53 protein-coding genes (1 of these 53 running past the window's edge) are annotated in these 56357 nt (G+C 66.0%); 30 read left to right on the top strand and 23 right to left on the bottom strand.

Annotated elements, in window-relative coordinates:
- Positions 1-26: 26 nt before the first annotated feature.
- Positions 27-953 carry a DUF2268 domain-containing putative Zn-dependent protease gene (locus C1876_RS09440; RefSeq protein WP_114546480.1) on the bottom strand — a complete coding sequence of 309 codons (927 nt, stop codon included), beginning with the start codon at positions 951-953 and terminating at the stop codon, positions 27-29.
- A gap of 145 nt (positions 954-1098) precedes the next feature.
- Between C1876_RS09440 and C1876_RS09445 the strand changes: the two genes are divergently transcribed.
- The 3 genes from C1876_RS09445 (at position 1099) to cysK (ending at position 4947) form a co-directional block, all read left to right on the top strand.
- Positions 1099-2550 carry a M20/M25/M40 family metallo-hydrolase gene (locus tag C1876_RS09445; protein WP_114546481.1) on the top strand — a complete coding sequence of 484 codons (1452 nt, stop codon included), beginning with the start codon at positions 1099-1101 and terminating at the stop codon, positions 2548-2550.
- Between the two features lie 6 nt (positions 2551-2556).
- Positions 2557-3921 carry an MFS transporter gene (locus C1876_RS09450; RefSeq protein WP_114546482.1) on the top strand — a complete coding sequence of 455 codons (1365 nt, stop codon included), beginning with the start codon at positions 2557-2559 and terminating at the stop codon, positions 3919-3921.
- Between the two features lie 96 nt (positions 3922-4017).
- The gene (gene cysK, locus C1876_RS09455) at positions 4018-4947 is read left to right on the top strand and encodes a cysteine synthase A (protein WP_114546483.1); all 930 of its coding nucleotides are present in this window, start codon (positions 4018-4020) and stop codon (positions 4945-4947) included.
- Between the two features lie 146 nt (positions 4948-5093).
- Here cysK and proC read toward each other — a convergent pair whose 3' ends face one another.
- Positions 5094-5891, bottom strand: a complete 798-nt coding sequence (gene proC, locus C1876_RS09460) for a pyrroline-5-carboxylate reductase (protein ID WP_114546484.1) — start codon at positions 5889-5891, stop codon at positions 5094-5096.
- Positions 5892-6041: 150 nt separating this feature from the next.
- Between proC and C1876_RS09465 the strand changes: the two genes are divergently transcribed.
- The 3 genes from C1876_RS09465 (at position 6042) to C1876_RS09475 (ending at position 9131) form a co-directional block, all read left to right on the top strand.
- Positions 6042-6962 (top strand): LysR family transcriptional regulator, encoded by a 921-nt coding sequence (locus C1876_RS09465; RefSeq protein ID WP_114546485.1) that lies wholly within the window; start codon positions 6042-6044, stop codon positions 6960-6962.
- 125 nt (positions 6963-7087) lie between these two features.
- The gene (locus C1876_RS09470; RefSeq protein WP_114546486.1) at positions 7088-8677 is read left to right on the top strand and encodes an FAD-dependent oxidoreductase; all 1590 of its coding nucleotides are present in this window, start codon (positions 7088-7090) and stop codon (positions 8675-8677) included.
- A 103-nt stretch (positions 8678-8780) separates the two neighbouring features.
- Positions 8781-9131, top strand: coding sequence for a TIGR04076 family protein (locus tag C1876_RS09475; protein WP_114546487.1), 351 nt, complete (start codon positions 8781-8783; stop codon positions 9129-9131).
- 45 nt (positions 9132-9176) lie between these two features.
- Here the strand turns inward: C1876_RS09475 and C1876_RS09480 are convergent, their stop codons facing one another.
- From C1876_RS09480 to sufC, 6 genes are all read right to left on the bottom strand, one after another.
- A complete protein-coding gene (locus tag C1876_RS09480) occupies positions 9177-10157 on the bottom strand; it encodes a bile acid:sodium symporter family protein (RefSeq protein ID WP_114546488.1) in 981 nt (326 codons plus the stop codon).
- A gap of 183 nt (positions 10158-10340) precedes the next feature.
- Positions 10341-10775 carry a Fe-S cluster assembly sulfur transfer protein SufU gene (gene sufU, locus C1876_RS09485; RefSeq protein ID WP_114546489.1) on the bottom strand — a complete coding sequence of 145 codons (435 nt, stop codon included), beginning with the start codon at positions 10773-10775 and terminating at the stop codon, positions 10341-10343.
- Positions 10768-11994, bottom strand: coding sequence for an aminotransferase class V-fold PLP-dependent enzyme (locus C1876_RS09490; protein WP_114546490.1), 1227 nt, complete (start codon positions 11992-11994; stop codon positions 10768-10770). Before C1876_RS09490 ends, sufU begins: the two co-directional genes overlap by 8 nt.
- The gene (locus C1876_RS09495; protein WP_114546491.1) at positions 11991-13307 is read right to left on the bottom strand and encodes a SufB/SufD family protein; all 1317 of its coding nucleotides are present in this window, start codon (positions 13305-13307) and stop codon (positions 11991-11993) included. Before C1876_RS09495 ends, C1876_RS09490 begins: the two co-directional genes overlap by 4 nt.
- A complete protein-coding gene (sufB, locus tag C1876_RS09500) occupies positions 13307-14722 on the bottom strand; it encodes a Fe-S cluster assembly protein SufB (RefSeq protein ID WP_114546492.1) in 1416 nt (471 codons plus the stop codon). The genes C1876_RS09495 and sufB overlap by 1 nt, the downstream gene beginning before the upstream one ends.
- A gap of 9 nt (positions 14723-14731) precedes the next feature.
- On the bottom strand, positions 14732-15505 hold the full coding sequence (sufC, locus tag C1876_RS09505; protein ID WP_114546493.1) for a Fe-S cluster assembly ATPase SufC: 774 nt from the start codon (positions 15503-15505) through the stop codon (positions 14732-14734).
- Between the two features lie 435 nt (positions 15506-15940).
- Here sufC and C1876_RS09510 point away from each other — a divergent pair, with 435 nt between their 5' ends.
- The 11 genes from C1876_RS09510 (at position 15941) to C1876_RS09560 (ending at position 26260) form a co-directional block, all read left to right on the top strand.
- Positions 15941-16363, top strand: a complete 423-nt coding sequence (locus C1876_RS09510) for an RrF2 family transcriptional regulator (protein WP_114546494.1) — start codon at positions 15941-15943, stop codon at positions 16361-16363.
- Between the two features lie 118 nt (positions 16364-16481).
- Positions 16482-17978 carry a phytoene desaturase family protein gene (locus C1876_RS09515; RefSeq protein WP_114546495.1) on the top strand — a complete coding sequence of 499 codons (1497 nt, stop codon included), beginning with the start codon at positions 16482-16484 and terminating at the stop codon, positions 17976-17978.
- Entirely contained in the window at positions 17962-18840 is an 879-nt protein-coding gene (locus tag C1876_RS09520) for a phytoene/squalene synthase family protein (protein WP_114546496.1), read from the top strand. Before C1876_RS09515 ends, C1876_RS09520 begins: the two co-directional genes overlap by 17 nt.
- The gene (locus C1876_RS09525) at positions 18837-20378 is read left to right on the top strand and encodes a DUF92 domain-containing protein (protein WP_114546497.1); all 1542 of its coding nucleotides are present in this window, start codon (positions 18837-18839) and stop codon (positions 20376-20378) included. Before C1876_RS09520 ends, C1876_RS09525 begins: the two co-directional genes overlap by 4 nt.
- Before the next feature lie 136 nt (positions 20379-20514).
- Positions 20515-21618, top strand: a complete 1104-nt coding sequence (locus C1876_RS09530) for a hypothetical protein (RefSeq protein ID WP_114546498.1) — start codon at positions 20515-20517, stop codon at positions 21616-21618.
- Between the two features lie 28 nt (positions 21619-21646).
- Complete coding sequence (locus C1876_RS09535) at positions 21647-22171, top strand: DUF6933 domain-containing protein (RefSeq protein ID WP_114546499.1); 525 nt, start codon at positions 21647-21649, stop codon at positions 22169-22171.
- 57 nt (positions 22172-22228) lie between these two features.
- Positions 22229-22990, top strand: coding sequence for a tRNA threonylcarbamoyladenosine dehydratase (locus C1876_RS09540; protein WP_114546500.1), 762 nt, complete (start codon positions 22229-22231; stop codon positions 22988-22990).
- The gene (locus C1876_RS09545) at positions 22987-23766 is read left to right on the top strand and encodes a TatD family hydrolase (protein ID WP_114546501.1); all 780 of its coding nucleotides are present in this window, start codon (positions 22987-22989) and stop codon (positions 23764-23766) included. The genes C1876_RS09540 and C1876_RS09545 overlap by 4 nt, the downstream gene beginning before the upstream one ends.
- 110 nt (positions 23767-23876) lie before the next feature.
- Positions 23877-24755, top strand: a complete 879-nt coding sequence (locus C1876_RS09550) for a patatin-like phospholipase family protein (protein ID WP_114546502.1) — start codon at positions 23877-23879, stop codon at positions 24753-24755.
- Positions 24756-24816: 61 nt separating this feature from the next.
- Positions 24817-25401 carry a hypothetical protein gene (locus tag C1876_RS09555; protein WP_114546503.1) on the top strand — a complete coding sequence of 195 codons (585 nt, stop codon included), beginning with the start codon at positions 24817-24819 and terminating at the stop codon, positions 25399-25401.
- A gap of 22 nt (positions 25402-25423) precedes the next feature.
- Entirely contained in the window at positions 25424-26260 is an 837-nt protein-coding gene (locus C1876_RS09560; protein ID WP_114546504.1) for a TrmH family RNA methyltransferase, read from the top strand.
- Positions 26261-26263: 3 nt separating this feature from the next.
- Here the strand turns inward: C1876_RS09560 and C1876_RS09565 are convergent, their stop codons facing one another.
- Both C1876_RS09565 and C1876_RS09570 read right to left on the bottom strand, forming a co-directional pair.
- On the bottom strand, positions 26264-27220 hold the full coding sequence (locus C1876_RS09565) for an L-lactate dehydrogenase (protein ID WP_114546505.1): 957 nt from the start codon (positions 27218-27220) through the stop codon (positions 26264-26266).
- 87 nt (positions 27221-27307) lie between these two features.
- The gene (locus tag C1876_RS09570) at positions 27308-28246 is read right to left on the bottom strand and encodes a magnesium transporter CorA family protein (protein ID WP_114546506.1); all 939 of its coding nucleotides are present in this window, start codon (positions 28244-28246) and stop codon (positions 27308-27310) included.
- A gap of 121 nt (positions 28247-28367) precedes the next feature.
- Between C1876_RS09570 and C1876_RS09575 the strand changes: the two genes are divergently transcribed.
- Positions 28368-29351 (top strand): helix-turn-helix transcriptional regulator, encoded by a 984-nt coding sequence (locus C1876_RS09575; RefSeq protein ID WP_114546507.1) that lies wholly within the window; start codon positions 28368-28370, stop codon positions 29349-29351.
- A 42-nt stretch (positions 29352-29393) separates the two neighbouring features.
- Here the strand turns inward: C1876_RS09575 and C1876_RS09580 are convergent, their stop codons facing one another.
- The gene (locus C1876_RS09580; RefSeq protein ID WP_244910099.1) at positions 29394-29891 is read right to left on the bottom strand and encodes a hypothetical protein; all 498 of its coding nucleotides are present in this window, start codon (positions 29889-29891) and stop codon (positions 29394-29396) included.
- 214 nt (positions 29892-30105) lie between these two features.
- Here C1876_RS09580 and C1876_RS09585 point away from each other — a divergent pair, with 214 nt between their 5' ends.
- The 4 genes from C1876_RS09585 (at position 30106) to C1876_RS09600 (ending at position 36172) form a co-directional block, all read left to right on the top strand.
- Positions 30106-31959: an NAD(P)-binding protein gene (locus C1876_RS09585; protein ID WP_114546509.1), complete on the top strand. Its 1854-nt coding sequence runs from the start codon at positions 30106-30108 to the stop codon at positions 31957-31959.
- Positions 31952-34672: a formate dehydrogenase subunit alpha gene (gene fdhF, locus C1876_RS09590; protein ID WP_114546510.1), complete on the top strand. Its 2721-nt coding sequence runs from the start codon at positions 31952-31954 to the stop codon at positions 34670-34672. The genes C1876_RS09585 and fdhF overlap by 8 nt, the downstream gene beginning before the upstream one ends.
- A gap of 9 nt (positions 34673-34681) precedes the next feature.
- On the top strand, positions 34682-35035 hold the full coding sequence (locus C1876_RS09595) for an MGMT family protein (RefSeq protein ID WP_114546511.1): 354 nt from the start codon (positions 34682-34684) through the stop codon (positions 35033-35035).
- Positions 35036-35182: 147 nt separating this feature from the next.
- Positions 35183-36172, top strand: coding sequence for a diaminopimelate dehydrogenase (locus C1876_RS09600; protein ID WP_114546512.1), 990 nt, complete (start codon positions 35183-35185; stop codon positions 36170-36172).
- Between the two features lie 88 nt (positions 36173-36260).
- On the opposite strand, the gene C1876_RS09605 is transcribed toward C1876_RS09600, so the two are convergent.
- The 3 genes from C1876_RS09605 to C1876_RS09615 all read right to left on the bottom strand — a co-directional run bounded on the left by C1876_RS09605 (position 36261) and on the right by C1876_RS09615 (position 39468).
- Positions 36261-37829 carry an amidohydrolase gene (locus tag C1876_RS09605; RefSeq protein WP_114546513.1) on the bottom strand — a complete coding sequence of 523 codons (1569 nt, stop codon included), beginning with the start codon at positions 37827-37829 and terminating at the stop codon, positions 36261-36263.
- 15 nt (positions 37830-37844) lie between these two features.
- Positions 37845-38981, bottom strand: a complete 1137-nt coding sequence (locus tag C1876_RS09610) for an aromatic amino acid transport family protein (protein WP_114546514.1) — start codon at positions 38979-38981, stop codon at positions 37845-37847.
- A gap of 76 nt (positions 38982-39057) precedes the next feature.
- The gene (locus C1876_RS09615) at positions 39058-39468 is read right to left on the bottom strand and encodes a peptide deformylase (protein WP_114546515.1); all 411 of its coding nucleotides are present in this window, start codon (positions 39466-39468) and stop codon (positions 39058-39060) included.
- A gap of 138 nt (positions 39469-39606) precedes the next feature.
- Between C1876_RS09615 and C1876_RS09620 the strand changes: the two genes are divergently transcribed.
- Positions 39607-40287 (top strand): Fic family protein, encoded by a 681-nt coding sequence (locus C1876_RS09620; protein ID WP_114546516.1) that lies wholly within the window; start codon positions 39607-39609, stop codon positions 40285-40287.
- A 4-nt stretch (positions 40288-40291) separates the two neighbouring features.
- On the opposite strand, the gene C1876_RS09625 is transcribed toward C1876_RS09620, so the two are convergent.
- The 5 genes from C1876_RS09625 to C1876_RS09645 all read right to left on the bottom strand — a co-directional run bounded on the left by C1876_RS09625 (position 40292) and on the right by C1876_RS09645 (position 44919).
- Positions 40292-40558, bottom strand: a complete 267-nt coding sequence (locus tag C1876_RS09625) for a translation initiation factor 2 (protein ID WP_114546517.1) — start codon at positions 40556-40558, stop codon at positions 40292-40294.
- A gap of 141 nt (positions 40559-40699) precedes the next feature.
- A complete protein-coding gene (locus C1876_RS09630; protein WP_114546518.1) occupies positions 40700-42124 on the bottom strand; it encodes an amidophosphoribosyltransferase in 1425 nt (474 codons plus the stop codon).
- Between the two features lie 134 nt (positions 42125-42258).
- A complete protein-coding gene (locus C1876_RS09635) occupies positions 42259-43614 on the bottom strand; it encodes a Na+/H+ antiporter NhaC family protein (protein ID WP_114546519.1) in 1356 nt (451 codons plus the stop codon).
- Positions 43615-43702: 88 nt separating this feature from the next.
- Positions 43703-44560, bottom strand: coding sequence for an aldo/keto reductase (locus C1876_RS09640; protein ID WP_114546520.1), 858 nt, complete (start codon positions 44558-44560; stop codon positions 43703-43705).
- Positions 44561-44586: 26 nt separating this feature from the next.
- On the bottom strand, positions 44587-44919 hold the full coding sequence (locus C1876_RS09645) for a winged helix-turn-helix transcriptional regulator (RefSeq protein WP_114546521.1): 333 nt from the start codon (positions 44917-44919) through the stop codon (positions 44587-44589).
- A gap of 100 nt (positions 44920-45019) precedes the next feature.
- Between C1876_RS09645 and C1876_RS09650 the strand changes: the two genes are divergently transcribed.
- Positions 45020-45895 carry a radical SAM protein gene (locus C1876_RS09650; protein ID WP_114546522.1) on the top strand — a complete coding sequence of 292 codons (876 nt, stop codon included), beginning with the start codon at positions 45020-45022 and terminating at the stop codon, positions 45893-45895.
- Positions 45896-45906: 11 nt separating this feature from the next.
- Entirely contained in the window at positions 45907-46758 is an 852-nt protein-coding gene (locus C1876_RS09655) for a radical SAM protein (protein ID WP_114546523.1), read from the top strand.
- Here C1876_RS09655 and C1876_RS09660 read toward each other — a convergent pair.
- Positions 46755-47171, bottom strand: a complete 417-nt coding sequence (locus C1876_RS09660) for a peptide deformylase (RefSeq protein WP_114546524.1) — start codon at positions 47169-47171, stop codon at positions 46755-46757. The genes C1876_RS09655 and C1876_RS09660 overlap by 4 nt on opposite strands.
- A gap of 133 nt (positions 47172-47304) precedes the next feature.
- Here C1876_RS09660 and C1876_RS09665 point away from each other — a divergent pair, with 133 nt between their 5' ends.
- Positions 47305-48309, top strand: a complete 1005-nt coding sequence (locus C1876_RS09665) for an asparaginase (RefSeq protein ID WP_114546525.1) — start codon at positions 47305-47307, stop codon at positions 48307-48309.
- A 31-nt stretch (positions 48310-48340) separates the two neighbouring features.
- Here the strand turns inward: C1876_RS09665 and C1876_RS09670 are convergent, their stop codons facing one another.
- Positions 48341-49660: an HNH endonuclease gene (locus tag C1876_RS09670; RefSeq protein ID WP_114546526.1), complete on the bottom strand. Its 1320-nt coding sequence runs from the start codon at positions 49658-49660 to the stop codon at positions 48341-48343.
- A 60-nt stretch (positions 49661-49720) separates the two neighbouring features.
- Here C1876_RS09670 and C1876_RS09675 point away from each other — a divergent pair, with 60 nt between their 5' ends.
- Positions 49721-50689 carry a hypothetical protein gene (locus tag C1876_RS09675; protein WP_114546527.1) on the top strand — a complete coding sequence of 323 codons (969 nt, stop codon included), beginning with the start codon at positions 49721-49723 and terminating at the stop codon, positions 50687-50689.
- A gap of 24 nt (positions 50690-50713) precedes the next feature.
- Here the strand turns inward: C1876_RS09675 and guaA are convergent, their stop codons facing one another.
- A complete protein-coding gene (gene guaA, locus C1876_RS09680) occupies positions 50714-52327 on the bottom strand; it encodes a glutamine-hydrolyzing GMP synthase (protein ID WP_114546528.1) in 1614 nt (537 codons plus the stop codon).
- A gap of 305 nt (positions 52328-52632) precedes the next feature.
- Here guaA and C1876_RS18130 point away from each other — a divergent pair, with 305 nt between their 5' ends.
- The 3 genes from C1876_RS18130 to C1876_RS09695 are packed head-to-tail and all read left to right on the top strand — an operon-like array spanning position 52633 to position 56303.
- Positions 52633-53346, top strand: coding sequence for a PocR ligand-binding domain-containing protein (locus tag C1876_RS18130; RefSeq protein ID WP_274542573.1), 714 nt, complete (start codon positions 52633-52635; stop codon positions 53344-53346).
- A gap of 9 nt (positions 53347-53355) precedes the next feature.
- The gene (locus C1876_RS09690; protein WP_114546530.1) at positions 53356-55401 is read left to right on the top strand and encodes a sensor histidine kinase; all 2046 of its coding nucleotides are present in this window, start codon (positions 53356-53358) and stop codon (positions 55399-55401) included.
- Positions 55398-56303, top strand: a complete 906-nt coding sequence (locus C1876_RS09695; protein WP_114546531.1) for a response regulator — start codon at positions 55398-55400, stop codon at positions 56301-56303. The genes C1876_RS09690 and C1876_RS09695 overlap by 4 nt, the downstream gene beginning before the upstream one ends.
- On the opposite strand, the gene C1876_RS09700 is transcribed toward C1876_RS09695, so the two are convergent.
- Positions 56300-56357, bottom strand: the 3' portion of a protein-coding gene (locus C1876_RS09700) for a DUF4125 family protein (RefSeq protein ID WP_158544659.1). 578 nt of this gene lie beyond the right edge of the window; 58 of the gene's 636 nt are visible here — the last part of the coding sequence; its start codon lies off the right edge, out of view — the gene reads right to left on this strand; the stop codon is at positions 56300-56302. The genes C1876_RS09695 and C1876_RS09700 overlap by 4 nt on opposite strands.

The following is a 56357-nucleotide window of genomic DNA, read 5'->3' on the forward strand; positions in this document are numbered from 1 at the left end:
CTCCCAGGGCGCGCCAAAAGAGCGCCTCACTCCCAAAACCCCACCTCCCGCACGCCTTCCAGCACGTCTTCCGCGGGCAGCAGCGTCGCGTCCGCCACGTCCATCCCGGTTTCGTCCAAAAAGCGCCTCACCAGGTGGTAGCCGCAGGCGTATCCGGCGCAGTACGGCAGGCCGACGGTGGCGTATCCCTGCGCGGCGGCGATGTCGTCGCCGTAGAGGTACGCCGACAGCGCGGCCATGCCCTGCACGTCGAGGGCCTCGTGCATGACGGGCTTGAGGGCGTCCAACGCATCGGCGCTCGTCTTCGTCACCCAGGGGCCGGCGAATTCTTCGCCGTACAGCGCGACGGCGAAGTTCTCGGCGAGACCTTCGCTCACCATCATCTCGCCCAAGGTGATGTCGTTGCTCCAGGCGATGAACTGGAAGCGCACGTTGTGGTTCGTCTCGTGGGCAAGGGCGGCGGGCAGGCGGCGCATCGTTTCGGCCGAGGGGACGAGCCATGCTAGCACGTAGCCGGGGATGCCGCCATCGCCGCAGTACCCTTCGCTCGCGGCAAGCGCGGGATTGTCGGGATTGCCCAGCAGCAGGGAGAACAGGTAGTCCTGCGTCGGCAGCGCGATGCCGCGCTCGGCGAACCGGGCAAGCGAGCGCTCGACGGCCTGCCGGCTCGCGTCCCACAGCGCGTCGTCGCCGAGCAGCGCCACGGCGTCCGCCCAGCTCTCGTCCACGCGCTCGGGCGGCAGAATGCCCAGCATCTCGCTCGCCATCACCACGTCGTAGCCGCCGGGCTGCGTCGCGCGCAGCGGCACGTGGTAGCAATCCCATTTCGCTTTGAGCGGCGCCATGAGCTCGTGGCGGTAGAGGTCGGCGCGTTTCTCGGGCGGGGCCGCCATCATGCGGGCGTACGACCCTGCAGAGCGCAGGGCGCGCACGGTTGGCGAGGAAACGGTCATGGAAGTCCTTTCGTCGGGGTGTATCGGGAGGCCCATCCTACGCTCTCACGTCGCGTGAGAGTCAACACCTCGTCACCTGCGCTGCATCCCCGCCAACCAACAGGGCTATAATGAGCCGCAACTCACCGAGTAAGGAGGAGCTCCTATGATCGTGCTTGCCATCGTGATCGCGCTGATCGCGGTTCTCGTGCTTGTGCTGGTGGTGAACGCCGTGCGGCTCAAGCCGACGCCCGTCACCGACCCGCTGCCGCAAAGCGACGCGCGCGGCGACGAGGCCTCGGTCGCGCGTTTCCAGGAGATGCTGCGCTGCGCCACCGTGTGGGACCTGCACAACCCGGACGCCGACCGTTCCGCGTTCGACGACTTCGTCCCGCTGCTGCAGCGCCTGTATCCGCGCGTGTTCGACAGCCTCGAGCTCGAGCTGATCGACGGGTACGGCATCTCGCTGTTGTGGAAGGGCTCCGACCGCGCGCTCGCGCCCGTCGTGCTCATGGCGCACCACGACGTGGTGCCCGCCGACGCGTCCGAGTGGACGCACGATCCCTTCGCCGCCGACATCGTCGACGGGAAGATCTACGCGCGCGGCGCGGTGGACACGAAGTGCATCTGGGCGGCGCTCATGGAAGCCACCGACGGGCTGCTCGCGCAGGGCTACGTGCCGCCGCGCGACATCTACTTCTTCTCGTCGAACACCGAGGAGGACGGTGGCGACACGGCGCCCCACATGGTGGAGCACCTCAAGGCCATCGGCCGCGTGCCGTATATGGTGCTCGACGAGGGCGGTGCGGTCATCGACAACCCGCCGCTCGGCGTGACGGGCGAGTTCGCCGTCGTGGGCGTTGCCGAGAAGGGCATCTTCGACGCCTTCATCACCACGAGCGCCGAGGGCGGGCACGCCGCCATGCCGTCGCTCAAGGACGCCACCGCCAAGCTCGTCGCGGGCCTCGATGCGGTGCAGCAGAACCCGCCGGCCGCGAAGCTGTCCGCCCCAGTCGCGGCGATGCTGCGCGAGCTCGCCTCGCACGGCAGCTGGGCCTTGCGCCTCGTGTTCGCCAACCTCTGGCTGTTCAGGCCCGTGGTCATCCGCATCATGAAGGGCGACCCCGAGACGGCCGCCATGGTGCGCACCACCTACGCGCTCACGCAGCTCGAAGGCAGCCCGGCGCACAACGTCATTCCGAAGCAGGCGAAGGCCACGGTGAACGTGCGCGTCGACCCCGGCGAGACGGTGGACACCGCCTTCGCGCGCATCAAGGAGCGCTTCGACGAGGGTACTGCGTACGAGTTGGCCGAGGTGAGCGAGCCGTCGCCCATCGCGCCGTTCCACGATGACCCCGCCTACGACTACCTGCGCCGCGTCATCCACAGCGTGTACCCCTCCGCGGGCATCGCGCCCTACGTGCAAACCAGCTGCAGCGACGCGCGCCGCTTCCACCGCATCTGCCCGCGCACGTACCGCTTCGCGGGCATCCTGTTCAAAGGCGACCAGCGCAACCGCGTGCACGGCCAAGACGAGAACCTCGACGTGGACAGCTATGTGAAGGGCATCGGCTTCTATACGGAGTTCATCCGCAATCTCGACGCGTTAGGGAAGTGAGGCAGCATGGCTGCAACCAAGGGGGTCGCCTCGGCGGCGAAGCAGGGGAAGTTCTTCTACGGGTGGTGGATCGTCGCGGGCGGCTTTCTCATCATGTCGACGTGCTACACGGTGTTCGTGAACTGCATCCCGCTGTTCCAGACGCACATCGTGGAGGACCTCGGCATCACGGTGGGCCAGTTCAACACCGGCGTGTCCATCACCACGGTGGTGGCGGTGCTGGCCTCGCTCGTCATCGGCAAGCTCACCGACACGGTGAGCGCGCGGGTGCTGGCGGCAACCACCATCATCACGAGCTCGGTGGTGCTCGTGGGACTGTCGTTCATCACGGCGGTGTGGCAGCTCTACGCGCTGTGCGTCGTCGCCGGCATGGTGGTGGTGGCCGGCACGCGCCTGTTGGTGTCGGTGCTCATCTCCAACTGGTTCACGCTCAAGCGCGGCCTGGCTGTGTCCGTCGCGCTGGCGGGATCGGGCGTGGGCGGCGTGGTGCTGTCGCCGGTGACCAGCGCGATGATCGTCGGCTACGGCTGGCGTCCCGCGTTCCTGCTGCTGGCGGTCATCTGCCTCGTGGCGTCGCTGCCCCTCGCGCTGGCCACGTTCCGCACGCGTCCGAGCGATGTGGGGCTCGAGCCCTTCGGTGCGGGCCAGGTGGAGCAGGCGAAGGCCGACCGTTCGCCCGACGCGGTGGTGACGGTGTCCATCGGTTGGAAGGTGCTGCGGAAAAGCGCGTGCTTCTGGCTGCTCGTCATCGGCTTCGTCATGATGGGCGTGACGAACGGCGCCATCATCACGAACTCCATCGCCAACATGACCTCGGTGGTGGTGGACGGCGTCGAGGTGGTTTCGGGCGGGCACGACACGCTGTGGGCCGGCAGCGTGTGGTCGTTCTATCTGGCCGTGGTCATCGTGGCGAAGGTGTCGCTCGGCGCCATCTACGACCGCTGGGGCATGAAGACGGGCACCATCCTGGGCACCCTCATGTCGGTGGCGGCCGGCGTCGCGCTGTGCTTCCCGGCCACCGATGCGGGCCCGATCCTCGCGTGCCTGTTCTTCGGGTTCGCCACGTGCATGGGCACGGTGGCGCCGCCCATCATGGTGGTGAAGGAGTTCGGCAAGAAGGACCTCGGCACCATCGTGGGCATCGTCACGGCGTTCGAGATGCTGGGCGCGGCCATCGGCTCGGTGGCGTCGGGCATCATGTTCGACGCGTACCTGTCGTTCGTGCCCGTGTGGATCATGGTGATCGTGGCATCGGTGCTGATGGGCGTGACGCTGCTGGCGTCGATTCCCGCGGCGCGCCGCCTCGTGGCCAGGCGTGTTGCCGAGGGCGCGCCCGAGCTGGACGCCGAAGGGTTCGAAATCGGCGCGTAACGGTCAGCGCTTGACTAAAACATAGTATTACAGTAGGATTTAGCGCGACACACAGGAAGCCCGCGCCGCGGGCGCAGACGGGAAAGCAGGCGCATCATGACCGTGTACCAAAGCGTCGCCGAGCTCATCGGCAACACGCCGCTCGTGGAGCTCGTGAACTACGAGGCGAACAACAATCTGGAAGCCACCATCGTGGGCAAGGTGGAGTCGTTCAACCCGGCCGGCTCCATCAAGGACCGCATCGCGAAGGCGATGATCGACGACGCGCTGGAGCGCGGCGTGATCGACAGCGACACGGTGCTCATTGAGCCCACCTCGGGCAACACCGGCATCGGCCTGGCGGCCATCGCCGCCGCGCGCGGCATGCGCCTCATCATCGCCATGCCCGAGACCATGTCCATCGAGCGCCGCAACCTCATGAAGGCCTACGGTGCCGAACTCGTGCTGACCGACGGCGCGCTGGGGATGAAGGGCGCCATCGCGCGCGCCGACGAACTGGCGGCCGAGATTCCCAACTCGTTCATCGTGGGTCAGTTCACGAACCCGGCGAACCCGGCCATCCACGAGGTGACCACGGGCCCCGAGATTTGGGAAGCAACCGACGGCCAGGTCGATATCTTCGTGGCGGGCGTGGGCACGGGCGGCACGGTGAGCGGCACGGGCGCCTACCTCAAGCGCATGAACCCCGACGTGCAGGTGGTGGCTGTGGAGCCGGCGTCGTCGCCGGTGCTGTCCGAGGGCCGCGCGGGCGCGCACAAGATCCAGGGCATCGGCGCGGGCTTCGTGCCCGACACGCTGGACACCGCGGTGTACGACGAGGTGATCGCCGTCGAGGACGAGGACGCGTTCGCCGTGGGCCGCGAGCTTGCCGCGAAGGAAGGCCTGCTCGTGGGCATCTCGTCCGGCGCGGCCGTGGCCGCCGCCACCGAGCTGGCCCGCCGCCCCGAGAACAAGGGCAAGACCATCGTCGTCATCCTCCCCGACACCGGCGAGCGCTACCTCACCACCGCGATGTTCGGGTTCTAACAGCGGCGAACCCAACGCGAAGGGCCCCGCGGCATGCCGCGGGGCCCTTCGTCATACGTACCTATTGTCGCCCGAAACGTACGGTTTTTCGCCCAAAACCGTACGTTTCGGGCGACGGTGACGTCGAGGGCGGCTGCGCCGGAACGCTATTCGCCTTCGATGGCGTCGATGGCGTCGATCACGGTGCCGCGGAAGCCATCCTTCTCGAGGGCGGCGACGCCCTTGATGGTGGTGCCGCCGGGCGAGCAGACGGCGTCCTTCATCGCGCCGGGGTGCGTGCCGGTTTCCAGGTGCAGCTTGGCGGTGCCCATCATCATCTGCGCCGCAAGGCGGTAGGCGGTCGCGCGCGGCAGGCCGTGCTTCACGCCGGCGTCGCCGAGCGCTTCGAGGAACATCGCGGCGAACGCGGGGCCGCACCCGGCGACGGAGCTTGCGGTGGACAGCAGCTTGCCGTCCACCCATTCGATGAGGGCGATCTGGCCGAACAGGTTCTCGAACGCCTGCAGCTCCTCGTCGCTGAGCGAGTGGCGCTGCTCGCAGGCCACCACGCCCGCGCCCACGGCGATGGGCGTGTTGGGGATGGTGCTGAGGTGGCGGCTGTTCGGCGCGAGGATGTTCTCGTAGAACGCGAAGTCGCACCCGGCGGCCACCGAGATCACGGCCTTGTCGGCCAAGAGATCGCGCACAGGCTGAACCACCTGCTCGACGAGGTAGGGCTTCACGGCGAGGATGACGAAGTCGCTCGCCTCGACCACCTCGCGCGCGTCGCGATGGGCGTTGACCCCCAGCTTCTCGGCCGTGGCCTGCAGCTTGTCGAAGTGCGCGGCGCACGCGTGGATGTGCGCGCCCTCGAGTGCGCCCGAGCTTACGAGGCCCTGCGCCATCGCCTGCGCCATGTTGCCGAAGCCGATGAAGCCGACCTCGATGCTTGCGGTGTCCGTCATGCGGTAGTCCTTTCGTCGCGCTCACGTTTTTGCTGGCATCGATTGTACGCCAGCCGCGCCCTCGCTCCAAACGACGATTTCGTGACGCAGGGAAGCAACGCGCGAGATGGTACAATCGCGTGAGGGGCTGGAAGTGGGGAAGAGGCGTAGATGGACACGAAAAACCTGGCGGCATTCAAGGCCGTTTACGAAGCTGGCAGCATCACGAAAGCCGCTGCGCAGCTCTATATCACGCAGCCCGGGCTCTCGAAGGCCGTCCTCCGTCTCGAAGCCGAATTCGGGCGCATGCTGTTCGAGCGGACGAGCAAGGGCGTGGTTCCCACGGTGTTCGCCGAGGCACTGTATGCGAAGGTGGACAAACTGGTGGCGCTATTGGACGCTATCGAGCAGGACGCGTCGGCGCGCGGCGGGCGTCACGCGCTGTCCGTAGCATCCACGGTGGGGGTGATGCTGTATGTGGGCTTGCGCTTCAACGACGACTTCCAGGCATTGCATCCCGACGTCGAACTGATCGTGGAGGAGGGCAGCGATCGGCGCGTGGAGGAGCAGCTGGCATCCGGCGCGGTCGACGTGGCCTTCCTGGCGGGTCCCGTCGACTATGGGCGCTACGACGCGTGGCCGTTCAGTCGACATCGGCATGTGCTCGAGGTGAATGCGGGCGGCCCTTTGGCGAACCGCGAATTCGTCACGCACGCCGACCTGGACGGCTTGAGCGTTGCTCTGCTCTCGCGCGACTACGCGCCCTATCGCAACAACCTGCGCTGGCTCGCCGAGGCCGATGCCGAGCCCGCGCGGCTGATCGAGGTTATCGAGGGGTTCACCGGCAGCCAGATGGTCGCCGATGGGACGGCCGTCAGCATCACTACTGATTACTCGTCCGCTATGCGCGCCGCCCCGGAAGTGGTGGCGATTCCCTTCGAAAACGAGGCGTGCTCTTACGACGTGTATCTGGTGAAGCGCAAAGGAGAGGTGCTCGATGCCGACGCCGAAGCGTTTCGGACGTTCGCTCTCGCATGGATAGAGTCCCATCGAGACGAGCTGTTCGTGGGGGAACACTCGGTGTTTTGGTGAGGTTCGACGGGCTCATCCGCCATAACATTCGGTTATGACGGGTATTCCCACTCGTCTGTTCCCGGCGTGCGTTTCGGTGGGTATGCTCTTCTTGTTCGTATTGAAAACGACAAGGAGGGTTCGTCATGACGAATGGATTGACCAGGAGAAACTTTCTGACCACGGCAGGGTTGGCCGGCATTGCCGCAGCGGGGATGGGGCTTGCAGGCTGCGCCCCGAAGGCGGCGGGCGCAGTCGAGGGCGCGGCAAGCGCGGCAGCGACGGGAGCCGCGGGCGCAGGCGGTACCGTGCCCGCTTCGTGGGACGAGGAATGCGACGTTTTAGTGCTCGGTGCCGGCGGGGCGGGCGCGTCGGCGGCGCTGGCGGCGACGAAGGCGGGCGCGAGCGTGATCGTGCTCGACTCGCAGGCTTCCAACAATTTCAACGCCACTTCCATCTGCAAAGGCAACTTCTGCGTCGTGGGATCCGACGAGCAGAAAGCGCTCGGCATCGAGGACTCGGTTGAGAAGTTCCTGGAAGACGCCCTTGCAAACGGCAATTCGGATGGCAATGTCATCCGGGCGAATCGTGAAGACGCTATCAGGGTGTTTGCCGAGAACAGCGCGCGCGGGTATCAGCTGCTCAAGGAGCTGGGCGTTGAGTTTCCCGATCCGTATATGCAGGTGGGTCATTCGCTTCTGCGCTGCCATGTGGTCGACAACGCAAAGATGCTGCAGCTCCTGACGGATGCGAGCAAGAAAGCCGGTGCCGACTATCAGTTCGAGACCGAGTTCACGAAGCTCGTGCGCGATGGCTCCGGAACGGTTATGGGTGCCATCGCCGTCAAGGACGGCAAGGAAAAGGCGTTCAAGGCGAAAAAGGCCGTTTTAATGTGCACGGGGTCGTTCGTACGCAATGTGGAACTGGTTGAGGAATGCGCCATGGGCTTCAGCAAGATCCCGCTGTTCACGGGCGAGGGCCTGACGGGAGCCGGGCATCTGGCGCTCATGGATATGGGCGGTGCCTTATGGGGGCGCGAATGTATCTACGCATGCGAGGGAGATTCGGAAGACGGGAAGGCATACACGGAGATGTGCCTGTTCGGCGCGATTGTCACCGACCTGTCCGGCAACCGGTTCTTCGATGACGGTCAGTACTGGACCAATGCGCGAACGCGCGCTGTGGTGGCGAAAGCCAAGCAGGAAGGAAACGAGAAGTTCCAAACATGGCAGGTGTTCGACCAGGCGGCGTACGATCGCGCGGTTGAGAATGGTCCGAGCAACGGTATCTATCCCGAGAACGAGTCGTACTTTATCAAGGCCGACACCATCGAGGAACTTGCCGAAGCCATCAACGCGCCCGATCTTCCAGCCACCCTTGCCAAGTACAATGAGGACATCGCCAACGGCGGTGACACGCAGTTCGGCCGAGTGTATTGGAACGGCGTCGGGACTCCGACCCCTGTCGCGCTTGACCAGGCCCCATACTACGCATACGCCAGCTTCCCGCACCTGCTGTACACGCCGTGCACCGGCTTCATGATCAACGGCGATTGCCAGGTGCTCGGTCAGTACGGCGAGGAACCCATCGGCGGTGGGCGGCTGTTCGCGGCGGGCGAGATCATCACGCGCTCCATCGTGGGTAACCATTATATGGTGGGTGCCGGTATCGGGTCGTGCACCACGCTCGGTATGGTGATCGGAGAGAAGGCGGCCGCGCTCGATCCTTGGGAGTAGGTGTCAGACCATCCTACGAAGGAGTATACCCCCTCCTATCCTTCGCTTTTCGGTCCGCGGCCCCGACAAGGGGCTGCGGGCTTTCGTCGAGAAAGGAATTGCCATGGAACACGCATGCAAGATCACGGTTTTGGAGATACGGGTGTTTCCCGAGTTGCAGGAGAAGTACCTGGCCGATCCGCTGGCGGGCGCGTGTCCGTGCTTCGAGCCTGGTCAGGAGTTTTTGTTCGAGCGAAACGCCGAGCATGACGACTTCTGGCACTTCGGCGGCGACCGCGACCCGAAGTTCCCCTGCGCGGAAGCGTGGGATTGCATAAGTCGTTTCGTCTACGCGGCGTTGCAGGGCGGCTCCATCATGCGGGGATGGACGAACGACGAGAAGATGATGATCGCCTGCTGCAACGACGGCACGCGCCCCGTCATCTTCAAGATCGAACGAGTCGATATCGAGTGACGGGGCGCGCGGGGTGGGGCGGGAACAAGGGCCGAGGGGTGCGGGCTACGCGGTTGCCTGCTCGGCTTCCTCCGCGTCGCCGACCGTTTTGTCGGCCGAGCGGGCGAGGATGTTCGCGTAGACGGCCCCCGAGATGTTGTGCCACACGCTGAACACGGCACCGGGCACCGCGGCCAGCGGCATAGCCGCGAAGTGCACGGTGGCAAGCGAGGTTGCCAGTCCCGAGTTCTGCATGCCCACCTCGATGGACAGGGTGCGCATCTGCGCCTTCGACAGGCGCAGCGCCTTGCCCGTCAGGTAGCCCAGGGCGTATCCCAGCACGTTGTGCAGCATGACCACCACGATGATGAGCGGCCCCACGGTGAGCAGCTTCGCCTGGTTCGCCGCCACCACGGCCATGATGATGAGCGAGATGCCGATCACCGACACGAGCGGCAGCACGCTTGCGCACGTTGCCGCCACCTTCTCGAAGAAGTAGTTGATGAGGAAGCCCACGGCGATGGGCACGAGCACCACCTGCACGATGGACAGGAACATGTCCACCACGTTCACGTCGACGGTTTGTCCGGCGAACAGCAGCACGAGCAGCGGCGTGACAACGGGCGCCATGATGGTGGTGCAAGCGGTCATGCCCACGGACAGCGCCACGTCGCCCTTCGCGAGGTACGTCATGACGTTGGAGCTCGTGCCGCCGGGGCACGAGCCCACGAGGATCACGCCCACGGCCAGCTCGGCCGGCAGCTGGAACACGACGGTGAGCAGAAACGCGAGCACCGGCATGATGACGAACTGCGCGATGATGCCCGTGATGACGGCCTTCGGCTTGGTGAACACCACCTTGAAGTCGGCCAGCTTGAGCGTCATGCCCATGCCGAACATGACGATGCCGAGGAGGATGTTCACGTAGCTCGTCTTCACAACGGACGATACGGGGCCGGGAAAGACCAGGGCGATAATCGCAACGATGAGCGCGATGATCGCCATGTACTTTCCGGCGTAGTCGCTGATCTTGGCAAGGGTTTTCATGCGTATCCTTTCGGGACGGGGGAGCGGGTCTCGAAAAGTATACTGCCGACATAGGCTTTGGGGAAGAAATTAGTTTGACAATCTAAGGAATTCCGGCGGAAGGCGCAGGTCGGCACTCAAAGACGCGGGCTGAGTCCCCGTCGCGCCCAAGGGATTGGGGTCGGGCGCGACGGAGGGGGCGTGCTATGCTTGGGCGATCTGCTGGTCGAGGAGGCGCTCGAGGGTGCGCCAGGCCAGCTCGGCGCATTTGACGCGCGCGGGCATGCGGGCGATGGATTGGAGCTCGGCGGCCTCGTCGAGGTCTTCGCGCTCCTCGTCGGTGAGCGGCTTGCCCTTGATCATGTCGAGGTAGAGGCCGGCGAGGCGACGGGCTTCGTCAACCGTCTCGCCCGTGACGAGGTCGGCCATCATGTCGGCGGCGGCCTGGCTCACGGCGCAGCCGTGGCCGGTGAACGCGGCCTCCTCGATGACGTCGCCGTTGAGGCGCAGCGCGAGCGTGAGCTCGTCGCCGCAGCTGGGGTTCACGCCGTCGTGCGTGCACGTGGGCTCGTCCATCTCGTACTTGTAGTCGGGGTGCGCGTTGTGCTCCATGAGCGCCGCGGTGTAGATGCTAGCCATTGAAGGTCCTCCAGACGGTGTCCAAGCCGGCGATGAGCGCGTCGATGTCGCCTTCGTCGTTGTAGAACGCAAGCGAGGCGCGGCAGCATGACTCCACCCCGAGCCACGCGAGCAGCGGCTGCGCGCAGTGATGGCCTGCCCGGATGGCCACGTTCTGCTCGTCGAGGATGCTCGCCACGTCGTGCGGGTGGATGCCGCGCACGTTGAAGCTGATGGCGCCATGGTGCTGCGCGGGGTCGGGATGCCCGATGATCTCGAGGTAGGGAAGCGCGGCCATGCGCTCCATCGCGGCGCGGACGAGCGCCTGCTCGCGCGCCTGCAACGCATCCCAGCCGATGTCCTCGAGGTAGCCGAGCGCGGCCGAGGTGGCCACGATGCCGGCGGCGTCCTGCGTGCCGGCCTCGAACTTCTCGGGCACGGGCGCCCATACGGCGTCGGTCTCGGTGACCGAGGAGATCATCTCGCCGCCCGTGAGGAAGGGCGGCATGGCCTCGAGCAGCGCGAGCTTGCCCCACAGCACGCCGATGCCGAAGGGGCCGAGCGCTTTATGCGCCGAGAACGCGAAGAAATCCGCACCGAGGTTCTGCACGTCAACCGGCATGTGCGGCACCGATTGCGCGCCGTCCACCACGAGGTAGCCGCCGTGGGCGTGCACGCGCTCGGCCATGGCGTTGACCGGGTTCTCGATGCCGAGGACGTTCGACACCTGGGCCGCCGCGACGATCTTCGTGCGCGGGCCGATTTTCGCGTCAAGCTCCTCGGGCGTGATCACGCCGTTCTCGTCGGGGTACAGGTACACGAGGCGCGCGCCCGCCGCGCGGCACGTCTGCTGCCAGGGAATGAGGTTCGAGTGGTGCTCCATGATGGTGATGCACACCTCGTCGCCCGGCTCGAGCACGGTGGGGGCGAAGGCGTGCGCCACGAGGTTGAGCGCCTCGCTCGCGTTGCGGGTGAACACGATCTCGCGCGGGTCCGCCGCGCCGATGAAGCGCGCGATATGGGCGCGCGCCGCTTCGATGGCCTCGGTGGCCTCGACCGACAGGCGGTACAGGCCGCGCAGGGCGTTCGCGTTCATGTCCTCGTAGAACGCGCGCTGCGCGTCGAGGGCCACGGCGGGGCGCTGCGCGGTGGCCGCGCTGTCGAGGAAGGCGAGGTCGGGGTTCGCGGCGAGCAGGGGAAAGTCGGCGCGGTAGGGGTTCGCGGCGATACGTGCGCTCATCGGGACGCCTCCTCGATACGCACGCCGCGCTGCGCGGCGAGGCGGCCGACGGCGGCGCGGGTGCGCGGGTCGGGCGCGGTGAGGGCGGCTTCCTCGAACGTGGCGGTGATGAACAGGCGCTCGGCGTCGTCGGGGGAGATGCCGCGGCTGGCCAGGTAGAACAGCTGCTTCGGCGCCACGTGTCCGATGGTGGCGCCGTGGTTGCCGGCCACGTCGTCCTCGTCGCAGAGGATGACGGGCACGGTGCGGTTCACCACGCGCTCGTCGGCCAGCAGCACCGTCTCCTGCTCGGAGCCCTCGGAGCCCTTGCAGCCGTGCACCAGCTCGATGGTGCCGCGCAGCGTCTTGACGGATTCGCCCGCCAGCACGCCGTTCGCGTCGAGGTTGCACACGGTGCGCCGTCCGCGCTGATGGGCCACGTAGTTGAAGTCGCGCGTCTCGTGCGCGTGCCCCAGGTAGCGCGTGTCGATGTCGAGGCGCGCGTCGTCGCCGCGCAGGTCGGCCGCGAGCCCCGTGTAGGCGCGCCCGGCTCCCAGCACCGTGTGGCGCAGCTGCACGCGGGCGCGCTCGTCGAGCACGATGCCCGCGTCGTCGAGCACGATCCAGCTGTCGTCGAGCGTCTGCGTGCTCACGACGTCCACGCGCGCGTCGGCGCCGGCGAACACGCGTAGCCGCGTGCCCACGACGCCCGCGCCTTGCACGGGCGAATCGAGCCCGATGGCAAGGGAGAGAAACGATCCGGGAGCAGCCACGACGTCGATGGCCGCCGCGTTGGCCGCGCCGTCCACGCCCTCGACGCGCACCGTCGCGCAGGTGCGCTCGCCCGGACGGGTGGCGAACACGATGGGCTCGCCCGCCAGGTATTCGAGGTACTCGGAAGCCTCGGGTCCCATCCCGGTGGAAAAGACGTCGGCAGCAGAAAGGTACCGGGACTCAAAAGCCTCCACCTGAAAGGCGGAAAGAGCCTGCTCGTCGATGGCTGCCCCTTCCCCTATGGCTGCAGTGGGGCTTTCCTGGTCGTCAACCTGGTGCGCAGCCGATGTCGGGAGGCTTGCGGGTTCAACCGAGGAGACCTCTGAATCGGCCGCGCGCTCGACGGGTTGATCCCCGGGTTCGCCGGCGGCCATGGAGGGAGTGGCGGCCAAAGCTTCCTCGAACGCCCCGGCTTCTCCCCGCAGCCCTTCCTCTGCCTGCACTTCCACGCTCTGTGCGGCTTCCAGTGCGGGCAGCTCTATGTCCACGTCGTTCATGCCCAGGCGGTGCCAGGTGGGGGCGGGCAGGGCGTTCGCGTGTTCTATCGTGAGGGTTTCCATTATCCGATGGCCCCTTCCATTTCAAGCTTGATCAGGTTGTTCATTTCCACGGCGTACTCGAGCGGCAGCTCCTTCGACACGGGGTCGGCGAAGCCGTTCACAATCATCGTGCGCGCTTCCTCCTCCGACACACCGCGGCTCATGAGGTAGAACACCTTGTCGTCGCCGATGCGGCCGATGGTGGCTTCGTGGCCGATGTCCACGTGCTTGCAGCGGATGTCCATGGCGGGGATGGTGTCCGAGCGGCTCAAGTCGTCGAGCATGAGCGACTGGCACGACACGCTTGCGGCCGAGCCCTTCGCGTTCTCGGTGGCCACGATGGACGAGCGGAACGTGGAGATGCCGCCGCCCTTCGAGATGGACTTCGTCTCCACGGTAGCCGACGTGTCGGGCGCGGCCAGCACCGCCTTGCAGCCGGTGTCGAGGTTCTGTCCCGCGCCGGCGAACGTGATGCCCGTGAAGCTGGACGTGGCCCCCCGGCCGGCCAGGATGGACATGGGGTAGAGGTAGCCCACGTGGCTGCCGAACGACCCGCTGATCCACTCGACGGCCCCGCCTTCCTGCACGACGGCGCGCTTCGTGTTGAGGTTGTACATGTTCTTCGACCAGTTCTCGATGGTCGAGTACCGAAGCGTCGCGCGCTTGCCCACGAACAGCTCCACCGCGCCGGCGTGCAGGTTCGCCACGTTGTACTTCGGCGCCGAGCAGCCCTCGATGAAGTGCAGGCTCGCGTCGTCCTCCACGATGATGAGCGTGTGCTCGAACTGCCCCGCGCCCTTCGCGTTGAGGCGGAAGTAGCTCTGCAGCGGGAAGTCGAGCTTGACGCCCTTCGGCACGTAGACGAACGAGCCGCCGCTCCACACCGCGCCGTGCAGCGCGGCGAACTTGTGGTCGGTGGGCGGGATGAGCGTCATGAACTTCTCGCGGATGAGCGCCTCCCACTGCGGCTCGCGCAGGGCCTCTTCGATGCCCGAATACACGATGCCCATGTCGGAGGCCGTTTTCTGCATGTTGTGGTACACGAGCTCGGAGTCGTACTGCGCGCCGACGCCGGCCAGATACTCACGCTCGGCCTCGGGGATGCCGAGGCGGTCGAACGTGTTCTTCACGTCGTCGGGCAGGCTGTCCCAATCGCTCTGCTGGTCGGTGTTCGGCTTCACGTACGTCACGATGTGGTCCATGTCGAGGCCCTCGAGGCCGGGGCCCCAGTCGGGTGCCAGCATGCGCTGATACGTGTCGAGCGACTTCAGGCGGAAGTCGAGCATCCAGGCGGGCTCGTCCTTCTTCGCCGAAATCTCGCGGACGATGTCGGGCGTGAGGCCCGCGTCGAGGCGGTCGAAGCCCTCTTCGCTGTCGGTGAAGTCGTAGATGGTGCGGTCGATGTCCTCGACGTAGGTGCGGTTTCCAGATGGCATGAGCGGCTCCTAGCGAGCGAGGGCGAACGCGGATTCGAACTGCTCGAAGCCCTCCGCATCGATTGCATCGATGAGCGACGCGTCGCCTTCGGCCACGATGCGGCCGCGCACCATGACGTGCACGCGGTCGACGTCGAGGTGCTCGAGGATGCGCGTGTTGTGGGTGATCACCACGAGCGCGCCGCCCGTCTGTCGGCGATACGCGTCGATGCCGCGCGACACCACGCCGAGCGCGTCCACGTCAAGGCCCGAGTCCGTCTCGTCGAGGATGGCCAGCTTCGGCTCGAGCAGCAGCAGCTGCAGCATCTCGAGCTTCTTCTTCTCGCCGCCCGAGAAGCCCACGCCCAGCTCGCGGTCGAGGTAGGCCGGGTCCATGTCCAGCTCGTCGGCCAGTGCGCGCACAAGCTTCCGGAACTGCTTGCCCTTCAGCTCCTTGCCGTCGCGGCCTGCCACGGTGGCGCGCAGGAAGCTGGACAGCGGCACGCCGGGGATTTCCACCGGCGCCTGGAAGCTGAGGAAGAGCCCCGCGCGCGAGCGCTTGTCGGGGGAGAGTTCGGTGATGTCCTGGCCGTCGAACTCGATGGAGCCGCCGTCGACGCGGTAGGCGTTGTCGCCCATGACGACGTGGCCGAGCGTCGATTTGCCGGCGCCGTTCGGACCCATGATCACATGGGTCTCGCCCGGTCGCACGGCGAGGTCGATATCGTGCAGGATGGGGGTTTCATCCGCCGAGGCCGAAAGCCCGCGGAGGGAGAGGAGCGTATCGCGCGTCGTGGTCGTCATGTGAGGTGCCTTTCGTTAATCATATAGTTTTGCTAGGATTAAGATAAAGACAAGCGGAGAATTGTCAAGACTTAATCCTACTTATTTGCTAGAATTAACCGAAACCGAGTGCATGAAGCGAGGTGCAGGTGGAGCGCGGGGTGCTTCCCGTTTTCTTGGCGCGGGGTAATGCTTGCGGGTGAAGCGTTTTGCGCCGCGCCGAGCGCACGCCGCGTCCATCACGGATCGGCGCGGCTCGCGCCGCTTTGCCCGCAAGCGCAACCCCGCGCCAAGAGGGGGGGCGCCCCGCCCTGCGCCAAGAAAAAAGCGGGGTGGAGCCGACCCGCGCTTTCCACCCTAGCGTGCCCTTCGCGCGTGCTCGGGCCGGGCGCTTCGGTCGTGAATCATCGGTTGAGAGAAGGTTGACCTCCGGTCGGGGGCGGGAAGGACGGACGAATGCTCGTATCGACGAAAGGACGCTACGCGCTCAGGCTCATGGTGTGCGTGGCGCAGAGCGGCGCGGGCGGCAAGGTGGCGCTGCGCGAAGCGTCGGAGCGCGAGGGCATCTCCCTCAAGTACCTCGAGCAGCTGGCCCGTCCGCTCGTGCAGGCCGGCCTGCTGCGCAGCGTGCGCGGCAAGGGCGGCGGCTACGCGCTCGCGCAGGAGGCGTCCGCCATCAAGGCGGGCGACGTGCTGCGCGCTGTGGAGAGCACCACCGCGCCCGTGGCGTGCCTCGACCTCGAGCAGGGCGCAACCTGCCCGCGCGCGAAGGCGTGCACCACGGTGCGCTTCTGGGCCGGTCTCGACGGCGTCATCGAGCAGTACGTGGACGGCGTGACGCTGGCGGATTTGGCGGGAGGCCCGGTAGTTTCTATCTAACGCCCTGATGACGGGCCTACAACGAGTTACCCCATGATGACTTTCCCCCTTCGGAAACCCGCTGCGCGACTCATACAATGACCTGATAGCGTAGCCAGGGTTCCACCGAAGGAGTTACATGAAACGGGTTATTGTGATTGGGGCCGGCGTGGCCGGCCTTGCGTCCGCTGTGCGGTTGCAGCATGCCGGATACGAGGTGACGCTGTTCGAGAAGGAGCCGCTCGTGGGCGGCAAGATGAACCAGATTCGCGAAGACGGGTTCACCTTCGACGTGGGTCCCACCATCGTCATGATGCCCGAGCTGTACCGCGAGGTGTTCGAAACGTGCGGGCGCGACGCGGACGACTACATCCCCATGGAGAAGGTCGAGCCGCTCATGGACATCTCCTTCGGCCCGAACGACCGCCTGCGCCTCTCGAACGACCTCGCGTCCATCACCTCCACCATCGAAGCCATCAGCGAGCGCGACGCGCAGGGCTACTTCGAGTACCTGGCGCTGCTCTACAAGCGCTACCTCATCGCGAAGGACAACTTCCTGCAGCGCTCCTTCCGCACGCCGAGCGACTTCTACAACCTGAAAAGCCTGGTGGCGGGCTTTCGGCTGCACACGCTGGGCGACGCGTACTCCTCGGTGGCGCGCCATGTGCACGACGACCGCCTGCGCAAGGCGCTCGCGTTCCAGACCCTCTACATCGGCATCTCGCCGTTCGAGGGGCCGTCGCTGTACATGATCATCCCCATGATCGAGCTGCTGTACGGCGTGTGGTTCATGAAGGGCGGCATGTACACCATGGCGCAGGGCCTCGGCCGGCTGTTCCTCGAACAGGGCGGCGACCTGCGCACCTCCACGCCGGTCGAGCGCATCGTGATCGAGAACGGGTGCGCGTGCGGGGTGGAAGCCGGCGGCGCGGTGCACTACGCCGACTACATCGTGTGCGACGCCGATTTCCCCTACGCCATGAAGGACCTCGTCGACGACCCGGCGGCGCGCGGCAAGTACACGCCCCGCAAGATCGACGAGATGGAGTACTCCTGCTCGTGCTTCATCCTCTACCTGGGCCTCGACACGTGCTACCCCGCCGAAACCGTGCACTCCATCCGGTTCGCCGAAGACTTCGAGCGCAACGTCGACGACATCTTCGACGACGCGTCCTTCCCCGAGGACCCCTCGTTCTACGTCTACGCGCCCACCACCCTCGATCGCTCGCTCGCGCCCGAGGGCTGCTCCGCGCTGTACGTCCTGGTCCCCGTGCCGCCGCTGTCGCCCGCGTCGCCGGCGTGGACCCCCGACGAGGTGGCGACGTACCGCAACCGGGTGCTCGACCTCATGGAGCACGAGACCGTGTACGAGGACGTGCGCGATCACATCGTGTTCGAGCGGACGTACACGCCCGTGGATTTCGCCGAGCGCTTCAACGCCTACGACGGCGCGACGTTCGGCCTGCGCCCGACGCTCATGCAGAGCAACTACTGGCGGCCGCACAACAAGGCCGCCGACTGCAATCGGCTGTACTTCTGCGGCAGCAGCGTCCATCCGGGGGCGGGGGTGCCCATCGTGCTGCTCAGCGCGAAGCTTGCGGTGGAGGAGTTGGTGCGCGATGACCACACGTCCTAGCCTCTTCGCCGAGCGCGCCGACGACTTCGCCTGGTGCGAAGACGTCATCAGGCGAAACTCGCACAGCTTTTACCGCGCGTTTTCGCTGCTGCCCCTCGAGAAGCGCCAGGGCGTCTACGCGCTGTACGCGTTCTGCCGCCAGGCCGACGACTGCGTCGACCGCGATGCGAGTCGACCGCAGCTCGAGCGCCTGCACGCCGACCTCGAGGGCTTTTTCGCGGGCCGCGTGCCCGACGCGCCGCTGTGGCGCGCGCTCGACGCCGTGTGCGCGACGTTCGACGTGGACGAGCCGCCCTTCTTCGACATGCTGGAGGGGCAGCGGCGCGACCTGGCGTTCCGGCAGCCCGAAACCATGCGCGACCTCGAGGAGTACGGCTACTACGTGGCCGGGTCGGTGGGGCTCATGCTGCTGCCGCTGCTCCGGGCGCACGCGCCCATCGACGAGGAGCTGCGGGAAAGCGCCGTGGCGCTCGGCGTGGCCATGCAGCTGACGAACATCCTGCGCGACGTGGGCGAGGACCTCGACCACGGTCGCGTGTACCTGCCGCTCGACGTGCTCGAAGCGGCTTCGTATCCGCCCGCGCGCCTGCGGGCGCACGCCGTCGACCCGGCGTTTCGCGACGCGTGGGAGGCGGTGGCGCGCCGCTCGGAAGAGCTGTACCGCCCCATGGAGCGCGACGTGTTCGAGCTGGACGACGACAGCAGGCTGCCCACGCTGTCGTCGCTGTACCTGTACCGCGGCATCCTCGATCAGGTGCGCGCCGACGACTATCAATGCTTCGAGCATCGCAACGCCGTGCCGAAGGACGCCGCGGCGCAGCTGGTGGGACAGGCGCAGGCCGCGTTGGAAGGAAGACGATGATGGAAAACGTTCTGGGTTTGGGCGCGTCGCTCGCCTTCGTGCTGGCGGTGCTCGGCGCGTCGAGCCTCGCCGCGCGCCGCGGCGCCTCGCAGGAGGCCACGCGCAAGCTCGTGCATATCGCATTGGGCGGTTGGTGGCTCATCGCGGCGTGGTTCTTCACCTCGGCCGTGTGGGCTGCCGTGCTGCCGGCCACGTTCATCCTGGTGAACGCGTACGCGTACCGCAAGCAGAAGCTGTCGTTCATGGGACGCGACGGTGGCGAGGACACCCCGGGCACCGTGTACTACGCCGTGTCGCTCACGGCGCTCGCGCTGTTCTCGTTCGGCATCGGCGTCCCCTACGTGGGCGCGCTCGGCGTGTTCTGCATGGCCTTCGGCGACGGGTTCGCCGCCGTGCTGGGCAAGCGGTTCGGGAAGCGCGTGATCGCGGGATGCTGCGGCAAGACGCTCGTGGGCAGCGCGACGATGCTGGCCGTGAGCTTCGCGGCGTGCGCGATCGTTCTGCTGGCGCCGGCCCCGTTCGGCGCGGACGGCGCGCTCGGGGCGCCCTTCGGCGCGTTCGCGCCGGTGGGACCGGTGGCGAGCTCGCTGTTGGCCGCCGCGCTCTTGGCGGCTCTCGCCGCGGCCATCGAGCTGTTCTCCGTCGAGGGGCTCGACAACCTGTTCGTGCCGCTGGGCGTGTCGGGCCTGTTCGTCGTGCTGTTCCTGCCCGCCGCGGCCTACACGCCGGCGCTCGTGGGCATGCTGCTGTCGGGCGCGGTGGCGCTCGCGTCGTTCCGCCTGCGGCTGCTCACCGTGCCGGGCGGCCTCGGCGCCGTAGCCGTGGGAACGCTCGCGTTCGCCATCGGCGGGTGGCCGCTGTGGCTGCTGCTCATGTGGTTCTTCGGCAGCTCGAACATCGCGTCGAAGCTCATGGCGCGCGTGGCGGTCAAGCGGGACGGCGGGGTGCGCGCGGCGCGCAAGCACGGCGGCCCGCGCAAGCTGCGTCAAGTGCTGGCGAACAGCGTGCCCTTCCTCGTCTGCGCGCTCGCGTACACGGCGACGGGCGACCCGTGGCTGCTCATCCTGGCTTCGGGCGCGCTGGCTGCGAGCACGGCCGACACCTGGGCGTCCGAGGTGGGCATGTACAGCAAGCGCCCGCCCGTGAACATCCTCACGCGCGAGATGATGCCGCGCGGGCTGTCGGGCGGCGTGAGCCCGCTCGGCCTCGGGGCCACCGTTGTCGGCGCCGCGTCCTCCGCGTTCCTCGCCATGCTGCTGTTCCATACGTTCGGCTACGCCATACCCACCGGCCCCAGCGCGTTCCTCTTCATCGTGGCGTGCGGCGTGGTGGGCTCGCTCGTGGACAGCATGCTGGGTGTGCTCATGCAGGCGAAGTACCGCAGCTCGGAGGGCGACGACGCGGTGATCGTGGAAACGCCGCCGAGCGATGCGACCGACGGCGCGCTCGTGTCCGGCTACGCTTGGGTGACGAACGACGCGGTGAACCTCATGAGCGGCATCGCGGTGGTGCTGCTCGGGTTGCTCGTGGTGCTGTGACGCGGCGTTGCGGACGTTCTGTGGCTTGCCGGTAACGTTTGGGTGAAGTGCGTGAGGCCTCCACATCCCTTCGGTATGTTCAAGGGGAGAGGCCGACGCACCGCGTCGGCGCGAGACCATGTGAGGAGGACGACGAATGGCACAACGTGCGAGCGACGGGACGGCCAAGAAAGGCGGCCTGTTCGACGACCTGTCGATGGCGCAGGTGATTGCCGGCGCGCTTGCCGCGGTCACGTCCATGCTGCTTGCATCCCAAATTGGCATTTACGGCTCGGTGATCGGCGTGGGCGTGGGCTCCGTCGTGTCGGCCGTCGCGTCGCAGCTGTACAAGAAGTTCCTGCAGCGTTCGGCTGACAAGCTGCGCGATTTCGCACCGGGCGAGACGCTGTCGATGACGAAGACGGAGGCGGTGAAGGACGGCGACGAGGGCGGCGCGGCATCGAACGAGGATGCCGGGAAAACGTCGGTGCTGCCGGCCGACGGCCGCACGGCCGTGCTGAAGACGGCGCCCGTCGAGGTGGGCCGCACGCCGCGCCTCGACGACGCCGCGCAGGAAGGCGACGTCACCGCGCGGCGCGCGCTTGCGCAGCGCGACCACAAGAAGCGGGTCAAGCGCGGCGTGCTCATCGTGTCCATCGTGTCGGCGCTTGCGGCGGTGGCCGTCTCGGCCGTGGTCATCTACGCGGTGTCGGCCGGTCAGGGCGTGGGCGTGAAAACCGAGCCCATCATCTCGACGTCGCGGTCGCAGCCGTCGAACGACAGCGGCACGACGGACTCGTCCGCCGACAAGGGGAGCTCGTCGAACTCGTCCGATTCCAAGGACAACGCGACGAACGATTCCTCGAAGGATACGGGCAAAGATCAGGGCGACCAATCGGGATCGAACGCGGACGGCTCGGGGTCGAACTCGGGTTCCGGGTCGGGGTCGGGGTCGACGTCGGGCGACGGCAGCGGGTCTTCCGGCTCGGGTTCGGGGTCGGGATCGGATTCCGGGTCGAGTTCGGGCAGCGGCTCGGGCGATACGTCCGACGGCGGCAGCGGCGGTACGGGCGGCAACCTGTCCGACGGCGGATCGACGGGCAGCGGCTCGGGCAGCAGCGGCTCGGGGAGCGGCTCGAGCTCGGGTTCGGGCTCGAGCTCCGCATCCGGCACGAGCGCGAACACGTCGAGCAGCACCGGCACCGCCGGAACGGCCGGCACCGCCGCAGCCGCGGCCGCCACGGCTGCGGCGACGTCCTAGCGGCAGCCCGCGCGCTATACTGGTCTCCATGGAATTCGGCATCACCATACCCTTGCAGCGCCACCTGCGCCTGCCGCGACCCGCGTACGGCGAGGTGGACGACCTCGCCTTCTGCTGGGAGGCGCATCGCGTGCTGCTCGGCGGCGCCGACGTGCTGCTGCTCGTGAACGCGAGCAACCGGTTCGCGGCGTTCGCGTGCATGCAGCCGGGCGATTGGCGCTGCTGGCAGGACACGGCGCTCGCCGCGCTGCGCGCCGCGCTCGCGGATGCGGGCTTCGATGCGCCGACGATCGATGCGTACCTGTTCTTCGGCGGCGCGCCCGCAGTGACGCGCACGCACGGGCGGCGTCCCGTGGCGTTCCTCAACGTGCTCGTGGAGAAGCTGCTGCCCCTTCCGCTCTCCCTCGACGCGCGCGAGCCGTTTCCGCTCGAGGCGTGCCGCATCGCGAACGAGCAGCTGCGCTGCAAGGCGGCCGGCTTCGAGGGCCTCGGTCTGCCGAGCGAGCGCTTCGCCGCCGACCTCAAGCGCTTGGGGATCGATTCCCCGGCGTAGGCGCATGCGTGCGGGCGTGCGGGCGTGCTACCATGGTCGCCGACAGAAAGGACGGTAATGGCTGCAACGGGCGCGGGCGACTCCGCCACCTCAAAACTGGAACTCATCATGGGCCGCGAGGGCCTCTCCCGCCTGGCGGCTTCCACCGTCATGGTGCTGGGCGTGGGCGGCGTGGGCTCGAACTGCGTCGAAGCGCTCGCGCGCGGCGGCGTGGGCCGGCTGATCGTGGTCGACCACGACGTGGTGCAGGCCAGCAACATCAACCGGCAGGCCATCGCGTTTCGCAGCACCATCGGGCGCAAGAAGGTGGACGTGGCGCGCGGCATGATCGCCGACATCAACCCCGACGCGCAGGTGGAAACGCTCGACGAGTTCATCCTGGCCCAAAACGTGCCCGCGTTCCTCGAAGCGCACGCGCCGCGCGTGGACTACGTGGTGGACGCCATCGACACCATCTCGGCGAAGCTGGCCATCGCGCAGTACGCCGACGCGCACGGCGTGCGCCTCGTCAGCAGCATGGGCGCCGCGAACAAGCTGCGGCCCGACTGTTTCCGGTTCGCGGACGTGTACGACACGGTGAACTGCCCGTTGTGCCGCATCATGCGCAAGGAGGCGCGCAAGCGCGGTATCGGACGCTTGCGCGTGCTGTACTCGTGCGAGCAGCCGGTGGCGGTGCCCGTGCGCGAGGGGGCGGAGCGCCGCGAGCGGTCGAACCTCGGCACCGCGTCGTTCGTGCCGCCCATCATGGGGCAGATGATCGCCGGCGAGGTGCTGTGCACGCTGGCCGGCGTGGACGTGGGCGAGGGGCGCGGGCGATGAGACGGCCGGAGGGAGAGGCCCCCGTGCGCCTGTTCGACATGCACTGCCACCTCGACTTCGCGCCGGATGCCCGTGCGGCGGCGGATGCGATGGCGGCTGCGGGCCTCGGTGCGTTCGCGACCACGGTGACGCCGACGGGCTTCGAGCGCGCCTCCGCGCTGTTCGCCGGTTGCGAAAACGTGCGCACGGGACTGGGGCTTCATCCCTGGTGGCTGGCGGACGGTCGCTGCGGCGAAACGGATGTGGAGGAGTTCGTGCGCCTGGCCAAGACGACGCGCTACATCGGCGAGGTGGGGCTCGACTTCGGCAAGCGCTGCGAAGGGTCGGGCGACGCGCAGCTCGCGGCGTTCATGCGCATCGCCGCCGCGTGCGCGGACGGCGGACGGCTGCTGTCGCTCCACGCGGTGAAGGCCGCAGGATGCGTCCTCGACGTCCTCGAGCGCACGGGCGCCCTCGCGTCGAACGCGTGCGTCTTCCACTGGTTCTCGGGCACCTCCGACGAACTCACGCGCGTGATTCGCTCGGGGTGCTTCGTCTCGGTGAACCCACGTATGCTCGAGACGAAGCGCGGCCGCGCGTATGCGCAGGCCATTCCGGAGGATCGGTTGCTGCTGGAAACCGACATGCCTCCCGAGGGCGCGTCCTACGACCCCGCGACCGAGCTTGCCCGTCTCGAGCGCCTGGTCGCCGACCTCGCCGGCCTGCGCCGCGCCGATCCCCCCGCACTCGCCGCGCACATCGCAGACACGAGCGCGCGGCTGCTGCAGCTCCCCTAGTCTCACCGTTTCCCCACGGGGCCTTCACGGGTTGGCCTGCGGGGCCGCGCGGCCGTCGGCGTTGCGTATGGTGGAAGCACGATGCGACGGCGAAGGAGGCGGGCGGCACCATGTTGGAAAGCACCGTGCACGACGTGGCGCTCGTGTTCGAGGGCGGCGGGATGCGCAACTCGTATTCGGCGGGCGCGGTGTCCGTCATGCTCGAGCAGGAGCTGTTCTTCAACGACGTGTACGGCCTGTCGGCCGGCGCCACCAACGTGATCGACTACCTCTCGCGCGACGCGAAGCGCGCGGAAGCGTCGTTCACCACCTGTCTCGACGGCCTCGATTTCCGGCGGTGGCTGCTGCCGGTCATCGGCGCGGACAGCTTCGGCGCCGTGGTGCGCGGCGACGGCCTGGCGCACGAGGGGTGCGCGCTGCCGTTCGACTTCGCCGCCTTCCGCGCGAATCCGGCGCACGCGACGCTGCAGGCCATCGAGCGCGACACGGGCGCCACGGCGTACTTCACGCGCGACGACTTCCCCACGCAGGCTGCGCTCATGGAGCGCGTGCGCGCCTCGTCGAGCTACCCCATCATCATGCCGCCTGCCAGCATCGACGGCCATGCGCTCTACGACGGTGGCATCGGTCGGGGAGGCGGCATCATGGTGCCGCGCGCGCTGGACGACGGGCTGCGGAAGTTCTTCGTCGTGTGCACGCGTCCGCGCGGATTCCGACGGCCCACGCGTCCGAAGCGCTTCTACGACGTGTTCTTCTGGCGGCGCCCGTTCATGCGCGCGGCGCTGAACACGTGGAGCCAGCGCTACGACAACGAGCTCGACCGGCTCGACCAGCTTGAGGCCGAGGGACGCGCCTACGTGTTCTACGCGAACGACCAGGGCGTGCGCAACACCGAGCGCGACGAGCGCAAGCTGGCCCTCAACTACGAGCGCGGTCGCCAGCAAGCGCGCTCCGAACGTGGGGCCTGGGAGCGATTCCTGGCCCGCTGATGCCCTCGGTGCTCTATACTTTAACAAACCTATCAGGCACGACCGATGCGAAGGGGGCCCTGTGGCCGCAACCGTCAAAACGCTTCTCGAGAACCATGGCGAACTGTATTGGGGCACGCGCAAGGCGAATCCGGGCTACTGCTACGGGCTGTCGCTCGACGTGGGCGAAGACGGGCTTGCCGCGCGTGTCGTGTACGTGATGAGCGACCTCGACGACAACGACGAGCCGCTCGTGACGCCCGAGATGCTCGTGGCGTGCTACCGCGTGGAGGACCTCGAGCCCAACGGCATCGAGCTGAGCGACCTCATGGACGACGACCGCCCCGACACCGTGAAGGGCTGGTACTGCGTCGAGGAGTCGTTCTTCCCGCACGACCAGGTGGAGGCGTTGCAGGCCAGCAGCGACGCGCACGACTACTACCTGGAGATCATGCTGCGCATCCTGACGATCTCGCCGGAAGAGGTTGCCGAAGGCATGCCCACGCTCGACGAGCTCACCTTCTTCGATTTGCTGGAAGAACTCGAGGGCATCGCCGAGCGCATCGACCGCGGCGAGCTGAGCCGCCCTCTGCCGTTTGGGTTCCGCCTGGTGGGCGACGCGCTGTTCGGCTGGGAGTTCGCCGACGAGGCCGACTACCGCGCCTAGGCCGCAAGGGGAGGGGTTCAAGGTGCCGATCATACGCCTCGACGGGTTGGACGACCCGCGCCTTGCCGTGTACTCGGGCATGACCGATGCGCAGCTGCGCGATTGCACGGATTTCGAGCACGGCTTGTTCATCGGCGAATCGCGTAAGGTCATCGAGCGCGCGCTGGCCGCCGGCGTGCGGCCGCATTCGCTGTTCATGGAGGAATGCTGGCTCGAGCAGACCATGCCGCTCGCCCTGCGCCTGTGCGCCGCCGACCCCGCCTTCCCCGTGTTCGTGGCCACGCGCGAGCAGTTCCGCGCGCTCACGGGCTACGAGGTGACGCGCGGCGCGCTGGCCGCCTTCGAGCGCCCCGCCCTTCCGAGCGTGAGCGAGCTCGTGGCGAACGCGCGGCGCGTGGCCGTGCTCGAGGACATCACGAACTACACGAACATCGGCGCCGTATTCCGCTCGGCCGCCGCGCTCGGCATCGACGCGGTGCTGGTCACGCCCTCGTGCCACGACCCGCTGTACCGTCGTGCCGCCCGCGTGTCCATGGGCGCGGTGTTCCAGGTGCCGTGGACGCGCATCGGAAGCGAGCGCGCCTGGGCCGCCGAGGGCGTGCCCCTGCTGCGCTCCCTCGGCTTCGCCACCGCCGCGCTCGCGCTGTCGGACGACGCCCTGTACCTGCACGACGAGCGCCTGCGCGCCTGCGATCGCCTGGCCCTCGTCCTGGGCACCGAAGGCGACGGCCTGGCCGCCTCCACGATTGCCACCTGCGACTACACCGTGAAGATCCCCATGGACCACGACGTGGACTCCCTCAACGTAGCCGCCGCCAGCGCCGTAGCGTTCTGGGAGCTGCGCACGAAGTGGCGGTAGGAATCACTCCAAATCCAAGCCCGCGATGACCTGCTTCAGGGCCTCGGCGGATGCCCTCAGGCGCGCTTGCTCGTCCTCGGACAAGGGGGTGGGCACCTGGTACTCGATGCCGTCCTTGCCCACGACGGCGGGCATGGAAAGCACCACGTCGTGCAGGCCGTGCACGCCGTGCTGGCAGTTCGACACGGGCAGGATGGGCTTCTCGTCGCGCACGATGGCCTCGCAGATGCGCTTCACCGACATGGCGATGCCGTAGTACGTCGCCTTCTTCTTCGCGATGATCTCGTAGGCGCTGTTCTTCACGTCCTCGGCGATGCGCTGCATGGACTCGTCGTGATCGAAGTGCCCGCGCAGCTCGCAGAAGTCGTTCACGGGAATGCCCGAGACGTTCGCCGTGCTCCACGCCGCAATCTCGCTGTCGCCGTGCTCGCCGATGATGCGCGCGTGCACGTTGCGCGGGTCGACGCCCAAGTGCTCGCCCAAGATGTACTTGAAGCGCGCCGTGTCGAGCACCGTGCCCGAGCCGATGACGCGGTTGTCCGGCAGGCCCGACAGCTTGAGCGCCACGTGCGTGAGGATGTCCACGGGGTTCGACACCACCAAGAGGATGCCCTGGTAATCGCGCTGTTTGATCTCGGGGATGATGGACTTGAAGATGCGCACGTTCTTGTGCACGAGGTCGAGCCGCGTCTCGCCCGGCTGCTGGTTCGCGCCGGCGGTGACCACGATGATGGCCGCGTCGACCGCGTCGTCGTAGGTGCCCGCGTAGATGTTCATGGGCGCGGCGAAGGGCATGCCGTGCGCGATGTCGAGCGCCTCGCCCTCGGCGCGGGCGCGATCGACGTCGATGAGCACCATCTCGGTGAACAGCTCGCTTTGCATGAGGGTGAACGCGGTGGCCGACCCCACGAACCCGCATCCGACGATGGCGACCTTGCGGTCGTTGATGGCATGTGTCATGTGCTTCCTTCCGGAGAAGCTGCTGGCAGGTTGAGCATCGAACCTACTGCATGCGGGCAGCGCCGTCAAGTCGCGGGAAGCGCGATTCTAAAACCACTTGAGTTTCTTCAACGCCAGCAGCAGCGCCGCCAGCACGACCACCGTCAAGCCGGTCACGATGGCGAACCCGTAGGGGAGTTCCGCGAGCGGGATGCCCAAAAGGTTCATGCCGAAGAACCCGCCCACGATGGTGGGCACGCACAGCACGAGCGTGATGGTGGCCACCAGCTGCATGGTGTGGTTCAGGTCGTAGTCCATGATCAGGCCGAAGTGGTCGATGGTGGAGTCGAGTATCTCCGAATAGAGGTTCGTGGTCTCGAGCGCCTGGCGGTTTTCCACCACCACGTCGTCGAAGCGCTCGAAGTCTTCCTCGCTGTACGAGGGGGTCATGCGTCGCTGGTAGCGCTCGAACACGCCGTTGTTGGTGGCGAGCGACGTCTTCATGTACACGAGCGAGGCGTCGAGCGAGTACAGCTCCTCGAGGTCGCCGCGCGTGGGTTTCGTGGTGACCGCGTTCAGCTCGATGCGGCGGTGGTTGAGCGTTTGCAGCAGCGCGAAGTACACGGCGGAGGACGCCATGAGGATGTCGCAGGTGAAGCCCTTGATGTCGCCGGTGTCGTGCAGGCCGCGCGCCGTCATGAGCCGGGCGACGATGGGAACCTTGTACACCGAGCACACGGACACCACGTGGTCGCGTGTCTCGAAGATGGCGATGGGGATGGTCTTGTAGCTCAGGTCGCCGAGCGATTTGTCGCGGATGGGCGTGTCGACGATGAACATCGTGTACGCGGGGCCCGTCTCGATGCGCGACACCTCTTCCAGGTCGAGCGGGGCGCGCAGGTCGTCGGCGTCGATGGCGAAGCGCTCCGCGACGTCGGCCAGCTCCTCCGCCGTCGGCTCGAAGAGCGCGATCCAGCAGCCGGGTTGCTCGGTGTCGAGCTTCGTCAGCGAGCGGGACTCCTCGTCGGTGTGGAAGAATTCGATCATGGATGCACGTCGCTTTCCGTTCGATGCCCGAGGGGCGCGGATGCCCCGGTCTTTTTCGCTGCGCTTATTCTATACTAAGAGGCTCGCAGGGCAGTTCGCTCGTATGATGCAAGGAGGGGCCATGGCCGTGAATCGTCAGAAGCTCAAGCTGCTGTACCTCATGCAGATGCTCGAGGAGGAAACCGACGCCGAGCAGGGCCTCACGATGGCGCAGATCCTCGAGCGGCTGGAAGCGCTCGGCATCTCGGCCGAACGCAAGTCCATCTACCGCGACATCGAGGCGCTGCGCGCGTTCGGCGTGGACGTGCGCACGTACCAGCGCGCGCCCGTGGAGTACGCCGTGGAGCAGCGCGCGTTCGCGTTCTCCGAGCTCGTGCTGCTGGTGGACGCCGTGCAGAGCTCCCGGTTCCTGACGCAGCGGCAAAGCGATGCGCTTGTGGAAGGCGTGCGGCAGCTGGCTTCCACGCGGCAGCGCGCGCTGCTCGACAAGCGCGTGCACGTGGAGGGCCGCATCAAGATGCAGAACGAGTCGGTGTTCTACAGCGTCGACCGCATCCAGGAGGCGCTTGCGGCGAAGCGCAAGATATCGTTCACCTACTTCAAGTACGACGCGAAGAAGCGCAAGGTCCAGCAGCACGGCGGCGCGCGCTACGTGGAGACGCCCGTGCAGCTCGTGTACGCGGAGGGGTACTACTACCTCGTGGTGTTCAACGAGAAGCACGACGACTTCGCGAACTACCGCGTCGACCGCATGGGCGACATCGAGGTGCTTGACGAGCCGGCGCTGAAAAACGAGCGCATCGCCACGTTCGACGCGCGCACGCTGGAAAGCCGCGCGTTCGGCATGTACAGCGGCGAGGCCGTGTCGGCGACGCTGCTCGTGGACGAGGGCGCCATGGGCGCGGTCATCGACCGCTTCGGCAAGGACGTGGAGTCGATGCCGGCGGAGGAGGGCGAGGCGCGCGTGTACGCCGTGGTGATGAAGAGCCCCGTGCTGTTCGGCTGGATCGCGCAGTTCGAGGGACGCGTGCGCATCGAGAAGCCCGCCTCGCTCGTGCGCGCGTATCGCGACTATCTGGAGAACCTGCTCGCCGCCTACGAGTGAGCGCGCGGGGCGGGGGCGTCGGCCTTGTCGCGTCGCGTCGCCTCAGACGGCGCGCGGCAGCGACCAGAGCGCGCGGTTGCCCAGCAGCAGCAACCCGCCGTCGTCGAGCACCGCTTCCGCTTCGACGAGCAGGTCGTTCTCGTCGGTGCTGAACACGAGGTCGGTCAGCCGGCGCCCGATGGCGTACGAGCAGGGCCGAAAGCTCTCCCAGCGAAACGTCGACCCGAACAGGGCCGTGGGCGCGCCGGTTTCGATGCCGTCGAAGCTCAGCGCGATGTGCGGCTCCCGCATGACGAACGCGGTGACGTCGCACGCCTCGAGCCGAAGGATGAGGGGCGCCCCTGCCAGGTAGTCCCGCGTGCTCTCGTCCCACAGCGTGAGCACGTCGGCCACGTACGCCCCGACGACGGAGCGCGCGTGGCGCTTGTTCTCCTCGGTGAGCCCGCGCGCGTCGTCGAACCATCGCTGGTACACGTGCGCGAACACGGTGGCGGCGTCGAGCGGGCGCCGCAACGCGGCGGGGCGGGGTGAGGGCTGCATGGGCATCTCCTAGCGTGGTGGGCGGTGACGTCTCGCATCATAGTGGGTAACGGCTTGGCCGCCTGTCCTTCAATCGGGACATGCCGCCGTCTTTGGTCTACGGTTGCTGCTCGTTTTTCCTGCGGGCGTTGCTTGTTGACCGCCGCGAGACGATCCGTTGCGCTAGAATGGCGCTCGGGGAATACGTTGGGAAGCCTGCGGGCTTCGCCTGGGAATGGATGGAGAACCATTGGCCAAGCTATCGATAGCGCCGCGGTCGCGCGATGACGCGCGAATCGACGCGCGTTTGGACCAGTTCGCGCGTCGCGTCGAAGCGACGCCGCCGGGCATGTGCCCGCTGGCCGTGCAGCTGAGCATGCTGCGCACGAGCGGTGCGCAGACCTGCGGAAAATGCGTGCCGTGTCGCGACGGCATCCCTCAGATGGCCGCGCTGCTCGAGCGCATCGTGGCCTGCGACGCCGACGAGGCCGTGCTCGAGCAGCTGCGCCTGCTCGCCGAGATGGTGCGCGACACGTCCGACTGCGCCATCGGCTACGAGGCGGCGAACGGCGTGCTCGACGGCCTCGAGGCGTATGCCGACGAGTACGCGAGCCACCTGGAAGCGCGCACATGCCAGGCGGGCATCGGGCAGACGGTGCCGTGCGAGACGCGGTGCCCTGCCCACGTGGACGTGCCGGCCTACATCGCGCTCACGGCGGCGGGCGACTACGCCGGGGCCGTGAACATGGTGCGCAAGGACAACCCGTTCCCCACGGCCTGCGCGTTCGTGTGCGAGCATCCCTGCGAGGAACGGTGCCGCCGCACGCTCATCGACGCGCCGCTCAACATCCGCGGCATCAAGAAGTTCGCCGTCGACCAGATGCCGGCCGATCAGGTGGCCCCGCCCGTGCACAGCGTTGACACCGCGCGCACCGTGGCCGTCATCGGCGGCGGGCCGAGCGGGCTCACCTGCGCCTACTTCGCCGCCCTCATGGGGCACCGTGTGACGGTGTTCGAGGAGCGCGCGCAGCTGGGCGGCATGCTGCGCTACGGCATTCCCGCGTACCGTTTCCCGCGCGAGCGCCTCGACGAGGACATCCGCGGCATCCTGAACGCCGGCACCATCACGGCGCGCTGCGGCGAGCCCGTTGGCGCGCACGAGATGGCCGAGATCGCCGACACGTACCACGCCGTGTACGTGGCCGTGGGCGCGCAGACGGGCAAGACGCTGCGCATCGAGGGCGCGGACGCCGAGGGCGTCATGTCGGCGGTCGACCTGCTCGGCGCCATCGGCGACGGCGCGTACCCCGACTTCACGGGCAAGCGCGTGGTCGTGGTGGGCGGCGGCAACGTGGCCATGGACTGCGCGCGCACGTCGGTGCGCGCGGGCGCCGACGAGGTGTCGGTGGTGTACCGTCGCCGCAAGGACGACATGACGGCGCTCGCGGCCGAGGTGGAAAGCGCCATCGCCGAGGGCGTGGAGATGATCGTGCTCGAGGCGCCGGAGCGCATCGAGGTCGACGAGCGCGGCCATTGCACGGCGCTCGTCACCCGTCCGCAGATGATCGGCCCCGTGCGCGGCGGCCGTCCGGCGCCGGTGGCGGCCGACAAGCCCGAGCGCCGCATCGAGGCCGACCTCATCCTCATCGCCGTGGGCCAGAACGTCGTGTCCGGCCCGTTCGAGGAGTTCGGCATGCGCACCACCTGGGGCTGTTTCAACGCCGACGAGCATCTGACGGCCGAAGGCTTCGACAACGTGTTCGTGGGCGGCGACTGCCAGACCGGCCCCTCGACGGTCATCCGCGCCATCGGGGCGGGCAAGGTGGCGGCGCGCAATATCGACGAGTTCCTGGGCTACCATCACAAGCTGCCCTGCGATATCGCGGTGCCCGCGCCGTTGCCGAACGACCGCACGCCGAAGGGGCGCGTGGAGATCGTTGAGCGGCCCGCGCGCGAGCGCAGGAACGACTACGGAAGCGTAGAAACATCGATGAGCCGCGAAGAGGTCGTGCAGGAGTGCGGGCGCTGCCTGCGCTGCGACCACTTCGGCTGCGGCGTGTTGGAAGGGGGCAGGCACCAGTATGCCTAGCATCGCGATTGACGGCGTCGTCCTCGACGTAGCCGAGGGCACCACCATCGTGGAGGCCGCGCGCGCGGCCGGTATCCGCATTCCCACGCTGTGCTACCTGAAGGAGCGCAGCGCCATCGCCTCGTGCCGCGTGTGCGTGGTGGACGTGGAAGGCCTCGACCACCCCGTGCCCGCGTGCGCGACGCCCGTGCAGGACGGCATGGCGGTCACGACGAGCTCGCCGCGTCTGGACGCGTACCGCAGGGTCGCGCTCGAGCTTATCGTGGCCGATCACGGCCTCGATTCGACGAACTACTGCTTCTCGTGCAACAGATGCGGCGCCTGCGAGCTGCAGGATCTCTGCCGTGAATACGGCGTGCTCGAGACGCCCTACGAGGCGGCGCAGAAGCGCGAGCCCGTGCGCGACGCCAACCCGTTCCTCAGCTACGACCCCAACCTGTGCATCCGCTGCCAGCGCTGCGTGGGCGCATGCAACGACGCCGCGGGCAACCATACGCTGCGTACCGGCAAGCGCGGCGTGCGCACGCTCATCGACGCGCCGTTCGGCGACGATTGGCGCGCCACCGACTGCGAGAGCTGCGGCACCTGCGCGCAAGCGTGCCCGACCGGCGCGCTCACCGAGAAGCGCCGCGCGACGTACCGTTCGTGGGAGACCGAGCGCGTGCGCACGACGTGCCCCCACTGCGGCGTGGGCTGCCAGCTCGACCTCGTGGTGAAGGACGGCCGCATCGTGGACGCCGAGGGCGCCGACGGCCCCTCGAACAAGGGGCTTTTGTGCGTGAAGGGGCGCTCGGCCAGCTTCGACTTCGTCGACGCGCCCGACCGCCTGACCACGCCGCTCGTGCGGAATCCGGAGAGCGGCGAATTCGAGCCTGCCACCTGGGACGAAGCGCTCGACCTCGTGGCGCGCCGCTTTGCTGAGCTGCGCGACGAGCACGGCGGCGAGGCGTTGGCCGCCTTCGCCTGCTCGCGCTCCACGAACGAGGACATCTATCTGTTCCAGAAGATGGCCCGAACGGCGCTCCAAACGAACAACGTGGACTGTTGCGCGCGTGTTTGACACGCCCCCACGGTCGCCGGTCTGGCGACCATGCTTGGTTCCGGTGCGATGACGAACTCCATCGAGGACGTCACGCGCCAGGCGGACGTCATCATGCTCGTGGGCTCGAACCCCGAGGAGGCGCACCCCGTCATCGGCATGCAGCTGCGCGCCGCGGTCGAACGCGGTTGCCGGCTCATCGTGGTCGACCCGCGCGACATCGGGTTGGCGGCGCAGGCCGACATCCATTTGAAGCTACGGCCGGGCACGAACGTCGCGTTCGCGAACGGCATCGTGAACTACCTTATCCAGCACGAGCTGTACGACGAGAAGTTCGTGCACGAGCGTACCGAAGGCTTCGAGATACTCGCGGCCACGGTGCGCGACTGCACGCCCTCGTGGGTGGAGGACGTGTGCGGCATCGACCAGCGCGACCTCGTGGCTGCGGCGAAGATGTACGCGTCGGCCGATGCGGCCGCCATCGTGTACTGCCTCGGCGTGACCGAGCATTCCACCGGCACCGACGGCGTCATGGCGCTGTCGAATATCGCGATGATCGCCGGCAACCTGGGCAAACCCGGCGGCGGCGTCAATCCGCTGCGCGGTCAGAACAACGTGCAGGGCGCCTGCGACATGGGCGCCGGTCCCGACGACCTGCCCGGCTATCAGAAGGTGGCCGACCCCGAGGTGGTGCGCCGCTTCGAGAAGGCCTGGAGCGCCACGCTGCCGCGGACGCGCGGCGTGAAGGCCACCGAGTGCTTCCCGGCCATGATCGAGGGCGGCATCAAGGGGCTCTTCCTGTTCGGCGAGGACCCGGTGCGCACCGACCCCGACACGGCTCACGTGATCCGCGCGCTCGAGGCGCTCGAGTTCTTCGTGGTGGACGACCTGTTCATGACCGAGACGGCGAAGTACGCCGACGTCATCCTGCCCGGGCGCAGCTACGCCGAGAAGGAGGGCACGTTCACGAACACCGAGCGTCGCGTGCAGCGCGTGCGCAAGGCGGTGGACGGACCTGCGGGAGCGCGTCTTGACACCGAGATATTCACCGAAGTCATGAACCGCATGGGCTACCCGCAGCCGCCGTTGACCGCGGCCGAGGTCATGGACGAGATCGCGGCCGTCACGCCCACGTACGGCGGTATGAGCCATGCGCGCCTCGACGGCGCCGCGGCGGCGGGCCGCGGCCTGCAGTGGCCGTGCCCGAGCCCGGAGCATCCCGGCACGCCCATCCTGCACATGGGCGAGTTCGCCCAGGGCCTCGGCGCGTTCTCGACGCCCGACTACCAGCCGTCGGCCGAGCTGCCCGACGAGCAGTACCCGCTCGTACTCATGACGGGCCGCGTGCTCTACCAGTACAACGCGCGCGCCATGACGGGGCGGACGGAGGAGCTCGACGAGATGGCCGGCCAGTCGTTCATCGAGCTCAATGCCGGCGACGCGGCCGCGCTCGGCATCTCCGACGGCGACCGCGTGCGCGTCGCGTCGCGTCGCGGCGTCATCGAGTCGACGGCCCGCGTGTCAGGCAAGACGAACCCCGGCGAGACCTGGATGCCGTTCCACTTCCAAGACGGCAACAGCAACTGGCTCACCAACGCAGCGTTGGACCGCGTCTCAAAAGCCCCCGAGTACAAAGTGTGCGCCGTAAGGGTGGAGAAGGCCGAGGAAGCGTAGGAGCCGTCGATGATCGAAATGGACGAAGCGTTCTTCGATCGAGTGTACGATCAGGTGCGCGCCGTGCCGTCGGGTACGGTGTGCACCTATGGCACCATCGCGCGACTTGCCGGCTATGAAGGCGCGTCGCGCGAAGTGGGCGTGGCTATGAGCAGGGTGCAGAGCGCGTGGAACCTGCCGTGCCATCGCATCGTCAACGCCAAAGGCACGTTGGCTCCCTCGTATGCGTTCGGCGGCAAAGATCGACAGCGCCACGTGCTCGAAGACGAAGGCGTGACGTTTATCGACGACGACACCATCGACATGGACAAGCACGTCTGGCCCCTCAGCGAGCGTCCCCGTCAGATGAGCTTGTTCGACTGATCGCTGCGCGCGTCGCATCTCCCAGATTTCCAAAACGTTTCAATGCGATGGGGCTTTCTTGGAGTTGATCGGCGTGCGTTGACGGGGCGGGTGATATTCGTGGATGATCGTTGCGACACGTACGGACGCATCGGTGAGGAGCAGCACATGACGAAAACGCGCATCGGCATACTGGGATACGGCAACCTTGGCAGGGGCGTTGAGCTGGCCTGCCGTCAGAACGACGATTTGGAGCTGACGGCGCTGTTCACGCGCCGCGACCCGGCGCAGCTGAAGCCGCTGACCGAGGGCGTTGCCGTGTACGCGGCCGACGACCTCGCCGCGCATGCGGGCGATATCGACGTGCTCATCCTGTGCGGCGGCAGCGCAAACGACCTGCCCGAGCAGACGCCGGCGTACGCGGGCCTGTTCAACGTGGTGGACTCGTTCGACACGCACGCGAACATCCCCGCGCACTTCGCCAACGTCGATGCCGCCGCACAGGCGGGCGGCAAGGTGGCCGTCATCTCGGCCGGTTGGGACCCGGGCATGTTCTCGCTCGCGCGCCTGTACGCGTCGAGCGTGCTGCCCGAGGGACGCGACTACACGTTCTGGGGCCGCGGCGTCTCGCAGGGCCACAGCGACGCCATCCGCCGCATCGACGGTGTGGCCGACGCCCGTCAGTACACCGTGCCCGTCCCCGCGGCGCTCGAGGCCGTGCGCAACGGCGAGAACCCCGAGCTCACCACGCGCCAGAAGCACACGCGCGAGTGCTTTGTCGTGGCGAAAGAGGGCGCCGACCAGGCTGCCATTGAAAAGGCCATCGTGGAGATGCCGAACTACTTCGCCGACTACGACACCACGGTGACGTTCATCTCGCAGGAGGAGCTCGACCGCGACCATGCCGGCATTCCGCACGGCGGCTCGGTCATCCGCTCGGGCGCGACCGGCGAGAACGGCGAGCACACCCACGTGATCGAGTACTCGCTCAAGCTCGACTCGAACCCCGAGTTCACCGGTAGCGTGCTGGTGGCGTGCGCCCGCGCCGCGCATCGCCTGAGCCAGGAAGGCGCCGTCGGCTGCAAGACGCTGTTCGACATCCCGCCGGCGTACCTGTCCGCCGAAAGCGACGAAGACCTGCGCGCCCACCTGCTGTAAGCGTTCCGCGCTAGCATCGAGCGCGCTCCCCGCGCGCCCCCCCCGACCCTGCGCCCGCCACCCCCGGCGGCCGCAGGGTCGCTTTGTGCTACACCTTGCGTGCTCGGGTTGCCAGCAGGCGGGCGAAGGCTCCGAGGCCTTCGGGCAAGGGGCGGTAGCGCTTGCCGTGCAGCCAGGTGCCGGCGGCGCGCAGGCCCTCGAGGTCGGAGGGGGCGCAGGTCAACAGGTTCTGCTCGCAGGTGAAGAAGCTGGCCTCCCAGCCCTCCCGCAGCAGGCCCTTCCGCTCGCCGAGCATGGCGCCGCCGTTGACGGTGTACGTTTCGAGCGCCTGGTAAGCCGAGAGCGACTGCTCCGGCACGGAGAACTCGCGCATGCCGCGCATCTGCAGAAACGGGTCCACCGACTGCACGGGCGAGTCGCTCGAGCCGCAGAGGGGCACGCCGGCCGCGGCGAGGCGGGCGAGCGGCACCTGCCGCGCGATCTGGTCGGCGCTCAGGTAGCGCTCGTAGCCGTGCAGGAAGCGCTGATCGATCCACGCGTAGCCCGGCTGCACCGTGACGAACGGCTTCGTGGCGCAGATGCGTTCGATGGCGTGATCGCTCGGGAATTCGCAGTGGTCGATGCGATGGCGTCCCGGCACGCCGTCGTAGATGTCCACCAGCTGATCGATGGCCGCCTCGCCGATGGCGTGGGCCGACACCATGAACCCGCGCGCGGCGAACCCCTCGACGGTGCGGCGCAGCTCGGCATCGTCGAAGTAGAGCGCTCCCTGCGTGCCGTCGAGGTAGGGCGACGCGAACGCTGCCGTGCGCGAGCCCACCGAGCCGTCGAGCTCCCACTTCATGCAGCCGCCCACGCGCGCCGCGCCCATGCGCCCCCGCACGGCTTCAAGCTTCTTCTCGTCCATGTACTGAGGAAACAGCCGCACGTCGAGGGGGAGGCGCTGCGCGATGAGCGCCGTGAGCTCGGCCATGCGGTCGCGCTCGCTGTCGTCGGTGCCCTCGAGCGCGCACACGGTGCCGATGCCGAACGCGGCGCACTCGTTGCACACGTGCGCGATGCCGCGTGCAAGCGCCTTCGGCGTGATGCTCGAGGCCAGGTGATCGGTGAACGCGCCCAGGTTGGCATCGTGCGCGGGGCCGGAAAACACGCCGTCGGGCGCGATGTCCTCAAGTCCCAAAGCCTCGAGCAGCGACGACGAGCACGAACCCGAATGTCCGTCGATGTTGATGACCCATACCTGCGCGCCCCTCGCCCACGCGTCGAGCTCGAAACGGGTGGGGAGCCGCCCTTCGTCCATGGCGGCGGCGATGAAGTTGCTGCAGATGAGCAGGCTGCCCGGCTTCGCGTCGGTCGCCAGCGCGCGAATCTTGCGCTCGGCGCCGGCCAGGTCGTGCGGCTCCACGCGGCCGTGCACGATCTCGCACACGGCTTCGCCCATGCTCGACAGCGCGATGGTGTCGAGCAGGTGCAGGTGCGCGTCGATGAACGCGGGGAACACGTGCAGGCCGCCCAGGTCCACCGTCTGCGCCGACGGGCATGCGACGGGCGTTTCGTCGAAGCCTGCGATCACGCCGTCCTCCACCGTCAGGGAGGTGCGAACGTCGTCCTCGCTCTCCATGGTGTGAAACGTCGCGTTGTGAAAGATGGTCTTCATGGCCGGCCTCGCTCCCTACAAGCCCACGGCGCTGCCGATGGCCATGAACAGGAACGCGGCTAGCACCGCCACCTGCATCGGCGTGCTGGCGAGCGCCTTCGGCAGCAGCAGCTTTCCGTTCGCGCGGCGGCAGCGGCGGAAGGCGGGCACCACCATGAAGGCCATGAGGATGGCGATGAGGCCGCCGGCCGTGCGCATGATGTCGAGGAATCCGCCCAGGTTGAGCAGCACGAGCAGCAGCGAGGGCAGCGTGGCGATCACCCAGCAGATGCGGCGGTTGAGCTTCGTCTGCTCCTCGATGATGTCGGACAGCGCGAGCGAGATGGACCAGTACGTGGTGAGCATGGCCAGCACGGTGAACACCGAACCCAGCACCTGCGCCCACAGCCCGATGCCCTCCGACCATCCGATCATGGCCAGCTCGGTGATGCGCGCGGAGCTTGCAAGTGCGCACGTGACGATGACCAGCACGAACATAAGGTTGAGCCCGAGGCCGATGAGGATGGCGCGCCGCACCTTCACGGGGTCGCGGTCGAGCCCTTCCACGGCCTGCGGCACGCTGAAGAAGGCGACGAACGAGAACATGGCCATGCCGAAGAACGCGAGCAGCTCGTTCGGTGCCCCGACGGTGCCGAGGGGCAGGGGGTTGTTCCAGTGGAAGAGCGACGCGCCGGCAAGCACCGCCACGATGGCGATGATGACGCTGACGGACACGGCCTCGCTTACGCCGAGCATCTTGAGCCCGAAGAACACCACGGCCGCGGCGATGACGTAGAACAGCAGCTGCGCGGCGAGCGGCGGCAGGCCCGCTGCGGCGAAGATCTCCGCGCCGCCGGCGATGTAGGCCGCGAGGTTCGTGATGAGCACGAGCGTGGTCAGGACGAACAGCCCCAGCACGAAGATGTTGCCGTGCTTGCCGCGGAACAGGTACGTGCGAAACACCGAGATGATCTGCGTGCCCTGCCCGCTGCCGATGGTGATTTCCGCCAGCATCATGTGCATGCAGTAGCTGAAGAAGAACGCCACGAGCATGATGACGAGGCTCGGCACGAGCCCGGCGCGGTCCACGAGGTAGGGCAGCGTCATGATGCCGCTTCCCACGCCGTATCCGGTGATGATGCAGGCGGCTTGCCAGACGGTGAGTTTCTCCATGCGGGCGGTCCTTGTCTTCGGGGGCGTGCGCGATGTCGCACGGAGAATTGTACACCGCTCTGCGCATCCGAACAGGCTAGATGAGCACCCCGTTGCAGTGATCGACCTCGTGTTGGATGATCTGCGCCGTGAAGCCGGTGAAGCTCTTCGTGCGCTCCTTCAGGTCGAGGCCGCAGTAGCGCACCTTGATGGTGCGGTAGCGCGTTGCCGTGCGCGTGCCCATGAGCGACAGGCAGCCCTCCTCGGCCGTGTACTCCCCGGCGTGCGACACGATTTCGGGATTGAGCATGACCAGGTAGGAGCCTTCGTTGTCGAAGACGATGATGCGCTTGGGCACGCCGATCATGTTCGCCGCCATGCCCACGCACTCGTGACGATGGGCGCTCAGCGTGTCCAGGAGGTCGCGGGCCGTCTCGAGGTCGGCCTCGGTGGCCGGGGCCGAGACGTTCTGCAGCACCAGCTCGTTTCTCATGATAGGTCGGATCATAGCGGCAGCGCGCCTTTCGCGAATCGGCGGCCGCGAATCGGACGTAACGGGACTTCGCCGTTCGACGCAACGCAGCCTGCGTTTCTTTCTGACACTTGGTATAGTGTATGCGACATCGCCAAGAAGGAGACGCATATCGTGGACGTGGCCGCATTTATGCACGACAACCGGGACTACTTCGAAGATTTCATCACGAGAAGCACCTACCACTCGAACGCTATCGAGGGTAGCACGCTCTCGTATGCCGAAACCTATGCGATTCTTTGGAACGACAACTCGCTTCGGGTGACGGCAACGGCGCGCGAACTGTACGAGGCCATCAACCATAAATACGCTCTCGACGTTGCTTTGGGCAACCTTGAAGACCCTCTGAGCGAGCGCCTCATCGAGGATGTCGCCCAAGCAATCAACAAGAACATAAACGAAATCGGCGGTTATCGAACGGTTTCGGTTCTTATTCGAGGTGCCGAGCATATTCCGCCGCGTCCGAATCAGATAAACCAGCTCATGATGCAGCTTGTGTACGAGCGCAACCATGATGACGCCGTCGATCCGTTCGATCGCGAAGCGCGTTTCCATATACGCTTCGAGCGCATCCACCCGTTCGAAGACGGCAATGGCCGCACGGGTAGGATTTTGGTGAACAGAGGGCTCGTGAAGGAGGGCCTTGCGCCTGTTGTCGTGCCGTTCGAGCTTCGCGCCGCATATCTCGAGCTGCTCGCGCAGGGAGATGCCGAGGGGCTTGCCGCGATGTTTCGGGATCTCTCTGCCAAGGAAGAGGAGCGCATCGTCCGTTTTGCTGAAGCTGCGCGGGGATAGGCGGCTACAGGAGCGCGACGGCGAGGGCGGCCAAGGCGAACAGCGCGCCAAACGCGATGGCGCAGGCGCGCTCGCGCGCGGAGAGGTTGAAGCCCGTGCCCTGCAGGCTGTCGAGCAGGGTTGCCTTCGCGTGGCGGGGCGCCCCCTGATCGGCGATGAGGCCGCCGGGGATGACGCGAACCTCCACGGTGCGTGCGGGGCGGGCGTGCGCACCGCGCACCTGCCGAGACGGGGCGGGGGAAAGCTCGGGGGCGAGGGCTGCGTTGCTCATGGGATCTCCTTGCGTCGCTTCTTCGTTCGTATGCCGCACAGCATACCGAAGGGACGCAGGAGAGCGTGTCCCACTATAGGGACAGAAAAGGCCCGACGGAACACCGTCGGGCCCACGTGAGCGAAGATGCCGGCGTCGGCGTTACTCCCGGCCGGTCCAGCAGTACGTGCACACCTGCTCGGGGTCGATGCCGATGGCTTCCAGCATGCCGTCGAGCGACTGATAGCCCAGCGAGTCGAAGCCCATCTGCTCGCAGATGGATTTGAGCATGCACTTCCCGCGCTCGGTGGAGCCGTCGGCGTACTCGTCGAGGTGCTGCGCGCCCTCGTCGCCTTCCAGCTCATCCACCATGCGGCGGGCGAGCAGCTCCATGTCAGAGCGGCTGCTCGAAAAGCTCAGGTACTTGCAGCTGAACATGATGGGCGGGCAGGCCGAGCGCATGTGCACCTCTTCGGCGCCGCATTCGTAGAGGAATTCCACGGTCTCGCGCAGCTGCGTGCCGCGCACGATGGAATCGTCCACGAACAGCAGCTTCTTATCCTTGATGAGCTCGGGAATGTGGATCTGCTTCATCTTCGCGATGCGATTGCGCACTTCCTGGTTGCTCGGCATGAACGAGCGCGCCCAGGTGGGCGTGTACTTGATGAAAGGACGCGCGAAGGGCGTCTTGCATTCCGTCGCGTAGCCGATGGCGTGCGGCACGCCCGAATCGGGCACGCCGGCCACGTAGTCGAGCGCGGGCACGCCCGTGTTCGCCGCTTCGTCGCGCGCCATGACGGCGCCGTTGCGGTAGCGCATGACCTCGACGTTCACGCCTTCGTAGTTCGAGTTCGGATAGCCGTAGTACACCCACAGAAACGCGCAGATCTTCATCTTGTCGCCGGCGGGGGAGATGGTGCGGTACTCGTCGGGGGTGACGAGCACGATTTCGCCCGGCCCCAACTCGTATTCGTCGCGGAAGCCCAGCTTGTGGTAGGCGAACGACTCGAACGAGATGCAGAAGCCGTCGTCGCTCTTGCCGATGAGCACCGGCAGGCGGCCCATCTTGTCGCGCGCGGCGATGATCTGCCCGTCGTTCGTGATGATGAGCAGCGTGAGCGACCCCTCGATGGAATCCTGCGCGTGCTTGATGCCCTCGACGAACGTGTCCTTCTGATTGATGAGCGCGGCGACGAGCTCCGTCGTGTTCACCTTGCCCGAGCTCATGGCCATGAACTGACGGCCGCCGTTCGCGAAGTTCTCCTCCACGAGGGCCTCGGCGTTGTTGATGGCGCCCACGGTGGTGATGCCGAACGTGCCGAGGTGCGAGCGAACGAGCAGGGGTTGCGGGTCGGTGTCGCTGATGCAGCCGATGCCGCTGCATCCGTGGAAGCCGGGCAGGTCATCTTCGAAGCGCGTGCGGAACGGGGTGTTCTCAATCGAGTGGATTTCGCGCTGGAACCCTTCGTCTGCGTCGTGGAAAATCATGCCCGCGCATCGCGTTCCCAGGTGGGAGTGGTAATCCACGCCGAAGAACACGTCCAGCACCACGTCGTGATGTGCTGCTGCCCCAAAGAATCCGCCCATTGCTTGCCTTTCGTTTTGCCTCGTCCGGCCGTGCCAATAAAGACCTTAGTATACGGCTCCCCGCAGCGCGAAGGAACCGGGCGCACGCACGATTCGCGTTATCTGCACGAGTTGCGCCGGTAGCGGCCGGCCGCTCAGCTCTTTTTGTCCGGAATGAGGAAGATGAACACGAGCGAGCTGATGAGCAGCAGGAAGGGGTAGAACAGAAACGGGATGATCTGGAACGCCGACACGGCGAAGCCGAGCTCGGTGGCGGCGGAGATGGCCACGAGCATCTGCGCGCCGTAGGGCAGGATGCCCTGGAACACGCAGGAGAACGTGTCGAGCAGCGAGGCGGTCTTGCGCTTCGAGATGCCGTACGTCTTCGCCATATCGGCGGCGATGGGGTTCGAGATGACGATGGCCACCGTGTTGTTGGCCGTGGCGATGTCCATGGCGCCCACGAGCAGGCCCATGCCCAGCTGGCCGCCCTTGCGCCCCTTGAACAGGCGCTGGATGCCGTTGAGCAGCGCGACGAAGCCGCCGTGCTCGCGGATGAGCGCGCAGATGGCGCTCACCAGCAGGGCCACCATCGTGGTCTCGAACATGCCCGCGGCGCCCGTGCCCATGTTGGCGAGCAGGTCGGTGGCGGCGGTGGCGCCCGTGGCCACCATGATGATGGAGCCGGACAGGATGCCCAGCAGCAGCACGACGAACACGTTCACGCCCACGATGCCGCCGATGAGCACGATGAGGTAGGGGATGAGCTGCACGAGGTCGTAGTCGTGCACGACGCTGCCGCCGAGGTCGGCGCCGAACGACAGCACGAGGATGATGACGAGCGACACGAGCGCCGCCGGCAGCGCGATCTTGAAGTTCTCGCGGAACTTGTCTTTCATCTGGCATCCTTGGCCCTGACAGGCCGCGATGGTGGTGTCGGAGATGAACGAGAGGTTGTCGCCGAACATGGCGCCGCCCATCACGCTGGCGATGCACAGCGGCATGTCGAAGCCCGAGGCGGCGGAAACAGCCACGGCGATGGGCGTGATGAGCGTGATGGTGCCCACCGACGTGCCCATGGACAGCGACACGAAGCAGCTCACCACGAACAGCACAGCCACGGCGTACTGCACGGGGACGACGGAAAGCAGCAGGTAGGCCACGCTTTCGGCGCTGTCGCGACCGACGGTGCCCACGAAGATGCCGGCCACCATGAAGATGAGCACCATGGTGACGATGGTCTTGTCGCCCATGCCGCGGCCCATGATGGTGAGTTTCTCGTCGAAGGGAAGCTTGCGGTTCTGCACGCACGCCACCAGAAGGGCGGCCAGGAATATCACCACGACGGGGATGTTGTAGAACCCCATGGGAATGCCCATCCCGTATTCGAACAGGATGCCCAGCCCCAGGTAGAGCACCAAAAACACCCCGATAGGCAGCAGCGCCGCGATGTTGCCCTTCTTGGGCGCCGCAGCGCTGTCGGCCGCGATATTCGTCGTCTTGTCGTCCATGATCCAGCCCCTTCGTTTTCGCACTGCCGCCTATTGTAGCGTTTGAAGGCGGTGCGCGGGACCTCAGAGATCGATGGAATGCGACGGCTTACTCCATGTCGAGCGGCATTTTGCGGTCGGGAGCGGGGAAGCGCTGGTCGAGCAGGGCGAGGTCGTCGTCGGTGAGGCGCAGCTCGAGCGCGGCGGCGTTGTCGCGCGCGTGCGCGGGCGTGGAAGCCTTCGGGATGGCGACGACGGTGCCCGAGCGGATGACGAACGCGAGCAGCACCTGCGCCGGCGTCGCATCGTGGCGGGAGGCCACGGCGGCCACGGCCTCGTCGCGCAGCAGCCCGGCCGAGAGCCGGCCGCCCTGCGCGAGCGGGCAGTACGCCATGACGGGGATGCCGTGCGCGTCCTGCCACGGCAGCAGGTCGAACTCGATGCCCCGCGAGCCCAGATGGTAGAGCACCTGGTTCACCGCGCACGCGTCGCCGCCCGGCACGGCCATGAGCTCTTCCATGTCGGCCACGTCGAAGTTCGACACGCCCCAACGGCGGATGAGCCCGTCGGCCTGCAGCTGTTCCTTGCAGGCGACCGTTTCCGCAAGGGGCACGTCGCCGCGCCAATGCAGCAGGTAGAGGTCGAGGGTCTCGACGCCCAGGCGGTCGAGCGATGTGCGGCAGCTGTCGAAGATGCGGTCGCGTCCGGCGTTGTGCGGGTACACCTTCGACACGAGGAACAGTTCGTCGCGCTCGAGCGGAGCGATGGCCGCGCCCACGAGCGTCTCGGCGGCCCCCTCGCCGTACATCTCGGCGGTGTCGATGAGGGTCATGCCGCATGCCGCGCCCGTGCGCAGCGTCTCGACCTCGGTCGCCCGGCGCGCCGGGTCGTCGCCCATGTACCACGTGCCCTGCCCGATGGCGGGGATGTGCGTGCCGTCGGGCAGCGCAACCGTGCGATTCGTCATAGGGGGTTCCTTTCCCTCAGATTCCGCTACCATTCCAGTTCCCGTTCGCCCCATGCCTTCATCGATTCGAGGATGGGGATGAAGCTGCGGCCGCGCTCCGTGAGGCGGTACTCCACGCGCGGCGGTACCTCGCCGAAGTCGATGCGCTCGATGAAGCCGTCGTCCGCCAGCTCGCGCAGTTGCTTGGACAGCGTCGATTCCGAAATGGTGCCGATGCAACGGCGCAGCTGGCCGAAGCGCGAAACGCCCTTCATCCCGATGTAGAACAGGATCTCGATTTTCCATTTGCCGCCGATCATACGCTGCAGCGTGGATACGGCCGGGCAGCGCTCCACTTCGTCGCCGATTCGTTTCGCCATGGAGGGTTCCTTCCTCGGTACTCCAGAAAAAGACCGTACTTCAAATTCGATAGCTTACGGGGCATAGTACAGCCGAACCACGACGAAAGGAAGGACCATCATGCATTTCACCGGAACCATCTGGCGGCCGCCCTACGAGGCGGATTCGGCGCTGTTGCAGGTCACGGCCGGGTGCACCCACAACCGCTGCCGGTTCTGCAGTTTGTACGACGTGCCGTTCTCGTGCTCGCCGACCGGCGAGATCGAAGCCGACATCGAAGAGATCGCGCGCTTTCGGCCGCGTGCCGAGCGGGTGTTCATCACCGGGGCGAATCCGTTCGGCCTGGCGAACCGGCAGCTTGCTCCCGTGTTCGAGCGCGTGCGCGAGCGCCTGCCGCGCGTGCGCAGCATCGGCGGCTTCGTGCGCATCGGCGACCTGCGCCACAAGTCCGACGACGATCTGGCCGCGTGGGCTCGTCTCGGCGTGGACGATCTCACCATCGGCGTGGAGACCGGCTACGATCCGGCGCTCGCGTTCATGGACAAGGGGCACACGGCCGCCGACGAGCTGGAGCAGTGCCGCCGGCTCGACGCGGCCGGCATCCGTTACAGTTTCTTCTACCTTGTGGGCATCGCCGGGGCCGGGCGGGGCGAGGAGGCGGCGCGCGCATCCGCCCGCGTGTTCGGCCAGCTGCATCCTGTGCGCATCGGCATCCTGTCGATGACGCTGTTTCCCGCGTCGCGGCTGTACGGGGACGTGCAGGCGGGCCGCTTCGAGATGGCGAGCGAGCTCGAGAACCTGCGGGAGATACGCACGCTCGTGGCCGAGCTCGAGTGCGAGACGCTCGTGTCGACCGCGCACGTCTCCGACGCCGTGCACGTGGAGGGCCTGCTGCCGCGCGACCGGGAGGCGCTCGTGCGGCGCTTGGATCGCGCGATCGACGCCGCCGACGAGCCCGCGCTCGCCCGCTACCGCCGCGCCGTGCGTTCGCTGTAGGGAGGGGCGGGATGGAATTCTCAGGTCGCACATGGCGTCCGCCGTTCGAACGCTTCACGCCTATCGTGGAGGCTACCACCGGCTGCGCGTGGGGCCGGTGCGCCTTCTGCACGCTGTTTTGCGAAGAGGGATTCTCGATCGCTCCGCTCGAGCGCTTCGAGCGCGACCTTGACGAGGTGAAACGCTTCGTGCCCTCCACGCGCCGCATCTGGCTCACCGGCGGAAGCCCGTTCCAGATGAGCTTCTCCCAGCTTGAACGGCGGGCCATGGCCGTTTGGGATCGTCTCATCAAGTGCCAGAGCATCGCCATGTTCGCCTCCGTTCGCGACGTGGCGCGGAAGTCGGACGACGAGTTGCGGAAGCTGCGCGCGCTGCACGTGAACAGCCTGACCATCGGCATGGAAAGCGCCTGCGACGAGGTGCTTGAGCGGGCGGAAAAGGGGTATCGCGGCGTCGACGTGCTCGAACAGTGCCGTCGGTTGGACGAGGCGGGCATCGAGTACAACCTGATCTACCTCGCCGGGTTGGCGGGAGCGGGGCGGGGCCGCCACAATGCGCGGACGACCGCGCGCGTGCTGAACCGGCTGAATCCGCGGATACTGGAAATCAGCTCGCTCGAGCTGCAGCCGGGGAGCGCCTTGCAGGCCCAGGCGCAAGCGGGGGAGTTCGAGCCGGCGAGCGTGTCGGAGCGGCTCGACGAGCTGCACGTCCTGCTTGAGGAGGTGCAGCTGCGCGTGCATTTGGAAGCCGCGTCGGCGACGAACCCGCTTCCCCTCGTGGGCATGCTGCCCTACGACAAGCCGTTGCTGATGGCGGCGCTCGAAGAGGGGGTGGCGCGCTCGTCCGCTATGACGTGGCGCTAGATGAGCTTGCCCTTGCAGTGGTCGATCATGTGCTGCACGAGCTGTGCGGACCATCCCTGGAACTCCTGCTTGCGCGGCACGAGCTTGCCGTCCACCAGCTCGTCGAACGTCACGGCGATCCACTCGAAGCGGGTCACGGTGGATTCCTTGTCGAGGGACAGGCAAGCCTCCACCGTCTTCGACGGGTGCAGGGCCTTCTTCATGACGGGGTTGAACATGACGAACGGCTTCTCGTCGTCCGCGAAGGCGACGACGCACGTGGTGGAGCCAATCTGGTTGGCGGCGAGGCACGCGGCTTCGTCGAGCGACGCCAGCGTGTCGATGAGGTCCTGAGCGACCTGGGCATCCTCGGCGGTGGCGGGGGTGCAGGGCTGCGAGAGCAGCGCTTCGTCCTTCACGATTTCCTTGATCACAATGTTCTCCCGTGTTCGGTAGTCGACGACAGTGCTGCCTATGATACCGCAAGCCGCAGAATTGTCGTCGCTCGGTGCGCGCAATGAGGTACCATGACCAAATTGAAAACGCAGAACGTCGAAGGATTCACGGATGAAGAAGATACTGCTGATCGCCACGGGCGGCACCATCGCCTCGATCGAGGACGGCAACGGCTTGGTGCCCGCCCTCGGCGGCGAGGAGCTGGCGAAGTACGTGCCCGAGATCGAGGGCCTGTGCGACTTCGACGTAGTGCAGCCCATGAACATCGACAGCACCAACATGCGCCCCGCCGACTGGATGCGCATCCGCGACGAGATCGTGCGCGCCTACGACGCCTACGACGGCTTCGTCGTGTTGCACGGCACCGACACCATGGCCTACACCGCCGCCGCGCTGTCCTATTTGGTGCAGGGGAGCCCCAAGCCCATCGTTCTCACCGGCTCGCAGCAGCCCATGGCCAGCCCCTTCACCGACGCGAAGCTCAACCTGTACCAGAGCCTGCTGTTCGCTTGCGACGACCGCTCGTGCGACGTGTCGGTGGTGTTCGGCGGGTCGGTGATCGCGGGAACCCGCGCGCGCAAGCAGCGTACGCTGAGCGCCAACGCGTTCGTCAGCGTGAACTTCCCCGAGATCGCCCTCATCCGCGGCGAGCGCATCGTGCGCGTCGGGAAGCCCGTGACGTGCACGGGCGTGGCCGGCCGCCCGCGCGTATACGATCGGATGAACGAGCGCGTGTTCGTGCTCAAGCTTACGCCCGAGATGAACCCGAGCATCTTCGGCCTGCTCAAGCGCGACTACGACGCCGTCATCCTGGAAACCTTCGGCATCGGCGGCATCCCCGATTACGGCGACTACCAGCGGGCGATCTTCGACTGGGTCGACTCCGGCCGCACGCTCGTCGTGACGACGCAGGTCCCCGAGGAAGGCTGCGACCTGGGCGTCTACGAGGTCGGCCGCGCATACGCCGCCCACGGCGGCATCCTGCTAGGAGGCGACATGACCACCGAAGCGCTCGTAGCGAAGACGATGTGGGCGCTCGGCCAGACGAGCGAGGCGGGGGAAATCGCGGGATTGTTCGAGCGCGTAGTAAACTGGGATAGGGCGGTGGAGGGGTAGACGGGCAGGATTCAGTTCGAAGCGCTTCTAATCAGGGGAACGCGCTGCGCAGGTGGCCAGGAAGCTCCTTGAGAGCGATACGAAAAAGTCCGGCTGTAGTTGCAGTATTGAAGTAGGTTTGCCCGAAATGGAAGATGGCGTTGACCGAAGCTTCATTTGTAAGGAGCTTTAGCAACTTCAAGGCTTCCTGCTCGTATTCTATGCCGCTTATCCCGATATCTTTCAAGACTGCGGAGATCTCGTCCTCAATGCTCTTCCCGTAGATGAATTCATATTCTTTCATACCGGCTTCGAGCCAATAATCATGAGTGCAGCCGTTTCGGTGAGCTTTGATCCAATCAAACATGATGTCTTGGTCGGCAATATTCGGGCCTTCCGCGTGGCATCGGCTGCACAACAGCACGAGATTTGACTCAGTGCCGGCGCCACCCAGCGAAGCCGGAACAATGTGGCATCGCTGGATATCTTGTCGACTTCCGCATCTCCAGCATGATTTTGAGGCGTCCTCGATTGAAGGAAGTCCGAGACTCCGAAAAACAGGATTATCTTTCCAGAATGAAACGATGTCTTCGTTGCTCTTGGTGATTCGTCGACTTGTTCGGGAGGCTTGGTCGGTTCTTTTGTTTCGGGTTTCGTCGATTTTGCGACCAAGCTCTATAAGCTCCGAACGATCCATTACTCGACTGTCGTTTTGCTCCTTGGTTGCGTCTTTCTGAAATACGAGCCGCCATTCATCGGATAATTCTGTTATATCATGAATGTAGATTCCGATATTTTTGCTGCCTTTTCTTAGGAAGTTCAGTAACTCCTTCTGGGGGAACATTAGTTGGTCGAAAATGCTCAGGCTTCTTTCCGGCCCATATTTCGCACAATACTCTGACTGCCAAGCTCCCCTCTTACCTTGACTCGGCTTGGGGCTTATGGAAATGGTCACGTCGGGGTCGTCAAGCCTCCAAGGCTGATTGAGGATTGGGCCAAAAAGGTGGATGTCTTCAATCAGGTAAGGGAAACGGTTCTCTTTGTTGTATGCGCGCGCTCTGTCTGCTACCTCAATAACCAATTCTGCAAACTGAGTCCCAGTGAGAGGCGATCCGGTGCGCGCGTGGATCATATGGGTAAATCCATATGGGGTGCAGAGCCAGAGGATATTGCCGTTATCGACTTCCGTATCTAATACGTCTATTTCTTGAAGGCGAACAAGCCAAGCCATCATTGTGGTTTCAGTTGTTTCAAACTTATGCGCGAGATCGTCTATCGTCCTGGGATTTGGATAGCAGAATCTGGAAATGGCCTTAGCATGCTTTGGGTTCACGCCGTTAATCAGCCGCTTATTATTAAGTATCATACTCATAATGTAGCTCCAATGGCCGAAGAGCGGACGAATTCTCACTTCTAGTATAAGGATTGCTCGATGAACAAAGAAGACTTATTGATGTTCAATCAAAAAGCTTTGAGAAGCAAGGCCGAGATCGTTAGGGCAATTAATACCTACTTGGAGGAGGCTACGAAAGCGAATGCCTCTTCTGAAGGGGATCAAGTGCCGGAGAATTATGAACTCATGGAGGCGTTTGAAAAGAAGATCGAGCGCGCTCTGATCCCTTTCCTTGAGCATCCCTTCAGTGCGTATGAAATCAACATCACTGACATAGCTATATCATTGGATATGGCTGAATATAGCAAGATCATTTTCGACCAAGAAGGCGAAATAGATGAAGCGACAGCTTCGATTACTCCGGATATCGTAAGCGTACGAGCACCGTATATTACGGTTGACGAATTTGCAAAGAGGCGTAACGTTAAGTCAAATACGGTTCTCAAATGGCTTCGGGAAGGAAAGCTGCGTAATGCTGAAAAACGCGAGAATGGTTGGCATATTGCGGCAACACAGGGAAAGCCCGCGAGAGAGTTTGACAGCGGCTGCTATATTTTTGAAAGCGAAGAAGGGGATTTGAGTTGCCTCGGTCTCTTTCCCATAGGTGCTATTTTCTTGGAAGTGGATCAGGATATAGCATGTCCTTCTCGATACACCATTCGGTTAAACGATGAGTACCATCGAGTTCTTCGGCAGGACGTCGTGGATAAAGATGAGCTTCTTGAGCTGGAAAAGACACTCATAGCCTCGCCGAACGTTATTTTCCAAAGTACTTTCACCGATGCAATAAGTGAAAAAGTCGGGCTTGGAACAGGAGAATCAGAGGACGCTCGTCGCATTCATGAAGAAATAGGGAATTTCATAGAATCAGCCGCCTTGCCGTTGGAGACAAGGCGGCTATTGAAGGTGATGCTTTTCCATGAGTGCGATGAGGAGTTGTTTTTATCAACTATTCAAAAGCTCGGATTGGATGACACGCTTCAGCGATACCTGCGAGAAAACAAATAGCATTATGAGTTGATCCGGGCTGTATCACTCCCACTCGATCGTCGCGGGCGGTTTGCTGGTGATGTCGTACGCTACTCGGTTCACTCCGGGGACTTCGGCTACGATCCTGCCGCTCACTCGGGCCAGGACGTCGTACGGCAACTTCGCCCAGTCGGCGGTCATGGCGTCGCTCGACTCGACGGCGCGCAGGATGATGGGGTAGGCGTAGGTGCGCTCGTCGCCCATGACGCCGACGCTTTTGACGTCGGGCAGCACGGCGAAGTACTGCCACACGCTGCGCTCGGAGTTGCGCTCGCCCGTCTCCTCGAACACGCGCTGGTTGTACGCGTCCAGCTCCTCGCGGACGATGGCGTCGGCGTTCTTCAAAATCTCAAGCTTCTCGCGCGTCACGGTGCCGATGATGCGGATGGCCAGGCCCGGACCGGGGAAGGGCTGGCGGTGCACGATGTGGTCGGGCAGCCCCAGCGCCGTTCCCAACGCGCGCACCTCGTCCTTGAAGAAGTGGTCCAAGGGCTCGATCAGGTCGAAATGCACGCCCTCGGGGAACGGAATCAGGTTGTGATGGCTCTTGATGGTGGACGCCTTGCCGCCGGTCTTGCGGGCGCCGCTTTCGATGATGTCGGGGTAGATGGTGCCCTGCGCCAGGAACTTCACGGGACGCCCGCCCTCGGCGAGGTCCTCCGCCACGGCGAAGAATTCCTTCCAGAACTGCGAGCCGATGATGCGGCGCTTCGCCTCGGGCTCGACGATGTCGGCCAAGAGCGCGGCGTAGCGGTCCTCGGCGTGCACGTGCACGAAGTCCACGTCGAACTGCTTCGTGAACACCTCTTCAACCTCTTCGGGTTCGTTCTTGCGCAGCAGGCCGTGGTTGATGAACACACAGGTGAGCTGCTTGCCGATGGCCTTTGCGCACAGCGCGGCCACCACCGACGAGTCCACGCCGCCCGACAGGCCCAGAATCACGCGTGCGTCGCCCACCTGCGCGCGGATGGCCGCCACCGCGTCGTCGATGATGGAGTCCATCGTCCACGACGGCTCGAGGCCGCAGATGCCGAACAGGAAGTTCTTCAGCAGCTCGTCGCCATGCGGCGTGTGGCGCACCTCGGGGTGAAACTGCGTCGCGTACAGTCGGCGATCGCTGCACTCCATCGAGGCCACCGGGCACGTGTCGGTGGAGGCCGTCACCGCGAAGCCCGCGGGCACGGCGTCCACGGCGTCGCGATGGCTCATCCACACCGTCTGCTCGGCAGGCGTCTCGCCGTACAGCAGCGACGTGCCCTCGTCGCGGCGCGTCAGCGCGGCCGCTCCGTATTCGCCGGCGTCGGTGTGGCCCACCGTGCCGCCCAACGTCACGGCCATGATCTGCTGCCCGTAGCAGAAGCCCAGCACGGGAATGCCCAGCTCGAAGATGCCCGGATCGAGCGACGGGGCGTCCTCGGCGTACACGCTTGCCGGCCCGCCCGACAGGATGATGGCCGCCGGCGCCAGCGCGGCAACCTCGGAGGCGGTGATGTCGCACGGGACGATTTCCGAGTACACGTGCAAATCGCGCACGCGGCGGGCGATGAGCTGCCCGTACTGGGCTCCGAAATCGACGACGATGACCAGCTGGTTGGACGGGGTGGATGCGTGCGTCACAAATGCTCCTTCGTGTTGCGGGGGCGCAGCGCGGCGGCCCCTTCTCTCGTATGGCGGTATCTTACACGAAAGGCCGCACGCGGCGAAGTTCAGGCGCGGCAATGCACACGCTCTGCATCAAGGAATCGTCCAAACTTCATGAGCGGGCGCGTCATAATATTAGGCGTCCGACGAGCACTTATGCGACCGCGGCATGCGCGGATACAAGAACGAACAACCCTTCTTGCGCCAGGCGTATCTCCAAAAGACGGTGGTACAATATAGTACACAGGGGGGTCTCCTAGAGACCAATGAGGAGTGCGTGTATGCCTGACAACAATACGCTCGACACGTGGTTGTCCTCGATAGGCAAAGAGTCTGTCCAGGCGTTTCAAGACGATTTTTCAGGGATGACCGACATCAGTTTATGCCTCGTCCACTTGGACGGAACGCCGGCGCTCGTCGCGTCGAATCGCTCGCTGCTCTGCTTCCATATCGAAGACCGCAACAGCACGCGCTGCGCGATGCAGCATCAGCAGATCCTCGAGCGCATGGCGGAAAGCGGCAGCACCGTCATCGACACGTGCTACGCGGGCCTCACCTGCTTCGCATGCCCCGTTTTCCGCAGCAAAGAGGTGGTGGGCGCCTTCTTCGGCGGCATGGTGCTGGGGGAGAACGCGCAGGCGGTGAGCGCGCTCGATGCGGAGCGCTACGACATCAAGTCCATGGACCGGGCGGAGCTCGAGAAGGTGCTGCGCCTGCTGGCTTCGACGCTTTCCCTGCTCAAGGGGGTGCGGCTTGCCAGCGGCTCCACCATCGACGAGACGGGCTGCGCACTGATGGAGGCGTTCGGCCTCACCACGCGCGAGGTGATGGTGGTGGGCCACATCATGCAGAACAAGAGCAACCGCGACATCGCCGAGGCGCTGTTCATCAGCGAGAAGACGGTGAAAACCCATATCACGAACATCCTCAAGAAAACGGCGGCGAAGAACCGCTACGAAATGGCCTTGCTGTGCAAGACGTACTTCAACGCCTAGGGGCGCCCCATGAAGATCAATCGGCAATTCACGCTCGTGCTGCTGGGAAGCGTCCTGTTCTTCGCGGTGGTTTCCACGATGGCCAGCTATCAAACGCTCAGCATCATGCAGGAGCATGCCGCCTACAGCTTCCTGACCACGACGAGCGGGTTCGCTGAATCCATGATGCAGGATCAGGTGACCGTGTTCGAGGCGGCGGGCCTCGCCGCCTCGCCGCGCGCGCCGGGCGAAGAGGACGATGCCGCGCGTTGGGACGAGTACGTGGCGTCCCTCGTCGACGCGCTGCCCGATCTCGGCTTCGCGCTCGTGGTGGACGGCGAGGGGCGGCAGCTGTCGGCGACGGACGAGGTGCGTGCGAATGCGAGCGCCGCGTTCGTCCGGCACATCGACGCGGCCAAAGACGCCGACGTCCCGTCCATCAGCTCTTTGGACGTCATCGATCTGGGCGCCGTGTTCGAGGAGGGGAGCGAGGCGTACGAGCGCTACCTCGTGAGCGCGGCCGACGGCACGCTCGTCTCGCGAGCTCTCATGAACCTCGCCGTCATCGCGCCCGCCGACAGCGACGAGCTGCTCATCCTCGGCGAGGTGATCAACAACAATCCCCAATACCCCGCCTATTACACCGACCGCGTGAGCGATTCGTTCCTGTCCTTCGTCGTGGACGGCGTGCGCGTGTCCACGAACCTCGCGCCGGCGGAGGACCATTCGTCCCAGCTGGGCACGACGGTTCCCGTCTCGCTCGACGACGTTGCGGACGGCGGGTACTTCGGCAACGAGCTGTCCTCGGCGGGCTATCAGTACTACTATCTGTACACGCCGGCCCGCAACTACTGGGGCGAGCCCATCGCGTCCATGGGCGTGGGCATCCGCGAAGCGGTGTACTCGAACATCATCCACAACAACGTGCGCAGCGTGTTCCTCGTGGCTCTCGTGGTATCGCCGCTCGTCATCATCGTCAGCTGGCTGTTCAGCAACCGCATCACGCGGCCGCTGAAAACGGGCAAGCGCATGGCCGAGCGCATCATGCGGGGCGACTACGCGGGGGTGGAGCGCGAGCCCATGCCCGAAGACACCATCAACGAGTCGGACCAGCTCGTGGTCAGCCTGCGCACGATGGCGGCCGGTCTCAACGAGAGCCAGCAGAAGATCCGCGAAACCGTGCGCGACCTCAAAGCCAGCAAGGAGGCGGCGCAGGACCTGTCGGATCAGCTGCTGCGCGCGAACGACAACCTCGAGATCACCGTGCGCGCCCGCACGCTCGAGCTGCAGCAGCTCGCCGAGGGCCTCGCGGTGTCGAACTCCACGAAAACGCGCTTCATCGCCAACATCAGCCACGAGCTGAAAACGCCGCTCACCAGCTCCATCTCGGCCTCCGACCTGCTGTTGTCCGAAATGTTCGGCACGCTGAACGACAAGCAGCGCGACTACGTGATGAACATCCACCGCAGCAGCTCGCACCTGCTCGAGCTCATCAACGACATTCTGGCCACGGCCAAAATCGACGAGGGGCGCTCGAGCCTGTACTTCGAGACGTTCGCGGTGGGCGAGGCGCTCGACGAGGTGGTGAAGACGGTGGCGGGGTCGTGCCCCGAGCGCGCGGACGACATCCGCGTGGCGTGCGAGCCGGTGAACCTCGAGCTGTCGGCCGACCGGGTGGTGCTCAAGCAGGTGCTGTACAACCTGCTGTCGAACGCCACGAAGTTCTCCGAAGCGGGCAGCGAAATGCGCATCGACGTGCGCGAGGTGACGCTGGGGGAGCGGCGCGTCGTGGACTTCTCGATAGCCGATCGCGGCATCGGCATTGCCGCCGCCGATCTGGAGCGGGTGTTCTACGAGTTCGAGCAGGTGGAGAACTCGTACTCGCGCACCTACGAGGGCACGGGCCTCGGCCTGCCTCTCGCGCGTCGGCAGGTGGAGCTGCACGGCGGCAAGCTGTGGCTCGAGAGCGAGCTGGGGTACGGCACGGTGGCGCGCTTCTTCGTGCCGGCGCAGCAGGACGTCCCGCCCGATGCCGACGAATCCGATACTCCCGAGACGCCAAGGAGCGATGCATGAACGAAAAGGTGCTCGTCGTAGACGACAACGATGCAAACCGGCAGATGATGGTGGACGTGCTGGTGCAGTGGGGTTACCAGGTGGAAGAAGCGGTCAACGGCAGGGTGGTGATGCGCCTCGTCGAGGAGTGCAAACCCGACCTCATCCTGCTCGACGTCATGCTGCCCGGCATGAACGGCTACGAGATATGCCACCGCCTCAAGCAGGACCCGAAGACCGACCATATCCCCATCATCATGCTGACGGTGCTGAGCGACAGCGAATCCCGCACGCGCGGCATCAGCGTGGGCGCCGACCTCTTCGTCAGCCGTCCGCCCAACTACCTGGAAATGCACAAGAACATCGAGTCGCTGCTGCTCAACAAGCGCAAGTACCGCCGCATGGAAACCCTCGAAGCGCTCTGCGGCTCCCTCGAGGCGCTCGTGAAGCGCCTGTCGCCTCCGGAATACGAGCGCTACCAGAGGGTGTTCGGCTATGCGAAGCGCACGGCGAAAATCCTCGGCATCGACGACGACGCGCAGCAGCGCATGATGATGGGCGGCTTGTGCTGCGCGCTCGAACGGGCGCTTGCCGACGTCGGGGGAGACGGCCCGTCGCTCGCGGACATCGTGGCGCCCCTCAACGCCGGCTCGTGGATCGAGCGGTTCGCAGCCGAACAGCGCAACCCCTCCGCGGTTGACGCCGAGGACGCCATCGCGGCCGTGTACTACGTGTGCGCCCGGTACTGCGAGCAGCGCGCCGTCGGCGGGTCGGACGAGAGCGTGCTGGAAGAGGTGCGCAAACACCTCGTGGGCTACTCCGCGCGGCTGTCGGTGTTCGAGGCGCTCAAGCAGGCCGTCAGCGACGAGGCGTTCCTGCGTCGGCTCAACGAGCAGGGCGGCGGGGCGGCGGCGCGGGGCTAGCGGGAGGCGGGCTCCTGCGCCATGGCCTCGTTCGCCTCGTCGAGGTTGCCGTAG

It is taken from the genome of Eggerthella sinensis, assembly GCF_003339815.1.
In the GTDB taxonomy this organism is placed as follows: Bacteria; Actinomycetota; Coriobacteriia; order Coriobacteriales; family Eggerthellaceae; genus Eggerthella; species Eggerthella sinensis.

Excerpts from the sequence above, each read along its gene's own strand:
- C1876_RS09440 (WP_114546480.1), bottom strand. The coding sequence starts at position 953 with ATGACCGTTTCCTCGCCAACCGTGCGCGCCCTGCGCTCTGCAGGGTCG.
- C1876_RS09445 (WP_114546481.1), top strand. The coding sequence starts at position 1,099 with ATGATCGTGCTTGCCATCGTGATCGCGCTGATCGCGGTTCTCGTGCTT.
- C1876_RS09450 (WP_114546482.1), top strand. The coding sequence starts at position 2,557 with ATGGCTGCAACCAAGGGGGTCGCCTCGGCGGCGAAGCAGGGGAAGTTC.
- cysK (WP_114546483.1), top strand. The coding sequence starts at position 4,018 with ATGACCGTGTACCAAAGCGTCGCCGAGCTCATCGGCAACACGCCGCTC.
- proC (WP_114546484.1), bottom strand. The coding sequence starts at position 5,891 with ATGACGGACACCGCAAGCATCGAGGTCGGCTTCATCGGCTTCGGCAAC.
- C1876_RS09465 (WP_114546485.1), top strand. The coding sequence starts at position 6,042 with ATGGACACGAAAAACCTGGCGGCATTCAAGGCCGTTTACGAAGCTGGC.
- C1876_RS09470 (WP_114546486.1), top strand. The coding sequence starts at position 7,088 with ATGACGAATGGATTGACCAGGAGAAACTTTCTGACCACGGCAGGGTTG.
- C1876_RS09475 (WP_114546487.1), top strand. The coding sequence starts at position 8,781 with ATGGAACACGCATGCAAGATCACGGTTTTGGAGATACGGGTGTTTCCC.
- C1876_RS09480 (WP_114546488.1), bottom strand. The coding sequence starts at position 10,157 with ATGAAAACCCTTGCCAAGATCAGCGACTACGCCGGAAAGTACATGGCG.
- sufU (WP_114546489.1), bottom strand. The coding sequence starts at position 10,775 with ATGGCTAGCATCTACACCGCGGCGCTCATGGAGCACAACGCGCACCCC.
- C1876_RS09490 (WP_114546490.1), bottom strand. The coding sequence starts at position 11,994 with ATGAGCGCACGTATCGCCGCGAACCCCTACCGCGCCGACTTTCCCCTG.
- C1876_RS09495 (WP_114546491.1), bottom strand. The coding sequence starts at position 13,307 with ATGGAAACCCTCACGATAGAACACGCGAACGCCCTGCCCGCCCCCACC.
- sufB (WP_114546492.1), bottom strand. The coding sequence starts at position 14,722 with ATGCCATCTGGAAACCGCACCTACGTCGAGGACATCGACCGCACCATC.
- sufC (WP_114546493.1), bottom strand. The coding sequence starts at position 15,505 with ATGACGACCACGACGCGCGATACGCTCCTCTCCCTCCGCGGGCTTTCG.
- C1876_RS09510 (WP_114546494.1), top strand. The coding sequence starts at position 15,941 with ATGCTCGTATCGACGAAAGGACGCTACGCGCTCAGGCTCATGGTGTGC.
- C1876_RS09515 (WP_114546495.1), top strand. The coding sequence starts at position 16,482 with ATGAAACGGGTTATTGTGATTGGGGCCGGCGTGGCCGGCCTTGCGTCC.
- C1876_RS09520 (WP_114546496.1), top strand. The coding sequence starts at position 17,962 with ATGACCACACGTCCTAGCCTCTTCGCCGAGCGCGCCGACGACTTCGCC.
- C1876_RS09525 (WP_114546497.1), top strand. The coding sequence starts at position 18,837 with ATGATGGAAAACGTTCTGGGTTTGGGCGCGTCGCTCGCCTTCGTGCTG.
- C1876_RS09530 (WP_114546498.1), top strand. The coding sequence starts at position 20,515 with ATGGCACAACGTGCGAGCGACGGGACGGCCAAGAAAGGCGGCCTGTTC.
- C1876_RS09535 (WP_114546499.1), top strand. The coding sequence starts at position 21,647 with ATGGAATTCGGCATCACCATACCCTTGCAGCGCCACCTGCGCCTGCCG.
- C1876_RS09540 (WP_114546500.1), top strand. The coding sequence starts at position 22,229 with ATGGCTGCAACGGGCGCGGGCGACTCCGCCACCTCAAAACTGGAACTC.
- C1876_RS09545 (WP_114546501.1), top strand. The coding sequence starts at position 22,987 with ATGAGACGGCCGGAGGGAGAGGCCCCCGTGCGCCTGTTCGACATGCAC.
- C1876_RS09550 (WP_114546502.1), top strand. The coding sequence starts at position 23,877 with ATGTTGGAAAGCACCGTGCACGACGTGGCGCTCGTGTTCGAGGGCGGC.
- C1876_RS09565 (WP_114546505.1), bottom strand. The coding sequence starts at position 27,220 with ATGACACATGCCATCAACGACCGCAAGGTCGCCATCGTCGGATGCGGG.
- C1876_RS09570 (WP_114546506.1), bottom strand. The coding sequence starts at position 28,246 with ATGATCGAATTCTTCCACACCGACGAGGAGTCCCGCTCGCTGACGAAG.
- C1876_RS09575 (WP_114546507.1), top strand. The coding sequence starts at position 28,368 with ATGGCCGTGAATCGTCAGAAGCTCAAGCTGCTGTACCTCATGCAGATG.
- C1876_RS09580 (WP_244910099.1), bottom strand. The coding sequence starts at position 29,891 with ATGCAGCCCTCACCCCGCCCCGCCGCGTTGCGGCGCCCGCTCGACGCC.
- C1876_RS09585 (WP_114546509.1), top strand. The coding sequence starts at position 30,106 with ATGGATGGAGAACCATTGGCCAAGCTATCGATAGCGCCGCGGTCGCGC.
- C1876_RS09595 (WP_114546511.1), top strand. The coding sequence starts at position 34,682 with ATGATCGAAATGGACGAAGCGTTCTTCGATCGAGTGTACGATCAGGTG.
- C1876_RS09600 (WP_114546512.1), top strand. The coding sequence starts at position 35,183 with ATGACGAAAACGCGCATCGGCATACTGGGATACGGCAACCTTGGCAGG.
- C1876_RS09605 (WP_114546513.1), bottom strand. The coding sequence starts at position 37,829 with ATGAAGACCATCTTTCACAACGCGACGTTTCACACCATGGAGAGCGAG.
- C1876_RS09610 (WP_114546514.1), bottom strand. The coding sequence starts at position 38,981 with ATGGAGAAACTCACCGTCTGGCAAGCCGCCTGCATCATCACCGGATAC.
- C1876_RS09615 (WP_114546515.1), bottom strand. The coding sequence starts at position 39,468 with ATGATCCGACCTATCATGAGAAACGAGCTGGTGCTGCAGAACGTCTCG.
- C1876_RS09625 (WP_114546517.1), bottom strand. The coding sequence starts at position 40,558 with ATGAGCAACGCAGCCCTCGCCCCCGAGCTTTCCCCCGCCCCGTCTCGG.
- C1876_RS09630 (WP_114546518.1), bottom strand. The coding sequence starts at position 42,124 with ATGGGCGGATTCTTTGGGGCAGCAGCACATCACGACGTGGTGCTGGAC.
- C1876_RS09635 (WP_114546519.1), bottom strand. The coding sequence starts at position 43,614 with ATGGACGACAAGACGACGAATATCGCGGCCGACAGCGCTGCGGCGCCC.
- C1876_RS09640 (WP_114546520.1), bottom strand. The coding sequence starts at position 44,560 with ATGACGAATCGCACGGTTGCGCTGCCCGACGGCACGCACATCCCCGCC.
- C1876_RS09645 (WP_114546521.1), bottom strand. The coding sequence starts at position 44,919 with ATGGCGAAACGAATCGGCGACGAAGTGGAGCGCTGCCCGGCCGTATCC.
- C1876_RS09650 (WP_114546522.1), top strand. The coding sequence starts at position 45,020 with ATGCATTTCACCGGAACCATCTGGCGGCCGCCCTACGAGGCGGATTCG.
- C1876_RS09655 (WP_114546523.1), top strand. The coding sequence starts at position 45,907 with ATGGAATTCTCAGGTCGCACATGGCGTCCGCCGTTCGAACGCTTCACG.
- C1876_RS09665 (WP_114546525.1), top strand. The coding sequence starts at position 47,305 with ATGAAGAAGATACTGCTGATCGCCACGGGCGGCACCATCGCCTCGATC.
- C1876_RS09670 (WP_114546526.1), bottom strand. The coding sequence starts at position 49,660 with ATGAGTATGATACTTAATAATAAGCGGCTGATTAACGGCGTGAACCCA.
- C1876_RS09675 (WP_114546527.1), top strand. The coding sequence starts at position 49,721 with ATGAACAAAGAAGACTTATTGATGTTCAATCAAAAAGCTTTGAGAAGC.
- C1876_RS18130 (WP_274542573.1), top strand. The coding sequence starts at position 52,633 with ATGCCTGACAACAATACGCTCGACACGTGGTTGTCCTCGATAGGCAAA.
- C1876_RS09690 (WP_114546530.1), top strand. The coding sequence starts at position 53,356 with ATGAAGATCAATCGGCAATTCACGCTCGTGCTGCTGGGAAGCGTCCTG.
- C1876_RS09695 (WP_114546531.1), top strand. The coding sequence starts at position 55,398 with ATGAACGAAAAGGTGCTCGTCGTAGACGACAACGATGCAAACCGGCAG.